Raw genomic sequence first — 57,671 nt, forward strand, 5'->3', positions numbered from 1 at the left:
TTGGCCACCACCGTAGCTGCCGCAGACCATCGTCACCTGATGCCCCCTGGCAACCAGGCGGCGGGCCATTTCATAGGACCGGATACCGGTCGCTCCTTTCGGAGTAGAAAAATGCTGATGAAAATAAAGGACTTTCATGTCTACCAGTGATACTCCGTAGTCAAAACGCCCGCCGAAGTCACCTCAACCTCAAGCACCGGCACTTCAGTTTTTTGTAAGTAGTAACGAGACTCCCAACCCTGGACGAGCGCTCGTCGCACGATAGGCATGCTGCCTGCAACCGACAATCGATGGGAGCCGTTGGTCAGGACGTCGCCCTCAAGCCGCCAGTCCCCCGGCTGCAAACGCCAGCGTAGAACTGCACGATCCTTGAATCCGCTAAATTCATCCCTGACCAGCATGCCGGTGTCGCTCAGGCTCACATGCCGCTTATGACGGACGCCGTTACCGTCGATATACGTGGCGCCGCAGGCGCTTGTTCCAGCCTGCTCAACCAGGCTTTCGACCTGGCGCGTACGCAACCACTCCCCGAACAGAAACCGGCTGAGCCTCGGCATCTGGTCTCGCCCATCGAATTGAAGGGTGTTGTGGCTGGCGGTACCCGGAAAATAACTCAGCCACTGGGCAGAGGTGTTGTAGCTGAAGGTACCGGCATCCCGGAGCAGGTTAATGCCTGCACGCCATAGATCCACATGCAGGGCATCGGCCTGGCTGGGGCGAAACCGGAAGCGCGGGTAGCGCAATACAGCGAAGGTTTGTTCACGCCGCAACAATGCATAACCACCCTGATCAAACAGCTGGCTACCTGGACGCTCCGCTACCGCCGATGGGCCGGGCAGCAGCAGCCATTGCAGTGGCAAATCCCATTCACCTGCCGCCTCATAGGCTTTCTTTCCGGCAAACAACGCCATGGACAACTGGACCGAAGGCCTGAAGTCGCGATAGTCCGTATCCGTCAGTGGCAGCAGCCGGGCACCATCATTTGCGCCAATGTTCGGAGCATCTCCAGTGTGCTCGTCGACCAACGAAAATAACCAATGCGCGGCTGTGCGAGCCCTGAGTTGGAACGTGGCGGAGAACGCCGGGAGCCCCAGCTTGTTTCTCCAGATTTCAACCATGGAAAATGTGTCGAGCATCACCCGATGATAATTGACGGAGTACTGGCTGAAACTGCCATCTTGCTCGATCAGCCGAGCGGCCCGGTTTTCGAGCCATTTGCGCCCCAATCGCTGCCAGCGTTCGCCCTCGGGGCAACCGCTTGAGGTCAACCAACTGCCGCCGACAAAAAGTGCAGCCGCCTCGGAAGTCCCGTGGTTATTGTCCTGAGCCATCGCATAGCTCAGCGTCGGCTCGATACGCTTGAGGTGCAGTCGGACCAGATCCACAAGCCCCGGCAACGGGTTGGCAAACTGTTCGACAATGACCGAACTCATCGCCAGGTGCAGGACACGAATGGACGCCTCCTGACCGCACTTCCAGTTCGGACCGCAATAGGGAGGATTGTTGACACACCAATCCGTCAACCAACCGTTTAACTGCGCCGTCCCTGAAGACCCGCCAACACAGGACTTCTGGGCAAAGACCAACGTCCAGTCAAATCGCGAAGCTTCCCAGATATTCTTGATATCACCGACAGCGGCATCAAAATCAGGAATCCGCCACCATTCCCGGCCAGGATCAGGCACTCGAACTCCATTCAGCGGATTCAAATGCCAGTCAGGGGGTGCGTCCGATACCGGGCACTCCCAGAACCCGAAATACCGGACCTGGGAATCCCATTGGGACGCACATGGCAACGAGCCGGCCTGCCTCGCACTTTCCGCAAAAAACGGGCCTTGAGGAATTTCAGCCCGAAGGCGTCGGACCGGGTTCAAGCCAGTCTTGACCCCGAGCCGATACGTCAATGCACGCGCCAGATTGCCAAAACCGAGAGCTATCGCAGTTTTGGCTTTAACAAGAAGAAGGCTCATTGCTCGCGCAGAATCCGGGCAACTTCAATGCTCACGCGCGCCACTTCGAAAATCTCATCGGAAGTGATCGGCGTGACCGCCCCGTTTTGCACCGCTGCCAGGAAAGCTGCAGCGCACTCGCTTTGCCCCTTGTTCTGTTTCCAGAGATTCAGCTTGCTGAAGCCCGGCCAGCCGAAACCCTTCAACTTGCGGAAGTTATCCAGTTGCAGGACGCGTCCGGCAGCGAAAACTTCAACCCGCTCTTTTGGAAAGCTTGAAGCGCCATTGGCCAGATAGAGGATGGTGCCGAAAGAGCCATCCTCAAACCCCAGGGTGATCGCCGCTTTATCTTCCGTAATGGCAACAGCAGGCGTATCGCCCATTCTGCGGGCCTGGATCGAAACAATTTTGCTGCCCGCGAGAAAACGCATCAGGTCGATGAAATGACACGCTTCGCCAATAATGCGCCCACCGCCGACTGACGGGTCCTGGGTCCAGTGATTTGCGGGAATCGCTCCGGCATTCATCGTCATGATGAAAGACTTGGGCTCTTTTACAGCCGAGAGCAACGCCTTCATCTTTTGCACCTGCGGCGAAAAGCGTCGATTGAACCCCACCATCAAATGTGGCTTGAGCCCTTGTTCGACAGCCTTTCGATAGGCCTCTTCAACCGTTGCCAGATCCTGGGCTTCAATTGCCAATGGCTTTTCGACGAACACATGTTTACCCGCCTCCAGCGCTTGCGCGACAAAACGGGCATGGCTGTCGTGCCGGGTGACAATTGCAACAGTGTTGATCGTGCTCTCGCCAAGCATCGCACTGATATCAGTCGAGGCTTGTGCAAATCCGGCCTTGCTGCCGTGTATTACACCGTTGATGCCACCGGCAGTCACAATCGTATGGAACTGAGCCCCTGCGGCCTTGAATGCCGGTATCAGCATTCTTGATGCATAGTTTCCTGCACCGATGAAGCCCACCACGGGTTTGACCGGGTCGAAACTGGCTACCGCACCAGGTGCCAGCACCACTTCCTTGATGTTTCGCTCGGTCTCTTCCGAGGTGTACTGAAGAATGATGCCCAGCGCCGAATTATCCGTCGTAAGCGTCTGATAGGCATCCGCGGCGTCTTCGAATGCAACCCGATGGGAGATCAACGAGTTGACCTCCAATTGGCCGCTGGCGAGCATGTCCAGGACGGCTTCGAAGTTGCGCTGCTCAGTCCAGCGAACGAAACCTATCGGGAAGTCGTTGCCTTGATCTTCGTAACTCGGATCGTAGCGCCCGGGCCCGTAAGAACATGAAACCTGGAATGTCAGTTCCTTCTCATAGAAGTCGGCTCGACTCAACTCAAGCCCGGTTACCCCTACCAGAACAATGCGCCCACGCTTACGGCACATGTGTGCCGCCTGGGTGACCGGGTCGGACGACTTGGTCGACGCCGTAATGATGACGCCATCCACCCCTCTTCCGCGGCTGAATGTCATTCCCGCCGAAACAACATCTTCGCCCTTGCCGGGGTTGCAGGTTTCGGCGCCATAACTGCGAGCCAATGCCAGCTTTTGCTCATCGAAGTCAACGGCAAGTACCCGGCAGCCTTGAGCCCGCAGGAGCTGGACCGTCATCAGTCCGATCAGGCCTACGCCGGTGACTACAAAGGTTTCACCCAATGTCGGCTGAGCCAGACGAATGCCCTGCAAGCCGATGCTGGCAAGCACGGTAAACGAAGCGGCTTCGTCGCTGACCGAGTCCGGAATCAAGGCACACAGATTCTTGGGAACAACAACGATATCGGCATGAGGACCATTGGAAACCACACGGTCGCCCGGCTTGAACCCGGACACATCATTGCCCACGGCACCCACAACACCCACGTTGCAGTATCCAAGCGGCAACGGCTGCGCAAGCTTCGAGCGAACGGCTTCCACCGTTGTCGCCAAGCCATCGGTCTGGACCTTTTGCAGAACCATGCGGACCTTGTCAGGTTGCTGGCGAGCTTTTTCCAACCAGTTGGCACGGCCAAACCCTACCAGCATGCGTTCCGTGCCGGCAGAAATCAGCGTATTGGTTGTATGGATCTTTAGCGTGCCACTACGAACGGCGGGAGCGGGTGCATTAACCAATGACGTCTCACCGCTAGCCATGTTCTGAACAACCTGCTTCATGCATTCACACCAATAAAGTTAAAAATTCACTCATCACTGAGAAACTTGTATAGAGCTATGTATCCTACCATCGGATAAGGCCGTGGCGTCGCCGCCCACTCAACCGTCGAGGGCGAAATCGCCGTCCAGATACTGTTTGCACCAGAGTTCCATGCAAACGATGCCGAACAACGTATAAGCAGCGTCTATCCGGCCTGAACGATCTGCTTCGATCAGATGCGCCACCGCCTTGGGATCGAATATCCCCCTTTTCAGCAGGGATGCAGGAGAAAGCACCTCATCGACCAAAGGCTTCAGGCGTCCTTGCAACCAGTTGCGAAGCGGTACACCGAAGCCCGTCTTGGGCCGGTAGATGACGTCGTGAGGCAGATAGGGTTCCATGGCCTTCTTGAAAATCCATTTCCCTTCCCGGCCTTTTTGCTTGATATCCGATGGCAGTGAGCCGGCCAGGCGGACCAGGTCAAGATCCAGCAGCGGCACACGCACTTCAACGCCCGTCGCCATACCCATCTTGTCGGTGTAGTTGAGATTGTGATCGGTGAGAAAATGCTTGCACTCCAGGGTGAGCATTTTATCAAGGGGCGTGGCATCCGAAGGCAGCCGCGAAAGTGTTTCTCGCATCGGCGCAAACAGATCATCGGCCGCCAGCTGGCGTCGCAAGTCTGGCGCCAACAGGCCATACGCCTGTTCAGGTTCAAGCCAGAGGAAATAACTGATCAAGCGATCATCAGCAGGCAAGTCCGCATAGCGAAAAGCCTTCCCGAGACGACGAGACAGCGGAGAGGATGCAGGAAGCAGGTTTGAACTGCTGGCCAAAACCGAACGCAGCGGTCGAGGCATTCCGCCCCACCAACGCTCTTGCGCCAACGCGAAATGACGACGATAGCCCGTGAAAATATCATCTCCCCCGGCACCCGACAGCAGAACCTTGATGCCGTTCTGGCTTGCCAGTTCCGAGATGAACAACGCATTCAGCGCCGCCGGATCCGGCGTAGGTTCATCGAGCAGATAAACCATTTCAGGCAGACGATCCATCATCTCATCGCCGACGCCTACGACATGCAGGTCGACATCCAGATGCTTGGCAACGCGCTGTGCGTACGGAAGGTCATCGGCGAACCCCTCGTTCGCAGTGGAGCCGTTGTCTACTCGGATACTGAAGCACTGCAACCGCCCCTTATCACGCATTTCCTGCGCTGCAAACGCGACGATGGCACTGGAGTCCAAGCCGCCTGACAAGAATGAGCCCAAGGGTACGTCGGACACCAACTGACGCTGGACGGCAGTCCTGACGGCATCGGCGACATCAACAGCGACATCAGCAACCGTTTTTGTCAGGGGTTTCTCGGAAATCGGCAGTTCGTAGTAAAACCAGCTCTTCTCGATACGCCCATTACGGACGCATAACGCTTGGCCAGGTAAAACCTTTTTGATATCCCGCACGATCGTCCGATCACCCGGCGACCAGAGAAAACCAAGGTGCGCGAGTACGGCTTGCGGGTCGATTTCAGTTTTACTGAAGCCGCCTCGGATCAAGCCCTTCATTTCACTTGAAAATGCAAAACAACCATCACTGGAATGGATATAGAGGGGTTTGACGCCCATCTGATCTCGAGCCACCCAAAGCGTTTCGGTGTCGCGTTCCCAGAATACGACCGCGAAAATCCCGTTCAAACGGTTTAAACACTCAATCCCATAACGACAGAACAGTGCGAGCAATACTTCGGAGTCGGACTGGCTGGAAAAATGATCCCCCGCCGCTTCGAGATGAGCCCTTAACTCCCGAAAGTTATAGATTTCACCGTTAAACACCATGACCACTCGCCCATCGGCAGAGACCATGGGTTGGTGACCGGCGGAAGTGGTATCGAGAATGGAAAGGCGCACCTGGCCCAACCATACGCCAACGTCGGTATCGGCCCAGACGCCTTGATCATCAGGCCCACGACGTCGAATAAACGAAAGCGCTGAAGAGAAGTCAATAGATTCCCGCGTTCCGTTGTGAATGTAGCCCAAAATTCCGCACATATCAGTTTCTCTAGATTGGGTTATTGACTGGCTCTTCGCGCTTTGAGCTCAAGAATAAAAAAGGAAGCCATATAGACGCTATGAGAAGAGCGACCGACGCCAATTCCCCTCGAAAAAGGTGAAGCAGGGAGGCGATCGCCAATGCATAAAGACCTAATGCTCGGTCGCTTTGAGGGTTATAGACAACTGCGCCATAAAGCCGCCCACCTATAACGCCAAGAAGAAAACCGCCGAATAGTACGCCCAGCGTGCCAAAGTTCATATAAAGCTCACCAAAAATACCTGGCGGCAATGTCGTACCTTCCATGAGCCATTTATCTGGCCAAAAGGCACCTGTAAACACCCCGGCGGCGGTAAGTGGCTTATTCGGGAAAAGACCCGAAGGTATTAAAATCAATACAACCATCAGCAGCGTCGTGCCATTCTGCCATTCCAGCCTCTCGGGCATAGCATCTATGAGCACAGTCATGGTCTGCAACTGCATTAGATTACCCGTAAACTGAGTCGCCAAAAAATGAATGAACGACAGGAAAACACCTTGATTTTCGTTAATGAAAAAGAATCTACCTGTCGCGAGAAATTCCTGCTTAAACAGGTGATAGGTCATCAGCGAAACAAACATCACCACCCCAAGCACCGCTCCTTTTACAAGGCTGACACGCTTAACGCGGTAATGCCGAACTATAATCAACGACAATACGATAATAAAAATTGTCGATTTCTGACCCTGAAGAGCGCAAATAAACAAACCGCCCAAAAAATATAACCAGAAACAAAACCGCTCGGAAAGTGACTTCTTCCCGGCACGGGTCAACCGTATATACCAGGCCAGCGAGACAGAGAGCAGCAAGTTCTCCAAGAGGAACAAGCCGTTCAAACCTGCAAACGCCCTTATCCTGTCACTGGCACCTTGAAGCAACCCCGAGACCCCGCCTAGGATTACAAGAATAGTTGTAAACGCCAGCAGCGCCACTAACGAAAAACCTAAGGCCCGTTGCGAAAAAATCCGTGGACTTACTATGTAGCGTATCCCGACGGGAAAATTAAAATGCGTTTTCCGTCCTAACCAACACCCCATCAAAACAAAAATCAAAGCCCCGGCATACAGCAAAATGGCATAGTCAATAGAACTCTGCTTATCGAAAAAGGCAAACTCCCAAAACTGACTAAACCCATCAAACCCCATGATAAAAGGATATAATGGGACAATAACGCCTGCAAACCAGATCACCAAAAAGAAAAAGCCAACGCCAAAACAATCAAACGCTTTTTTTTCAAGCGGGACTCGCAAGTGCTCAGGCCCTAAATATTTTTCTTCCAAGGTATCAACCTCTTGGGTCATAAATCAGCGAGGCGGACTCTCACCGCAATCAGAAGCAGCACGGCGGACAAAACAGCACCAACCACATACCCCAAAACGCCAGCCCAAGCATCCAAAACAGGGATACCGACGTATAGAATTAAAAGAACAAGCAAGCCCTCTACAATATTGGTTTTAAGGCTTAAACTAAAAACACGCAATGCGACCAGTATTGTACCGCAAGCAAGAGCCATAGCCTTCAAGGGCAAAGTCAACGCCAACACAATGATATACATGGCCGTCTGCTTATAAACACCGCCCACACACACCAACCATATACAAGAGCAAAGGATCAACAGCAAAGCAACCGTGGATGAGATCTTTAACATGCTTTTTGAGAACGCATGATACCTTTCGCGCAACTCGCTTTTATCATGGATGACCTCGACCAACTCAGGAAGGGCCCTTTGTGCAATGATTGCCAATGGCAGCAAGCCAAGAATAAGGCTCAATATAGCAATACCAAAAAAACCGATCTCGTCGGTTTTCACATGATAAGCAGTCAACATCAGGACAGGCAGACTATCCACCAACAGACGAACAAACAGGCTGGCATTGACAATGACACCGGACTTGGCCGTTGTCATTAATTCGCGCCCGTTCACCTGGCGAAAATCAAGCGCCAGAAAGATATGCGCTCGCAGTTTCCACCAAACGGCAGCGAGACAAAAGAACTCACCAAGATAACGAGCGGCCATCCAGCCCTGGATACCATACAACTTCGTCAACACAACATGCAGAATAACGCCCGCCCCGGTAACCAGCATCAGAACGAAGTAGATCTCGCGTATCGCCTTCGCCCCCTGAGCAAAGCCAGTCGTTACACGAAGCAAATTAGTCAACAGCACCAAGCCACAGGTTGTAAAAACATAAGAACTAATCGCAGAGGTCAGCACAAACTCATGGGCGACGTATATACCAGCAATCACGACACCTGAAGCGATCCCGACCAACAAAAACACTTGCCGAAGCACTTCACTTTGACGAGAAGTACCATGACTCGCCGCCGTATCGCGAATCGCGATGCTTTGCATGCCCAAACTTCCTGCCAGTACGACAAGAGCAATAATTGTTTCCAGCGAGCGCACCACGCCGACGACCGACGGATCAACCCAAGGCGTGATCAAAAACTGACTTATTATTACCCCACCTTGAATACAGGCAGTAATAACGATCAGCTGTAACAGCTTCGAACTTTCAAACATGCTGATCAGACGATTCAACACACGCTACCACCATGAATCTTTATAAACACTATCAACGAAGCTCTCCTTTATTTCACCAGCGACAAGGAATCCAGGACATTTTTAAGCGCCACACGACGAGCTGCGATGGAATAATTGGAAGAAATCCACTGATGCCTGGCTTTGGCATCTTCAGCGCAAGTCGGCGTGGCGACAACCGCCTCCATGGCCGCAGCAATTTCTTCCTGGCTATCTGGTTGAACCCAGTAAGCGAAGTTACCCGCGACCTCAGGCACCGCGCCCCGAGGCGACGTGATCACTCGCGCGCCACACGCCAGCGCTTCGCCGATCGCATGCCCGAAACCTTCATAGAGCGTTGGCTGAACATAGGCCAGGCAATTGCGGTAGTGGTGCAACTTTTCTTCATCGGAAATCATCCCGACAAACTCCACCTTGTCTGCCACACCCAGGCGCTGCGCCAGGTCTTTTAGTTCCTGCAGGTAGTCACCATGTTTGCCAGCAACAACCAGGCGAAGATGACTTGCGTTAGCCGAAACCTTTGCAAACGCCTCAATCGTCGGAATCAGCCCTTTACGAATGGCGTTCGTACGACTGGTCCAGGTCACCGTAAAAAAGTAATTCGATCCAACCGCCGGAAGCTCGCCAGGAGAATAGTAATCTGTATCAATCGCCAGCGTTGCGTACACGGGGTTTCTCACCGGCAGGTTGGTTGTGACTTCCTCACACTCCGATCTTGAGATGAACAGGTTTCGATCGGCTAATAACAGCGAGGTACGCAGCACTGCCTTCTGCCATAGCGGACGGTCCAGATAACACAGACCCGGGATTTCTTTCCGGCAGGTGGAGTAGTCAAAGGCCCCAGTTACAATTACCGGCCGACGACGGAGTTTTCCGGCGAGCAACGGAAGCGGCGAATGCCCCCACCACCAACAAAAATAGAGATCCGCTTTCCAATCTAATGTGCCCGGCGTCCCGGACAGAACGACTTCGTGTCCGAGCTCCTTGAGAATTCGAATATCGACCCGATAAAACTCAACTTTATCAAACATCTCGCGCCAATTAGCGTGAGCGGACATATTAGCAAAAAAACATATACGCACAGTGCACCAACCCGTTACTTGCCAACCGTATTAAACACGTGCCTTCTGCTGATACATTGACAGCAATGTATCGTGCAAACTAGGCACATTAATTTCACCTACCACATCAAAGAGCTTGGCCGGACTACCATAAAGCTCTTTAACTTCATCTTCCCTGACAAAGGCAGGATCAACTGTTATCGTTGGCCGATAACCTGCAATCTGTTCCATTTCATCAATCACGCTCAGTAAGGAAATGCTGCGCCCCGAGCAGATATTTATAAACTCACCACGTTGATTGGACGTCAACAGCCTTGAATAGGCCTCCACCACAAAACCGATATCAGACAAGTCGCGGGATACATCCAGATTGCCCAATCTGAGCTCCTTTTCTCCACGGGCAAATGCGCCCACGATCTTGGAGAAAACGAATGACTCCGACTGGCCGGGTCCAGTGTAATTGAATGGCCGTACCACCAATATAGGCATACGAGAAAACCACTTGCGGACAAGGGCCTCCATCGTCAGCTTGCTCAGTGCGTAATGATTAACGGGCTGCGGTTCACTGCTTTCTGAAATGGGCGATGAAATAGCGTTCCCGTAAATGTTTGCACTGCTCGCAATGATGATTTTTTCAACGACCACCTCAGCCTCCTTAATCGCATTAAGAAGGCTTTCTGTACCCAATACATTGACTCGGTAATATGACAAGGCATCGCTGCTGGTGACATGCGCCAGCGCGGCCAAGTGAATGACATGGGTGGGCTGAACCTGCTTTATCCAACCACTGAGTCGCGCCGTGTCATTCAGGTCCGCATCCAAGTGGTCAAACTCACAGGCCAGGCGCTCCCCACCAAGGCCGGCAACCCGCCAGCCGGCCTTGGTGAGGCTTTGCGCCAAATGCTTTCCAGTAAAACCCGAGAGCCCTGTAATCAGTACTGTCCGATCTTTACTTTGAAGTGCCATTGCGAACCCTTCTCAAGTCAGCTTCAACCATCAGCTGGCACAGTTGCTCCAGCGTCGTTTCTGGTTTCCAGCCTAACCGCTCTTTTGCAAACGAAGCGTCGCCAATCAACAACTCGACTTCCGCGGGTCGATAGAAGCGTGGGTTAACTTTTACCCGGGTGATGCCGGTACGCCGGTCAACGCCGAATTCGTTCTCGCCGCTTCCAGACCAATCGATATCAACCCCTACGGCCTTGAAGCTCATGGCAACAAAATCACGAACGGTTTCAGTACGGTTGGTAGCAAGCACAAATGTTTCCGGTGTGTCGATCTGCAACATCCGGTGCATGCCATCTACATACTCTTTAGCGAAACCCCAGTCTCGCTTGGCATCCATGTTTCCGAGTTCGAGCACTTGCTGCTCGCCCATTTCGATACTGGCGACAGCATCGGTAATTTTACGAGTAACAAACTCTTTTCCTCGCAGCGGAGACTCATGATTGAACAGAATGCCGCTGGTGGCAAAAATATCATATGATTCGCGATAGTTGATGGTTGTCCAATGCGCAAACAACTTCGCAACACCGTAAGGGCTGCGTGGGTAGAAAGGCGTGCTTTCAGATTGAGGAACAGCCTGTACCAGCCCGAACATTTCAGATGTCGAAGCTTGATAGAAACGAATCTTCGGATTTACTATTCGGATCGCTTCGAGCAAATTAAGCGCACCGACTCCGGTAATCTGCGCGGTTGTAATTGGCTGATCGAAGGAAACGCCTACGAAGCTTTGAGCCGCCAGGTTATAAACCTCGTCCGGGGCGCAATTCTGAATTAAACGAATAGTTCCGGAGAGATCAGTCAAATCAAATTCGACAAGATGAAGATCATCATGCCCAAAAACACCAAGTTCCTCTAATCGCCAGAAACTTACAGAACTTGTGCGGCGATAGGCGCCATAGACCTTATAACCCTTGGACAGCAGCAGTTCGACAAGGTAAGCCCCATCCTGACCTGTAACACCAGTAACCAGCGCATGCTTCTGCATCTGTACAACTCCTAAAAATTTAAGCCTTAAACACGTCCATAGGTATCGTCAAATCGAACAATATCATCCTCACCCAAGTACGTTCCCGACTGCACCTCTATGATCTCAAGAGGAATGGTGCCAGGATTGGAAAGGCGATGAACATGGCCAATAGGGATATAAGTACTCTGGTTTTCGTTCAGCTGAAAAACACGATCTTCACAGGTGACTTCAGCGGTGCCAGACACAACAATCCAATGCTCCGCCCGATGGTAATGCTTCTGCAAACTCAAGGTTGCTTTCGGCTTCACCAATATCCGCTTTACCTGAAAGCGCGAGCCCGAATCTATGCTGTCGTACCAGCCCCATGGGCGATGAACACGACGATGAAGCTTTGATTCTGGCCTGGCCTTGATATTCAACGCTTCGACAATAGCCTTCACACCCTGGCTACGATCTTTATCCGCAACCAATACGGCATCAGGCGTCTCGACGATAACAATATTTTCAAGCCCCACGGCCGTTACCAAACGGTGAGAGGCGTAAACCAATGTATTGGAGCTGGAGTCTATTATTACGTCGCCATGGGTAGCGTTTTGTTTTTCGTCCTTTTCACTCGAACGCCAAACAGCATCCCATGCTCCCAGGTCAGACCAACCGGCATCCATCGTGAGCATTTTCAACGTCAGGCCAGCTGAAGGCGTTTTCGCGCAATGCTCGATCACGGCATAGTCAATCGACTCAGGCGGTATCAGGGAAAACGCGTCAAGTTGTGGTCGAATAAACCCATTATCTTCAACTCGGCCCTTCCACGCGGCCTCAGTGGCATCGAAGATGTCACTTCTGAACGCGCCCAGTGCTTTCAACCATACTGACGCGCGCAGCACAAAAATACCGCTATTCCAGAAATAGCTTCCATCTTCCAGGTATTTTTCTGCGGTTGTCCGCTCAGGCTTTTCAACAAACGCATCCACCCTCTTGACGGTAGAGGGATCTGCCGAGTGGATATAACCATAACCCGTCTCAGGGCGATCAGGCGTAATCCCCAAGATCACAATGCTGCCGTCTTTCGCAACATCGACCGCTTTACTGACCGTGTCAGTAAAAGCTTGAATATCGAGAATCATCTGGTCGGCCGGGACAACGACCAGAACCGGGTCAATCTCCTCTCCCACCTCATCGCGCGCATAAAGCGCCGCCAACGTAAGCGCAGGGGCCGTATTGCGTCCTACCGGTTCAAGAATGACAACAGCTTTAGAAACGTTCATTTCCCGGATCTGGTCGAGACACAGGAAACGATGCTCATCGTTGGCAACGATGCATGGAGCCAATAAATCCGAGCCTTGACCGTCAATCTTCAACAGTCGGGCAATCGCCTGCTGAAACAACGTCTCCCGCCCCGAAATTGCCAGAAACTGCTTCGGGTAAAGAGTTCTGCTAAGCGGCCAGAGTCTCGTTCCCGAGCCTCCAGACATAATAACCGGAAGAATTTTCATACAAGCCAGATTCCCCGGGTATCAACAATCCGGCGACCCTCGAGAAGTGAAGAAGAAACACTTTTGAATGGCTTGTGATCCACCAGTAACAACAAGACATCCGCGCGCTCAAACGCTTCTTCTATTGTGCACAACTCAGCGTTCGGCAACGTCGCAGGCAGAGAATCAATATTAGGTTCTACGACAATAACCTTCCCGGCGTGCCGGCTTGAGATATTTTTCGTAATTTCCAGAGATGGACTTTCCCGCAGGTCGTCAATATCAGGTTTGAATGCCAGGCCGAAGCACGCGATAACAATGTCTTTTTCCGACTTCCCGGGGTGACTCGACAGATGATCGGCCACAGCAGCATCAACTTTCTCCATAACCCACGACGGTTTTGAGTCATTGACTTCACGTGCAGTTTGGATCAGTTTCGCCTGGCCTTCAGCCTGACTCACGATGAACCAAGGGTCGACGGCGATGCAATGCCCACCCACGCCAGGTCCTGGTTGGAGGATATTGACGCGAGGGTGCCGGTTGGCGAGCTTGATAAGCTCCCACACATCGACATCGAACTTATCGCATATCATCGACAATTCGTTCGCGAAGGCAATATTCACATCGCGAAAGCTGTTCTCGGTCAACTTGCACATTTCTGCTGTTCGGGCGTTGGTGATAATGCACTCGCCCTCTACAAACAATTTGTACAGACGTGTGGCGGCTTCTGAGCACTTGGGTGTCATCCCGCCGATGACGCGATCATTCTGTACCAACTCGCGCAACACGTGACCGGGAAGCACGCGCTCAGGGCAGTGAGCCACGCGAATGTCCGACGCCTCGCCATGGGTCTGCGGGAACGTCAGGTCAGGGCGTGCTTCAGCCAGCCATGCCGACATCTTTTCAGTCGCACCCACGGGAGAAGTGGACTCGAGGATGACCAGATCACCCTTTTTCAATACTGGCGCAATGGATTTGCTTGCGGACTCAATGTAAGAAAGGTCCGGAGCATGACCGTCCTTGAAAGGAGTGGGCACCGCAATCAAGAAGGCGTCCGCCGGCTCAGGTCGTGTACTGGCGCGCAGATACCCCTCGGTCACGGCCGCGTGCACGACTATGTCCAAATCAGGCTCAACGATATGAATCTGTCCGCCGTTGATCGTATCGACGGCCTTTTGATTAACGTCGACACCAATGACCTTTAACTTTCGCGCAGCAAAAACGGCTGCGGTTGGCAAACCGATATAGCCCAAACCAATTACAGAAATAGTGGAAAAATCCATGACCAAACCTTAATTTTTGAAAGTGGCTAGAGCATTAACAATACGCATGCAGGCGTGACCGTCACCATAAGGATTATGAGCAACGCTCATCTCCTCGTAAGCCTTTTGATCGAGTAAAAGCTCACGCAAGTGGTGAACTATCTTGTCCTTCTCTGTACCGACCAATCTGACGGTACCCGCCTCAATCGCCTCAGGCCGCTCGGTAGTGTCCCGCATGACCAGCACGGGCTTGCCCAAAGAAGGTGCCTCTTCCTGCACACCACCGGAGTCCGTCAGAATCAAGTACGACCGATTCATCAAATAGACAAAAGGTAGATAATCCAATGGTTCGATGAGGTGAATATTTTTTATACCAGCCAACAAACGGTTGACCGGTTCACGGACATTTGGATTCAAATGAACGGGGTACACGATCTCCACATCATCAAACTCATGGGCAATCGAAGCCAACGAACTGCAGATCCTTTCGAATCCATCGCCGAAGCTTTCACGCCGATGCCCTGTCACAAGGATGACGCGGCGTTGAGCAGGTAAAAATGCGAACTGCTCGGAGAACTTCTGTTTTAACTGGTCATTGGTCTCGAGCTTCTGTACGACCTCAAGCAGAGCGTCGATTACAGTATTCCCAGTCACATGAATCGCGTCAGGTGACACCCCTTCACGCAGTAAATTCTGTTGCGATCGTTCAGTAGGAGCGAAGTGAAGAAGCGCGAGTGCTCCCGTCAACTTTCGATTGGCCTCTTCCGGCCAGGGAGAATATAAATTTCCGGTGCGAAGCCCGGCTTCGATATGAGCCACAGGAATTTGCTGATAGTACGCCGCCAATGTAGTTGCAAAGGTCGTAGCGGTATCACCATGCACCAAGACAATATCCGGCCGATAAGTCCGGAAGACCTCTTTCATTCCCTGAAGAATACCAGTTGTCACGTCGGTAAGGTCTTGACCCGACTTCATGATATTAAGATCAAAGTCAGGTTCAAGTTTAAATAACTCTAACACTTGATCCAGCATTTCACGGTGTTGACCCGTGACGCAGATTTTGGCCTCAAAACGCTCATCTGCATTCAACGCTAAAGCTAATGGAGCCATTTTTATAGCTTCCGGTCGCGTACCGAAAACACTCAAGATCTTTAAAGTCATTAGATTACCAACGATTCCATATCATTATTTAGTCAGAGAATCAGTCTGGAAACCAGCAACGCTGCCATGCCCCTGCCTGACCTACCGATTACGCGCAAGCGAGTTTTCGCCGCTCCAACTGCAACCGCCTCTGCTTTGCAGCGCAGCATATCATCAACAAGCGTGCCAACATAACGCCTGGCTGGCTCAACCACACGCCCCATGAGACCCCATCATCCCCCCCTCAGTTCAGGACAGGACAAGGTTTTACCGCAACATTTGCGGTGAGCCGCTTCACCGCAATGGTGCGTCGCAACCTCTCATTGAAATTGGGCTTTTGGTTATTGCCCCACAGGAACCCGACCTATCCGAGATCGCTATTGGCCCCACGCTCGACTGTGCCATGCAGCTCGTTGCTAATCGCCGGCGCACCCTGCACGACCGACCTGGCCGAACAGTACGCCCTTATCAAATTCCGAACCAATACTAGCCATAAGCCATTAACCTGGAGACCGCACATAAAAATCCACATCAAACCGTATTAGGCGGTGCACCATCAACTATTAAACCAACAATACAAACCTGTGCAGGACGCTTGACGCCCGCACAAGTAAACAAAGATCAAATGCCGAAACGCCATGAAGACTCGACGCAAAGTCTTAGTAACTTTTGATAGCCGAGAAACCACCCAGGAATGCCCCTCGGCGGTTCACAGTTGCGCAAGCACGTAATGCAGGTTCCGTATGAAAGAAAGAAATACGGCCCCGAGGGGAAAACGCGTGAAGCCAAAAGCTTCACGGCCTTGGAGTTATTTTCGGTTTAACTTATTGCCAGGCTCTTGTTGCCGATCCAACTGAGCGACCGAATGGAGAAGTGAGCCTGCCGGCTCGTGCCCATCGCGCTCTGCATTGTCGCGAGCAGCACGTAACGCCTGCCTGACCAACGCAATACCAATCGCGACAATCGCCCCCAGGAGCAGGCCAAGAAAAATGATCAATGGACGATTCGGGCTCGACGGAACCAACGGCTCAAGGGCCTGCTGGTCAATACTCACCAGCCGCAGCTTCGCCAGGTCGATATTCAGGCTACTCAAACGGAAAATCTCTGTTCTCAACGGTTGAACGCCCGCAAGAAAGATATCTTCATTTTTTCGAGCATCCAGGACCTCAATCTCTCGGTTGGATGCGAGCAACTGAAGCTCCCTGGCGATTTGAGCGATGCGCGACTCGGTAAAATCATCCGACTTGCGTGACTGCAATGCAGCAAGCTCAGCCTTAAGCGCATCTACCCCCATAAAATAAAGTGGGATCTGCTGGTTGTTCACCTCAGTACGCATCACGCTACCAGCGTTCGTCACGGCCGACTCACCAAGTGAAGAAGGCGTAGCCGGCTTTTGAATGCCCAGGGAACGGGCAATCCCTATAGCCTCATTCAGCTGAGCAATACGGTCGCTACGCAAGGTTTTCAACTGCGAACGCAGCGCCTTCAACTCATCCTGCAATTGCGCGCGTTTCAACGAGTCAGCTTCTCGCAATGACGCTATTTTGGCTTCTTTTTCAATATCGTAGTTTGAACGAGCCGAATCGAGCTTGCCTTTAAGCTCCCTCAAACGGTTTTTAACGATCACATTCAAATCAGCCGTGACGCGTTCGCGCTCACTTTCGATAGCGTAGTCGACAAAGCCATTAAGAATAGAGACGCCGTCGACGCCCTTCGGATACATCATCTCGAGCTTGATGTAGGAACTCAGCGAATTTTTCTTATCTGCATCAGGAAGAATCAAACGAATAGAGTCATGATTGAACTCCTGAAAACTCTGCTCCAGAGTCTGCCCAGGACGAACAAATTTCTCGAAAAGCTTCTGGTTTTTCTTGAAATAGCTCAGGCGCGTATCATAAGAGTCGAGCGCTGCGCCCACTTTGAGGAGCGCGTCAGCCGGAGGAAGCTGATATATCTCTGATCGATTTAGCGCATCCAAATCATTAATCGCCGCAGGCCGCAAAACCGTGCTGACCTTATATACAGGGGCAGCTAAAAATGCGTAGGACGCCGCAATCAATCCCGCCCCGAGAGTGACGAAAAGCAGAAGTTTTTTTTGTTGCCAGACAGACGCGAAAAGTCGCACAAAATCAATTTCGTCGGACGATCGAACCGGGGGAGCACGGAAGCTACTACTCACAACAAAAACCTGCCTTCAAAGAGAAACTGCGGGCTCGTTATGCAGACAAAATTGTGTATTTTTATTTTAGTTATATGGCCGAAAAAACCCAGCGTCGCTGCCGGACTTTAGCGCACAAAATGCCTGTTATCGAGAACAGATTCCATTTTGCCATCTCACTGACATATTACAAGTCTTGACATATCTGTAGGAGTCTTCCTGCACAGATAGGGGCAACCCTTATATAGGCCATCCGAGAAGGACAGAAAAGCAAATTTCGTAACCGCGAGACAATAGTCAGTGGTATCGCCGGACTTACCACATGCCGATCACTCGACGTAACTGATGCGCACCGCACCAGAAAAATCCGACGAACGGCTCGCGAGTGACACAATAACCATGGAAGCTCTACCCACGCCTTGCGGGCATGGACTTTTGACGTCGGCCCCACCCAACGATGACACTAAACAGCGGTCCCAGCAGCATTCCAATTATCAAAGCCACGACCACAAACACCGACACCGGCATCTGCCCGGTCACCCAGCCCAGGAATGAAAGAGACGCGCCCTGCTGGTTTTCCAGCACGAACCCCAACACTGCCAGCACGACAATTAGCATAGCCAGCACCAGAACAACGCGCTTAACCCCACGCATAACCTTCTCCTACCCCAAAAACACTCAGACGCTTTCTTCTTCGTCTTCGTTCACCCGATCGCGCAATTCCTTGCCCGGCTTGAAATGAGGCACGAACTTGCCGTCAAGGCTGACGGACTGCCCGGTTTTTGGGTTGCGACCCACACGAGGCGCACGATAGTGCAGCGAGAAGCTACCAAACCCACGAATTTCAATCCGATCGCCGGTAGCCAGACATTGGGACATCTGCTCAAGCATGGTCTTGATGGCCAGCTCCACATCCTTGGATGAGAGCAGCCCTTGATGGGTGACAATTCGTTCGATCAACTCCGACTTCGTCATATTTTTCCCTTCTTTTTCAAGCAGCTAGGAAAAGCGCTTCGAAGGTTTTAGCATGACCTGAGGAATTTGAACAGCCCAAGTATTGACTTATATTCAAAGAGTTGGGGCGTAACTCGATGAGAGTTGGCATTGCGCACCACGACAGCCAGCTCTCGCTCAGTCTCACTGGAGGCACTCCAGCGCGATCGCTGCCGATAGAGCCTATAAGCGCGAACGCGCTGCCAGCGCGACGACGGCGCTCCAGCCACAGAACGCCAAGGCGACGCTGCACACAACACCAAATCCCAGGCACAAAAAAGGGCGACCGAAGTCGCCCTTTTTCTATGGTCTGACAGAACTTAGTTCTGCTTTTCCATTTGTGCACGCAGCAGGTCGCCCAGAGTGGTAGGACCAGCAGAAGGCTCAGAGGTAGCTGGCTTGTCGCGCAGGCTCTGGATGGCTTCTTTCTCTTCAGCATCGTCTTTCGACTTGATGGAGAGCTGGATTACGCGGCTCTTGCGGTCAACGCTGATGATCTTGGCTTCTACTTCTTCGCCTTCTTTCAGAACGTTGCGCGCGTCTTCAACGCGGTCACGGCTGATTTCGGAGGCTTTCAGAGTCGCTTCGATATCGTCGGCCAGAGTGATGATGGCGCCTTTAGCGTCAACTTCCTTCACGATGCCTTTAACGATTGCGCCTTTGTCGTTCTCTTGAACGTACTCGGAGAACGGATCGCTTTCCAGTTGCTTGATACCCAGGGAGATGCGCTCGCGCTCTGGGTCAACCGACAGGATAACGGTGTCCAGCTCGTCGCCCTTCTTGAAACGACGAACAGCTTCTTCGCCAACTTCGTTCCAGGAGATGTCGGACAGGTGAACCAGACCGTCGATGCCGCCGTCCAGACCAATGAAGATACCGAAATCGGTGATCGACTTGATGGTGCCGGAGATTTTATCGCCCTTGTTGAACTGGCCAGAGAAATCTTCCCATGGGTTAGATTTGCACTGCTTGATGCCGAGGGAGATACGACGACGCTCTTCGTCGATGTCCAGAACCATAACTTCCACTTCGTCGCCGACTTGTACGACTTTCGAAGGGTGGATGTTCTTGTTGGTCCAGTCCATTTCGGAAACGTGTACCAGGCCTTCCACGCCTTCTTCCAGCTCTGCGAAGCAGCCGTAGTCGGTCAGGTTGGTAACACGCGCGGTTACGCGAGTGCTTTCTGGGTAACGAGCCTTGATAGCGACCCATGGATCTTCGCCCAGCTGCTTCAAGCCCAGGGAAACACGGTTGCGCTCACGATCGTACTTCAGAACCTTGACATCGATCTCGTCGCCAACGTTGACGATTTCCGATGGATGCTTGATACGCTTCCAAGCCATGTCGGTAATGTGCAGCAGGCCATCGACGCCACCCAGATCGACGAATGCGCCGTAATCGGTGAGGTTCTTGACGATACCTTTGACTTGTTGGCCTTCCTGCAGGGATTCCAGCAGAGCTTCACGCTCGGCGGAGTTCTCTGCTTCCAGGACGCTGCGACGGGAAACGACAACGTTGTTGCGCTTCTGGTCGAGCTTGATGACCTTGAATTCGAGTTCCTTGCCTTCCAGGTGCGTGGTGTCGCGCACAGGACGAACGTCGACCAAAGAACCTGGCAGGAACGCACGGATGCCGTTAACGTCGACAGTGAAGCCGCCTTTAACCTTACCGTTGATAACGCCCTTGACCACTTCTTCAGCTGCGAAGGCTGCTTCGAGAACAATCCAGCATTCAGCGCGCTTGGCTTTTTCACGGGACAGCTTGGTTTCACCGAAACCGTCTTCAACCGAGTCCAGAGCAACGTGAACTTCGTCACCGACATTGATAGTCAGGTCACCAGCATCGTTGTAGAACTGTTCCAGCGGGATCAGAGCTTCAGACTTCAGACCAGCGTGAACGGTTACCCAGCGAGCTTGGTAATCGATATCAACGATAACACCGGTGATGATGGAGCCTGCCTGAAGGTTCAGGGTTTTTAGGCTTTCTTCAAAGAGTTCCGCAAAGCTTTCGCTCATTTTAATTCCTGTTGATAAGGGCGAAGAATACGCCCATCTCCACACCCCAGACGGTGTGGGTCAGTTTCAATTAAAAGAAGCACCACAGGACTATGACTGGTCCCCTGCGGCCTTCTTGGTCACCCGGCGATATCGCGAATGGCGATCTCACTCAAGATGCGTTCCAGCACCTGCTCGATGGACAACTCCGTGGAATCCAGCTGTATGGCGTCAGCCGCCGGCTTGAGCGGGGCTACCGCACGCTGGGTATCACGCTCATCGCGTGCACGGATCTCATCTAGCAGACTCGACAGACTAACACCATCGACTTTGCCCTTCAACTGCAAGTAACGGCGACGGGCCCGCTCCTCGGCGCTGGCCGTGAGGAAAATCTTCAGCGGCGCCTCGGGAAAGACCACCGTGCCCATGTCGCGGCCATCGGCCACCAGACCCGGCGGCTCCTGGAAAGCCCGCTGGCGCTGCAGCAAAGCATCGCGCACCGCCGGCAATGCGGCGACCTGGGAAGCCCAGGAGCCGACCTGCTCGTTGCGCAGGTCGTCGGTCACATCGTCCCCTTCCAGGATGATGCGCTGGGGATGACCTTCGGTCGCCCCGACGAACTGCACGTCAAGATGCGCAGCCAGCAGCTTCAGCGATTCTTCGTTGGTCAGGTCGACGCCATGGTTGCGGGCGGCAAAGGCCAGCAAGCGGTACAGCGCCCCGGAATCCAGCAGGCACCAGCCCAGGCGCTTGGCCAGGATGCCGGCGATCGTGCCCTTGCCCGAGCCACTTGGCCCGTCGATGGTAATCACCGGTGCTTTGATATTCACAATTGAGCCTCTTGGGCAACACGGATGCCGACTTGGGCACACAGTGTAAGAAAATTCGGAAAAGACGTAGCCACGTTGGCACAGTCATGGATACGAATCGGCGCAGCCGCTCGCAGGGAAGCCACGCTGAAGGCCATGGCAATCCGGTGATCGCCATGGGCGTGGACTTCACCACCGCCGATCGCGCCACCATCGATAATAATCCCATCAGGTGTCGGTTCACACTTCACGCCCAGCGCAAGCAGACCGTCGGCCATGACCTGGATCCGGTCGGACTCCTTGACCCGCAGCTCTTCTGCCCCACGCAATACCGTCCGGCCTTCGGCGCACGCCGCAGCCACGAACAACACCGGGAACTCATCGATAGCCAGCGGGACCAGGGCTTCAGGAATCTCGATCCCCTTCAACGGCGCCGCACGAACACGCAAATCAGCGACCGGCTCACCACCCACTTCCCGTTGGTTTTCCAGGGTGATGTCCGCGCCCATCAGTCGCAGGATATCGATCACGCCGGTACGGGTCGGATTGATACCCACATGCTCAAGCAACAGCTCGGAGCCTTCGGCGATTGAAGCCGCCACCAGAAAGAACGCCGAGGAGGAAATATCCCCAGGCACCTCAATATGGGTCGCGGTCAACGCATGGCCCGACTCGACCGCAGCCGTAGCGCCCGCCACTTCCACCGGATACCCAAAACCACGCAACATCCGCTCGGTATGGTCGCGGGTCGGCGCCGGTTCGGTAATCGAGGTTTTACCCTCGGCATACAACCCGGCCAACAACAGGCAGGACTTGACCTGAGCGCTGGCCATCGGCAATGCGTAGGTCAGCCCCTTGAGTGCCTGGCCACCGCGAATGGTCAGCGGCGGACGCCCTTCCGGCCCGGTCTCGATCACCGCACCCATTGCGCGCAATGGCTTGGCCACGCGATTCATCGGGCGCTTGGACAGCGAGGCGTCACCCGTCAACACACTGTCGAAGCGCTGGGCCGCCAGCAAACCGGACAACAACCGCATGGAGGTGCCGGAGTTACCCAGATAGATCGGACCTGGCGCCGGCTTCAAGCCATGCAGGCCAACCCCGTGGATGGTGACGCGCCCATGGTGCGGGCCTTCAATCACCACGCCCATGTCGCGGAACGCCTGCAAAGTCGCCAGGGCGTCCTCACCCTCCAGAAAACCTTCGACTTCAGTGACACCGTCCGCCAGAGAACCGAGCATGATCGAGCGATGGGAGATCGACTTATCCCCAGGCACGCGGATCTGCCCGCTCAAGCGGCCACCGGGACCGGCGAGAAACACCAGGTCATCCGCATTTACTGCAGCATCCATATAAGCCCGACGCGCCAGAATCTTGCTGAAATGCTCCCGCGCCACCCGCGCACGGGTGAACACGCCCAACAACTGGTGCCCGTCGCCAGCATCGACCGCGTCGCGCAAGGCGTCGAGGTCGCTGCGGAACGTGTCCAGGGTGCGCAACACCGCATCGCGGTTGGCAAGGAAGATGTCGTGCCACATCACCGGATCACTACCGGCGATCCGGGTAAAGTCGCGGAAACCACCGGCGGCGTAGCGGAAAATCTCGAGGTTCTCGTTGCGCTTGGCCAGCGAATCCACCAGGCCAAATGCGAGCAAATGCGGCAGATGGCTGGTCGCTGCCAGCACTTCATCGTGGCGCTCGACCTGCATATGCTCGACATCCGCCCCCAGCTCGCGCCAGAGCCGATCCACCACGGCCAGTGCCACAGGATCGGTTTCATCCAGCGGTGTCAGAATCACTTTATGGCGGCGGAACAGTTGCGCATTGGACGCCTCCACCCCGCTCTGCTCGGACCCGGCAATCGGATGCCCGGGCACAAACCGCGCAGGCATGCCACCAAAGGCCAGCCGCGCCGCACGCACCACATTGCCCTTGGCACTGCCGACATCGGTCAGGATTGCCTGGCCCAGATCCATGCCGGCCAACAGCGCCAGCAACTTCTCCATGGCCAGGATCGGCACCGCCAGCTGAATGACATCCGCGCCCTGGCAGGCTACAGCGAGGTCAGCCTCGCAACGGTCCACCACACCCAACTCCACCGCCAACTTGCGCGATTGCGGGTCCAGGTCCACACCGACCACTTCGCCACACAGGCCGCTTTCCCGCAGGCCCTTCGCAAAGGAGCCGCCGATCAATCCCAGACCGACCACCACCAGGCGACCGATCATAGGTACAGCAGGTTGCAATGCAGTGACATCAACCACGAGCCAGAACCTTGGCCAGCGCTTCGAGGAAGCGGCTGTTTTCAGCAGGCAGACCGATGGTGATGCGCAGGTGGTTCGGCATGCCGTAATTGGCCACCGGACGCACGATCACACCCTCGCGCAGCAAGCCCTGGAACACAGGAGCCGCCACTTGGCCGAGGTCGACGCAGATGAAGTTGCCCTTGGACGGAATCCAGCCCAGGCCCAGCTCACGGAAACCTTCCTGCAACTGCAGCATGCCGCTTTCGTTGAGGCGACGGCCTTCTTCCAGGTACTCGGTGTCCTGCACCGCAGCGCAAGCCGCCGCCAGCGCGAGGCTGTTGACGTTGAATGGCTGGCGCACACGGTTCAACACATCGGCTACCACCGCAGTGGACAAGCCGTAACCGACCCGCAGCGACGCCAGGCCATAAGCCTTGGAGAACGTGCGCGAGACCAGCAGGTTCGGATAAGCCGCGAGGAAGTCCAGGCCGTCCGGCAGGTCGCTGCCTTCGGCGTACTCGATGTATGCCTCGTCCAGCACCACCAGTACATGCTCCGGCACGTCCTGCAGGAAGTTATCCAGCACCTCGGCGCTGAACCAGGTGCCGGTCGGGTTGTTCGGGTTGGCGATAAACACGACACGAGTATTGTCATCGATGGCCGCCAGCATGGCTGGCAGGTCATGACCCCAGTTTCTCGCAGGAATCACACGCGCCTCGGCGCCAACGGCCTGAGTGACGATCGGATAGACCGCAAACGCGTGCTCGCTGAACACCGCGTTCAGGCCCGGCGCCAGATAGGCGCGGCCGACCAGCTCCAGAATATCGTTGGAGCCGTTACCCAGGGTCACCTGGTTGATATCAACGCGGCAGTTTTTCGCCAGCAGGGACTTGAGTTCAAAGCCGTTACCATCGGGATAACGGGTCAGTTCGGCCAGCGCCTCACGAATCGCAGCCAGTACCTTGGGGCTTGGGCCCATCGGGTTTTCGTTACTGGCCAGCTTTACGATCTTCGACGGATCCAGATTCAACTCTCGCGCCAACTCGTCCACAGGCTTGCCCGGAACGTAAGGCGACAGTTGTTGCACGCCCGGCTGCGCCAGGGCGAGGAAGTTGCCACTCATGTTAAAGCCTCACAAAACCGCTTTCGGGTAAGAGCCCAGCACCTTGAGTGCCACGGCTTCCTGACTGATTTTCTCGAGCACACCCTTGACCAGAGGGTCGCGGTGATGGCCGACGAAGTCGATAAAGAACACATAAGTCCATTTACCGCTGCGCGAAGGACGCGTCTCGATTCGCGTCAGGTCAATCCCGTTGTCGTGGAACGGCACCAGCAGCTCATGCAGCGCGCCGGGCTTGTTGCTCATGGAGACGATGATCGACGTCTTGTCGTCGCCGGTCGGCGGCACTTCCTGGCTGCCGATCATCAGGAAGCGCGTGGAGTTATCCGGGCGATCCTCAATTTTCTCGGCCAGGCGCGTCAGCCCATACAGGCCGGCAGCCATGTCGCCGGCAATCGCCGCCGAGTTCCACTCACCCTTGACCCGCTTCGCCGCTTCGGCGTTGCTGGACACCGCCACGCGCTCCACATTCGGGTAGTGCGCGTCCAGCCACTTGCGGCACTGGGCCAGGGACTGGGCGTGGGAGTAGATGCGGCTGATGCTGTCGGTCTTGGTGTTTTCGCCCACCAGCAAGTGGTGGTGAATACGCAGCTCGACTTCGCCGCAGATCACCATGTCGTGCTCAAGAAAACTGTCGAGGGTGTGGTTGACGGCACCTTCGGTGGAGTTTTCCACCGGAACCACGCCAAAATTCACCGCCCCGGCGGCCACTTCACGGAACACTTCGTCGATCGCAGCCATCGGCTTGCTGATCACCGCGTGACCGAAGTGCTTCATGGCCGCGGCTTGAGTGAAGGTGCCTTCCGGGCCCAGGTAAGCCACTTTCAGCGGCTGCTCCAGTGCCAGGCACGACGACATGATTTCACGGAACAACCGCGCCATCTCTTCGTTGCCCAACGGGCCCTTGTTGCGTTCCATCACGCGCTTGAGCACCTGGGCTTCACGCTCCGGACGGTAGAATACCGGCACTTCGCCTTCAGCCAGGGAAGCCATCTTCACCCGTGCAACTTCCTGGGCGCACCGCGCGCGCTCACTGATCAGCTCCAGGACTTTCTCGTCCAGGCTGTCAATGCGTACGCGCAGGGCCTTGAGTTCTTGCTCAGACATTAGCCGTGTTCCTTTTCGAACTCTGCCATGTAAGCCACCAGCGCCTTGACGGCGTGGATATCGACAGCGTTATAGATGGAGGCGCGCATGCCACCTACCGAACGGTGGCCCTTGAGGTTCAACAGGCCGCGCTCGTCGGCGCCGGCGAGGAAAGGCTTGTCCAGGCGATCATCCGCCAGGCGGAACGGCACGTTCATCCACGAACGGTCGGTCAGGTTGATCGGGTTGCTGTACAGGCCGCTGGCGTCGATGAAGTCGTACAGGGTACGTTTCTTCTCTTCGTTGAGCTTGCCCATGGCAGCCACGCCGCCCTGCTCTTTCAGCCATTCGAACACCAGGCCCGACAGGTACCAGGCGAAGGCCGGCGGGGTGTTGTACATCGAGCCGTTATCGGCCGCGACCTTGTAGTTGAGCATGGTCGGGCACAGCGAACGCGCACGACCCAACAGGTCTTCACGGACGATGTTGACCAGGATGCCGCTCGGGCCGATGTTCTTCTGTGCACCGGCGTAGATCATGCCGTACTTGGACACATCGATCGGGCGCGAGAGGATGTCCGAGGACATGTCGCAGACCAGCGGGACATCACCCACTTCCGGCACCCAGTCGAACTCCAGGCCGCCGATGGTTTCGTTCGCCACGTAGTGAACATAGGCCGCGTCTTTCGACAGCTTCCACTCGTTCTGACCGGGGATGGCGAAGTAGTCGTAGGGCTTGGCCGTGCCTGCCACATTGACGTGACCGTAACGGGAGGCCTCTTCAATGGCCTTCTGCCCCCAGATACCGGTGTCGATATAGTCCGCAGTGCCATCTTCCGGCAGCAGGTTCAGCGGGATCTGGGCGAACTGCTGGCTCGCACCACCCTGCAGGAACAGCACTTTGTAATCGGACGGGATGTCCAGCAAGTCGCGCATATCCTGCTCGGCCTTGGTGGCAATGGACACGAACTCATCGCTGCGATGGCTCATTTCCATCACGGAGAGGCCTTTTCCATGCCAGTCGAGGAGTTCACCCTGCGCGCGCTGCAGGACTGCTTCAGGAAGCGCCGCGGGACCGGCACAGAAGTTATAGGCTCTCTTGCTCACATCCAATCTCTCTGATCTGGTGGGACTGCAATCAACATCCCGCAACGCGGAACCCTGTAGGAGCTGGCTTGCCAGCGATGCAAACGACTCGGCGCTTCACTTGAATCGAGTTGATGCCATCGCCGGCAAGCCGGCTCCTACAAGAGCGGCGCGGCGTCGTATTTCAAACGGGACAAACAACAAGGGGGCGAATCTTCATCCGCCCCCTGTGTGTCCGCTTATTCCTGCGGTTCTTCTTCGTCTGCGGCAGCGTCGAGTGTTGGCTCGTCGACGCCGTCATCGGCATCGCCGATCACTTGCCCCTCGAGTGCAATCCCCTCTTCACCTTCCAGCTCCTCGCCTTCGACTTCCGATGGCTCCTGGACACGCTCCAGGCCTACCAACGTTTCGTCGCTGGCCAGCTTGATCAAGGTCACGCCCTGGGTGTTACGCCCCAGGCTCGACACTTCATCAACCCGGGTACGTACCAGGGTGCCCTGGTCGGAAATCAGCATGATTTCCTCACCATCCAGCACCTGGACCGCGCCGACCAGGCGGCCGTTGCGATCGTTGCTGACCATGGCGATAACGCCCTGGCCGCCACGCTTGTACTCGGGGAACTCGCTGATGGCCGTACGCTTGCCGTAGCCGCGGGCCGATGCAGTGAGGATCTCGCTGCCTTCTTCCGGGATCAGCATCGAAATCAGCTTCTGCCCTTCCGGCAGACGCATGCCGCGCACACCGCGGGCGGTACGGCCCATGGCACGAACGTCGGATTCCTTGAAGCGCGTGACCTTGCCGCCGTCGGAGAACAGCATGACTTCACGCTCGCCGTCGGTGATGGCCGCGCTGATCAATACGTCGCCTTCGTCCAGTTCGAGGGCGATCAGGCCCACGCTGCGTTGACGGCTGAAGGATTCCAGCGGGGTCTTCTTCACGGTGCCTTTCGCAGTGGCCATGAAGATGAAGTGACCTTCGGTGTACTCGTCTACCGGCAGCATGGTGGTGATGTATTCATCACTGTCCAGCGGCAGCAGGTTGACCAGCGGACGACCACGGGCAGCGCGGGACGCTTCCGGGATTTCGTAGGTTTTCAGCCAGTACACCTTGCCCTTGCTGGAGAACAGCAGCAGCGTGGTGTGGCTGTTGGCAACCAGCAGGTGAGCGATGTAGTCCTCATCCTTGACGCCGGTAGCCGATTTGCCTTTACCGCCACGACGCTGGGCCTGGTACGCAGCCAGAGGCTGGGTCTTGGCATAGCCACCGTGGGAAATGGTCACGACGCGATCTTCTTCCGGGATCATGTCACCCAGGGTCAGGTCGAGACGGGCGTCGAGAATCTCGGTGCGGCGCACATCGCCGTATTCGGCGCGGATCACTTCCAGTTCTTCGCGGATCACTTCCATCAGGCGCACGGCGCTGTTGAGGATGCGGATCAGCTCGCCGATCTGGTTGAGAATCTCCTGGTACTCGGCCAGCAGCTTCTCGTGTTCCAGACCGGTCAGACGGTGCAGACGCAGTTCCAGGATGGCCTGGGCCTGTTCCGGGGACAGGAAATACTTGCCGTCGCGCAGGCCGTATTGTGGGTCCAGAGTCTCCGGACGGCACGAATCGGCACCGGCACGTTCCACCATCGCTACTACGGCGCTGGATTCCCACGGCATCTTGATCAGCGCTTCCTTGGCTTCCGACGGCGTCGGCGAAGCCTTGATCAGGGCGATGACCGGGTCGATGTTCGACAGCGCAACAGCCTGGCCTTCCAGGATGTGGCCGCGTTCACGGGCCTTGCGCAGTTCGAATACGGTACGGCGGGTTACCACTTCGCGGCGGTGACGCACGAAGGCTTCCAGCAGATCCTTGAGGTTCAGGATGCGCGGGCGGCCGTCGATCAGCGCTACCACGTTGATACCGAATACGCTTTGCAGCTGGGTCTGGGCGTAGAGGTTGTTGAGGATCACCTCAGGCACTTCGCCACGACGCAGCTCGATCACCACGCGCATACCGTCCTTGTCAGACTCGTCGCGCAGCTCGGTGATGCCTTCCAGCTTCTTCTCTTTAACCAGCTCGGCGATCTTCTCGATCAGACGCGCCTTGTTCAACTGGTAAGGGAGTTCGGTGATGACGATCTGCTGGCGGCCACCGACCTTGTCGATGTCTTCGATGATCGAGCGGGCACGCATGTAAATGCGGCCGCGACCGGTACGGTAGGCTTCGATGATGCCGGCGCGACCGTTGATGATCGCGGCGGTCGGGAAGTCCGGACCCGGGATGTACTGCATCAGCTCATCGACGGTCAGCTCGGGGTTGTCGATGAGGGCCAGGCAACCGTCGATGACTTCACCGAGGTTGTGTGGCGGGATGTTGGTGGCCATGCCCACGGCGATACCGCTGGAGCCGTTGACCAACAGGTTGGGAATACGGGTCGGCATGACCGCCGGGATCATTTCGGTGCCGTCGTAGTTCGGCACCCAGTCCACGGTTTCCTTGTGCAGGTCAGCCAGCAGCTCGTGCGCCAGCTTGGTCATGCGCACTTCGGTGTATCGCATGGCCGCAGCGTTGTCGCCGTCGACCGAACCGAAGTTGCCCTGGCCGTCTACCAGCAGGTAGCGCAGGGAAAACGGCTGGGCCATCCGAACGATGGTGTCGTACACCGCAGTGTCGCCGTGAGGGTGATACTTACCGATCACGTCACCGACAACACGGGCAGATTTCTTGTACGGCTTGTTCCAGTCGTTACCCAGCTCGCTCATCGCGAACAGCACACGCCTGTGCACGGGCTTCAAGCCATCGCGCGCATCAGGCAGTGCCCGACCGACAATTACGCTCATCGCGTAGTCGAGGTAGGACTGTTTCAGCTCGTCTTCGATATTGACCGGGAGGATTTCTTTGGCCAGTTCGCCCATGAGAAGCCTGATTCCTTTTTCGGGTGAAACCTCGTCACATCCTATGGGACGAACGAAGCTCGCCGCTGCCGGCATGATGCCTGGCAACGACTTACGACAAATCAACGAGTTATGACACGGATCTGCGCATTAAAGGTTACCCCTTGGGGTGACCCTGGAAACCGCCGGATGTTATCACAATCGCCGCCACGCACCTATCCCCCTGATGCGCATGGAGCATAGTAAGTTGACGGATGACAGGCTTGACGGCGACGAGAGGGCCTTAGAGCTGGATCCAAGGGGATTTTTGCGGGCAAATTGCCTCAATGCAGGCGTTTACGACACATCAGTTGCGCCAACTTCGCCGTGTCGGGGCGTTCGACGATGCCTTTTTCAGTGACGATCACATCAATCAGGTCCGCCGGCGTCACGTCGAACACCGGGTTGAAGGCGTCTACATCAGCGGCTACGCGGGTGCCGCCGACTTCCAGCAGTTCACGGGCGTCGCGCTCTTCAAGCGGCACGTCATCACCGCTGGCCGCCATCAGGTCGATGGTTGAGCTGGGCGCCACCACCATGAAACGCACGCCGTGATGCATGGCGCACACCGCCAACTGATAGGTGCCGATCTTGCTGACCACATCGCCATTGGCCGCAATGCAGTCGGCACCGACGATCACCCAGGTCACGCCTTTGGTCTTGAGGATATGCGCACCCGCCGAATCGGCATTCACGGTGACCGGAATGCCTTCATTGGCCAATTCCCAGGCCGTCAGCCGCGAACCTTGCAGCCAGGGCCGGGTTTCGTTGGCGTAGACGCGCTCCACCATGCCTTCCAGGAACGCTCCGCGAATCACCCCGAGCGCGGTACCGACGCCGCCGGTAGCCAGCGCACCCGCATTGCCATGGGTCAGGATCGCCTGGACATTGCCCTGATGCTTGCGGATCAGCTCTACACCCAGCTGCGCCATGGTCAGGTTGGCTTCGCGATCACTTTGGTGAATCGCCACCGCCTCGGCCTCCAGCACCTTCAACGGATCGGCGTGTTTCTTGAGGCGATCGAGGCAATCGCGCATGCGCTTCATGGCCCAGAAAAGATTCGACGCGGTCGGGCGGGTATCCGCCAGCACCGCGTAGTCCTCTTCCCAGGCGGCCTGCCAGTCATCGCCCTCGGCGATGTGGGCACGAGCGGCCAGCACCAGGCCATACGCCGCACTGATGCCAATGGCCGGCGCACCCCGCACCACCATTGTGCGAATGGCCTCGGCCACCTCGGCAGCACTGGTGCAGGCGACCCAGGTTTCTGCAGACGGCAAAATACGCTGATCGAGCAGGTACAGTGCGCCATCACGCCAGTCGATGGCCTTCACTTTCTCCGCAGCCAACAGTCGATCGCGCATCCCTCACCCCGCACTCATGAACAAAAGCCGCCGATTATAGCGATCCGCCAGCCAGGACGCTCGGGTATACTTCGCCGTTCTTTATAGATGCCTGGGAAACTGCCCTCGATGACACCGACTGCCGCCCCGCTCGACTTATTGCTGCTGCCCACCTGGCTGGTACCTGTCGAGCCTGCCGGCGTAGTGCTCAAGGAGCACGCCCTGGGCATTCGTGACGGGTGCATTGCGTTTATCGGCCCACGCGCCGCGGCCTTGAAGCTCGCAGCGAGCGAAGTGCGTGAACTGCCGGGCATGCTGCTCAGCCCCGGCCTGATCAACGCCCACGGCCACGCGGCCATGACGCTGTTTCGCGGCCTGGCCGACGACCTGCCGCTGATGACCTGGCTGGAAAACCACATCTGGCCCGCCGAGGCCAAGTGGGTCGACGAAGCCTTCGTCCGCGACGGCACTGACCTGGCCATCGCCGAGCAGATCAAGGGCGGCATCACATGTTTCTCGGACATGTACTTCTTCCCGAAAGTCGCCAGCGAACGGGTGCACAACAGCGGCATGCGCGCGCAAATCGCCATCCCGATCCTGGATTTCCCGATTCCCGGCGCTGCTGACGCCGACGAGGCGATTCGCCAGGGCGTCGAGCTGTTCGGCGACCTCAAGCATCACCCACGGATCAAAATCACCTTCGGCCCGCACGCGCCGTACACCGTCTGCGATGAAAACCTGGAAAAAATCCGGGTGATCGCCGAGGAACTGGACGCCTCGATCCACATGCACGTGCATGAAACCGCCTTCGAAGTGCAGCAGTCCGTTGAACAGCGTGGTGAACGCCCGCTGGCACGGCTTGGCCGCCTGGGTTTGCTGGGGCCGCGCTTCCAGGCCGTTCACATGACCCAAATCAGCGATGACGACCTGACTTTGCTGGTAGAAAGCAACACCAGCGTGATCCATTGCCCGGAATCCAACCTGAAACTGGCCAGCGGCTTCTGCCCGGTGGAACGCCTGTGGCAAGCCGGCGTCAATGTGGCAGTAGGCACCGACGGCGCGGCCAGCAACAATGACCTCGACCTGCTGGGCGAAACCCGCACCGCCGCGCTGCTGGCCAAGGCCGTTGCCGGCTCGGCCACCGCCCTGGATGCCCACCGCGCCCTGCGCATGGCCACCCTCAACGGCGCCCGGGCCATGGGCCTGGAAAGTCAAATCGGCTCGCTGGAAGTCGGCAAGGCCGCTGACATCGTGGCCTTCGACCTGTCGGGCCTGGCGCAACAACCGATCTACGATCCGGTCTCACAGCTTATATATGCCACCGGACGCGATTGTGTGAAACACCTTTGGGTCGGCGGCAAGCAATTGCTCGACGACCGGCAACTGACCCGCCTGGATGAACAACAGTTGTGCGCCACGGCCATCGCCTGGGGCCAGCGCATCAGCGGACACAGCGAATAACACCCGCCCTGGCAACGCATGCCAGGGCCGGCAAAACGTTTTATCAGATTTAGAGGATTCCCCATGAGCAACGTCGACCACGCTGAAATCGCCAAATTCGAAGCCCTCGCCCATCGCTGGTGGGACCGCGAAAGCGAGTTCAAACCCCTGCACGACATCAACCCGCTGCGGGTCAACTGGATTGACGAGCGCGTCAACCTGGCCGGCAAGAAGGTACTGGATGTGGGTTGCGGCGGCGGGATCCTCAGTGAATCCATGGCCCAGCGCGGCGCCACCGTGATGGGTATCGACATGGGCGAAGCGCCATTGGCCGTGGCCCAGTTGCACCAACTGGAGTCCGGCGTGAACGTCGAATACCGGCAGATCACCGCCGAAGAGCTGGCCGAAGAGATGCCCGGGCAGTTCGACGTGGTCACTTGCCTGGAAATGCTCGAGCACGTGCCGGACCCGTCCTCGGTGATCCGCGCCTGCTTCCGCATGGTCAAGCCCGGTGGCCAGGTGTTCTTCTCCACCATCAACCGCAATCCGAAGGCGTACCTGTTCGCGATCATCGGTGCCGAATACATCATGAAGCTGCTGCCCCGCGGCACCCATGACTTCAAGAAATTCATCCGCCCTTCCGAGCTGGGCGCCTGGAGCCGTCAGGCCGGGCTGACCGTCAAGGACATCATCGGCTTGACCTACAACCCGCTGACCAAGCACTACAAGCTGGCCAGCGACGTTGACGTCAACTACATGATCCAGACCCTGCGCGAGGAGTAAGCCTGTGAAGTTGCGAGCGGTTCTTTTCGACATGGACGGTACCCTGCTGGACACCGCGCCAGACTTTATCGCCATCTGCCAGGCCATGCGCGCTGACCGCGGCCTGGCACCGATCAACGACCAGCACATCCGCGATGAAATCTCCGGCGGCGCCCGGGCGATGGTCGCCGTGACCTTTTCCATGGACCCCGAGTCCCCGGGCTTTGAAGAGCTGCGCCAGGAATTCCTCGAGCGTTACCTCAAGGGCTGCGCGATCCACAGCAAGCTGTTCGAGGGCATGGAAGAGCTGCTGGTGGATATCGAGAAATCCAGGCTGATCTGGGGCGTGGTCACCAACAAGCCACTGCGCTTTGCCGAACCGATCATGCAGCAGCTAGGCCTGGCCGAGCGCTCCGCGCTGCTGATCTGCCCGGACCACGTGAAGAACAGCAAGCCGGACCCGGAACCGTTGATCCTGGCGTGCAAGATGCTCGACCTGGACCCGGCCAGCGTGCTGTTCGTGGGGGATGACCTGCGGGACATCGAGTCGGGCCGCGACGCCGGCACTCGCACCGCGGCGGTCACCTACGGCTATATCCACCCGGACGACAACCCGCGCAACTGGGGTGCCGATGTGGTGGTGGATCACCCGCTGGAACTGCGCAAAGTGCTGGACAGCGCGCTGTGCAGCTGCTGATCGGGACTGCCTGAGGTTGCTGCAATTTTGTGGAGAGGGAGCTTGCTCCCGTTCGACTGCGCAGCAGTCGCGAAAGCTGGGGCTGCTTCGCAACCCAACGGGAGCAAGCTCCCTCGCCACAGAAGCCTTGGCCAGCCTTAGCCGCAATCAATCACATGGATTTTCTGTGAACTTTGTCGAGGTTGTTTATGTTTGATTACTCCGCACGTCCAGAACTGCTCAAGGGCCGGGTCATCCTGGTCACCGGCGCCGGTCGCGGGATTGGCGCAGCGGCGGCCAAAACCTATGCGGCCCACGGCGCCACCGTGTTGCTGCTGGGCAAGACCGAAGCCAACCTGGCCCAGGTCTACGACGAAATCGAAGCCGCCGGCCAGCCGCAGCCGGTGGTGATCCCGTTCAACCTGGAGACCGCCCTGCCCCATCAATACGACGAGCTGGCAGCGATGATCGAAAAGGAGTTCGGCCACCTCGACGGTTTGCTGCACAACGCCTCGATCATCGGCCCGCGCACACCGATCGAGCAGTTGTCCGGCGAGAACTTCATGCGGGTGATGCATGTGAACGTCAACGCGATGTTCATGCTGACCAGCACGCTGTTGCCGCTGCTCAAGCTGTCCCAGGATGCGTCGGTGGTGTTCACTTCCAGCAGCGTGGGCCGCAAGGGCCGGGCTTATTGGGGGGCTTACGGGGTGTCGAAGTTTGCCACCGAAGGCCTGATGCAAACCCTGGCGGACGAGCTGGATAATGTCGCACCGGTGCGCGCCAACAGCATCAACCCAGGCGCCACCCGCACCAGCATGCGGGCCCAGGCGTATCCAGGGGAGAACCCGACCGATAACCCGACACCGGAGGAAATCATGCCGGTGTACCTGTACCTGATGGGGCCGGACAGTACCGGCATCAATGGGCAGGCGTTTGACGCGCAATAACTATCTGGAACACAGTACAACCTAATGTGGGAGCGGGCTTGCTCGCGAAGGCGGAGTGTCAGTCAACAGAGATATCGACTGATCCACCGCCTTCGCGAGCAAGCCCGCTCCCACATTTGTATTGCGGTGATCTCTAGAACTTAGTTCTTCACCACTTCCTCAAGCGTGAAGCGCCCCAACGGGTTTTGCAGGAAGTTGCTCACGTTCTTGCGTGAGATGTTGATGTACGGGCTGTAGTACAAGTCGATCCAGTTCACATCCTGTTTCGCCATTTTCTGCAGGTCGACGTACATCTGCTCACGCTTGACCGGGTCCGCCTCGATCCGCGCCGCGGCCACCAGGTCCTTGACCTTGTCGTTCTTGTAGCGAGTCATGTAGTTCTGGTTGGTGTCGTGGCCCAGCACGAAGGTGGTCTTCTGGTCCGGGTCGAGGATGTCGTTGGTCCAGTACATCACCGAAATATCGTAATCACCGTCCACCAGCATCTGCCAGCTTTGGGTCGGGTCGACCTTTTGCAGGTTGGCCGTCACACCGACCTTGGCCAGTTGATCCTTGATCATCACCGCAATCTGCTCGTCGGCTTCGTTGCCGGCGTTGACCACGTAGTTGAGCTTCAAATCCTGGGCGCCGGCAGCCGCGAGCAGTTTCTTGGCTTCGGTCGGGTCATACGGGCGTTGCAGGTTGTTGGCGTAGTGGTACAGCGAGCCTTTTGGAATGTAGGAATAGGCCACGGTGCCCTGGCCGAAGGTGGCGGTTTTCACCAGCGATTGTTTATCGATGGCCATGTCCAGCGCCTGGCGCACTTCCGGCTTGGCCAGCAGGCCGTGGGCGTGGTTGATCAACAGGTGATCTTCACGGGTGGACGGATCGGAGTGCACCACCACGTTCTTGTCTTTTTTCAGCTCTTCAACCCGGGAAAACGGGACGAAGATCGCCGTGTCCAGCTCGTTGTTCTGCACCATGCGCATGCGGGTGTTGTCGTCGGTGACGGAGACCCATTCCACACCATCCAGGCTGACGTTGCTGGCCTGCCAGAAGTTCGGGTTCTTCTTCAGGATCACCCGATCGCCCTTGCGCCACTCGTCCACGGTAAACGCGCCGGAGGTCACCGGGTTTTCCGAGTAGGCGTCTTCGCCCATCTTGGTCATGGCTTTTTCCGACAGGATCGACACCGTCGGCGAAGCCAGTTGCGAAAGGAAGGCGACCGCCGGGGTTTTCAAGGTCACGACCAGCGTCTGCGGATCAGCTGCCTTGGCGGTGTTGATCAGGCTGAACGGGTCGCTCCACAGCGAGGCCTTGTTGTCGCGAATGCGCAACAGGCTGAAGGCAGCGTCGTCAGCAGTGATCGGCGAGCCATCCGAGAACTTCGCGGCCCGCAGTTTGAAGGTGTACGTCAGGCCGTCCTTGGAAATGTCCCAGCTTTCGGCCAGCCCCGGTTCCATCCTGGTGCCCAGGTTGTCCACGCGCACCAGGGTGTCGTAGACGTTGGCGAACACCCAGGTATCGCGGTTCTGCGCGCTTTTGATCGGGTCAAACGTGGTGCTGTCTTCGCGGCAGCCGATGGTCAGCACACCTGCGGCGTGGGCAATACCGGCGGTCAGCGACCACGCGGTGAGTGTGGCGGCGGCGAGCAACTTCAAGTGACGGGATTGCATGTCATAACTCCTTGTCTATAACGGCGGTTGTTCATGATCGGCAGGAAGGGTTCAAAGCAAAGGTTCTTCAAGCACGCAACTGTACCGATGCGTTTGCACAACGTGAGTCGGCGGCAATACCTCGGCACACACGGCTCGTGCATGTCGGCAACGCGGGTGAAAGGCGCAACCATTAGGCAGCTTCAGCGGGCTCGGCGGCTCGCCCGGCAACGGTTCGCTGGGCAACGGGCGGTACGGATCAATCTCCGGGATCGCCTGGATCAACGCTGCTGTGTAGGGATGGCGCGGCGTGGTGAACACCGCCTCCACCGGACCTTCCTCAACGATTTTCCCCAGGTACATCACCGCCACCCGGTCGCACAGGCGGCGGACGATGGCCAGGTCGTGGGCGATAAACAGGATCGCCAGGTTCATGCGCTGTTGCAGTTCCAGCAGCAGGTTGATGATCTGGCCCTGGATCGACACATCCAGGGCGGCCACGCATTCGTCGGCGATGATCAGCCGTGGCTCCACTGCCAGTGCCCGGGCGATACCGACGCGCTGGCACTGGCCGCCGCTGAGAGAGCCGGGCTTGCGGCTGGCAAGCTCGGGGCGCAGGCCTACCAGATCGAGTAATTCGTCGACCCGGCGTGGGATGTTTTCCGACGCCACCTTGCGCTGCACCCGCAGGACTTCGGCGATGGTTTCGCCGACGGTAAGACGCGGGTTCAGGGCCGCGTAGGGATCCTGGAAGATCATCGCCGTCTCGTGCCGCAAACGGGCGATATCGACCGGCCCGGCGTGGGCCATGTCGATGCCGTCAAACACCACCTGCCCGGCGCTGATGGGGTTGAGGTGCAGGATCGCCCTCCCCAATGTGCTTTTGCCGCTGCCGGACTCGCCCACCAAACCCAGTGTTTCACCGGCGGCCAGGGTCAACGACACCCCGTTGACCGCCCTCACCCACTGTTTATTCAGGCCGAACAGGCCGCTGCCGGCGGCGGCGAAACGCACCTCAAGGTCATTCACCTGCAACAACGTCATGGGCGAACTCCCAGGGGATAGTGACAGGCCACCCGCGTGCCTTCCGGCAGCAGCTCGGTGCACAAGCTGCCGACTTGCGGGCAGCGCGGGTTGAACCGGCAGCCCTTGGGCAATGCGTCGAGCAATGGCGGTTGGCCGGCGATGGTGCGCAACAGGGCGTGGCCGCTGCTGGTGGCGGGCTGGCACTCGATCAGGCCGGCGGTGTAAGGGTGTTGCGGGTGTGCCAGCAGCTCGTATTTGCTGCCGTGTTCGCACAGGCGCCCGGCGTACATCACGGCGATGGAGTCGCAGGTTTGCGCCACCACGCCCAGGTCGTGAGTGATCATGATGATCGACAGGCCACGCTGGTCCCGCAGGTCCAGCAGCAGACGCAGGATCTGGGCCTGTACGGTCACGTCGAGGGCGGTGGTCGGCTCGTCGGCGATCAGCACTTTTGGATTGCAGCCCAGGGCCACCGCGATCATCGCCCGCTGGCGCATGCCGCCGGAAAACTCGTGGGGGTAATTGTCGATCCGCGCCTGGGGATCGGGAATGCCGACCTGGCGCAGCACTTCGATAGCCTGCAAGCGCGCCTCCTTTTTCGACGCGCCCTGGTGCAGTCGGATGCCTTCGGCGATCTGCTCGCCGATGCGCATCAACGGGTCGAGGTGGCTGCTGGGGTTCTGGAAGATCATCCCAAGTTGCCCACCGCGTACCGCGCGCATGCCGACGTCATCCAGCTGCAGAAGGTCCTGGCCCGCCAGGCGCACCGAACCGCCCTGCACCCGCAGGCTCGGGGACGGCAGCAAGCGCATCAGCCCGCGACAGGCCATGGTCTTGCCCGAACCGCTTTCGCCCACCAGGCCGAGGATCTCACCTTCGGCCAGGTCAAACGACACCCGGTCCACCAACGTTACGTCGCGCCCGGTGTTATTGGCGATGACACTCAGGTCCTGCACCTGCAACAGGCTCATGAGCGATCCCCCAGCACTTGCGCCACACCATCGGCCAGCAGGCTGAAGCCCATGGCCAGGGTCACGATGGCCAGGCCCGGGAAGGTGCAAATCCACCAAGCGGTGGTGATGAACGCCTGGCCTTCGGCAACCATGGTGCCCCACTCAGCAGTCGGCGGTTGTACGCCCAGGCCGAGGTAGCTGACCGCTGCGCCGTTGAGCAGCACCAGCACTGCGTCAGACATCGAGAACACAATCGAGCCGAACATCGCGTTGGGCAACAAATGCCGGAACAGAATGCGCCCATGGCCAAAGCCCAGGCTTTTGGCGGCCAGGGCGAAGTCGCTTTCCTTGAGCACCAGGATCTGCGAGCGGATCAGCCGCGCGTAGGACACCCAGCCCACCAGTGCCATGGCGATGTAAAAGCTTTTCAAACCCGGGCCGAGAATGGCCATGATCGCCAGCATCAGCACCAGGAAAGGGAACGCGAGGATCACGTCGATCACCCGCATGCAGAAGCTGTCGAAACGCCCGCCGATGTAGCCGGACACCGCACCGACGAAGGTGCCGATCAGAAACGGAAAGATCACCCCGACCACCGCCAGTTGCAGGTCGATGCGTGCGCCCCAGACCACCCTCGAAAGGATGTCTCGCCCGTAGTTGTCCGTGCCAAATGGATGGGCCTGGCTGGGGCCCAGCAAACTGATGTCGGTGTTTTGCGCAATCGGGTCAAAGGGTGCGATCCAGGGGGCGAACACGGCCAGCGCCAGCCATGTCAGCAGAATCAACAGGCCCCAGGCCGCCGTCAGCCGGCCATTGCGAAAACCAAAGCGCAGGCGCAGGCGCCATGGGGCGATCAATGGGCGGCTGCTCATTGCATCTTCACTCGCGGGTCCAGCGCGACCGTCACCACATCGGCAACAAAGTTGACCAGCACGGTGGCACAGGCCAGCACCATCGCCACGCCCTGCACCACCATGTAGTCGCGGGTGAAGATGCCGCGCACCAGCAATTGGCCGATGCCGGGAATCGCAAACAGGCTTTCGATCACCACCGTGCCGCTGATCAGCCAGCCAATGTTCACCGCCAGCAGGTTCACCGCCGGCACCAGGGAATTGGGCAGCACATGACGACGAAACACCGCCGCCTCCGACAAACCTCGCGCCCGGGCGGCGGTAACGTGGTCAGCCTGCAACTCCATCAACATGCTCGCCCGCAGGTTGCGCACCAGCACCGCCGACAGCGCCAGGGCGATGGTCAGGCACGGCAGAACCATGTGGTGCGCCTTGTCCAGCCAGGTGCGCCCATACCCGGAGACCGGGAACAGGCCCCATTGCACGCTGAGCAACAGGATCAGCATCAAGCCCAGCCAGAACGCCGGCATGCCCAGGCCCACCGTAGTGAACAGCCGGATCAGGTTATCCGCCCAGCCACCTTTATTACGCGCGGCCACAGTGGCCAGCGGCACGGCGATCAACAGCGCCAGCAGCACACTGCCGAGCACCAGGAACAGGGTCGGCTCGATGCGGGTGACGATCAGTTTCAGCGCGTCGACCTTGTACAGCAGTGACTGGCCGAGGTCGCCCTTGAGCAGGTTTTTCAGGAAGTAGAAATATTGCAGCCACAGCGGCTGGTCGAGGCCGTACTGGGCGCGGATCTTCAGCAACGCGTCCGGGGTGCTGCGCGAACCCAGCAGGGCCCGCGCCGGGTCGCCGGGAATCGAGCGCACCAGCACAAAGGTGATCAGGCTGATGCCAAACAGCACCGGCAGCAATTGCAGCGGCCGGGACAGCACAAAACGGTAACGCGCCAGGTTCATCCGTCAGCCTCGATGACGAGCGAGGAAGTCCAGCAGCACCGGGAAGTACGCCTGGGGCTCTTCGTAAAACGGCATATGGCTGCTGTTGGGGAACACGTGCAGCTCGGCGTGCCGGGCCGCGCTTTTCATGCGCATGGCGCAGGCCGGGGTCAGTTCGTCGTGCTGGCCGGTGGTGATCAGTATCGGCATCTTGAACTCGGCCATCTCGGGGATGCGGTTCCAGTCCTTGAGGTTGCCGATGTAGAGAAATTCGTTGGGGCCCTGCATGGTTTCGTAGGGGCCCATGTTCCAGTCGCCGAGGGAACGCTGGACCGGCGCCGGCCATTCGTCCAGGCGGCAGACGTGGCGGTAGTTGAGCAAGGTGATGGCGGCCTGGTACTGCGGGTGATCGAGGGTGCCCATGGCTTCATGGCGTTGCATCATCGCCACGGTTTCGCTGCCCAGGGCGCCGCGCAGGCGTTCCAGCTCGAGGGACAGGTGCGGAATGTCGCCGACGGTGTTTTCCAGGATCAGGCTTTTCAGCGCATCGGGGTAGTGAATGGCGTACTCGATGCCCAACCATCCGCCCCAGGAATGCCCCAGCAAGTGCACGCGGCCAAGGCCAAGGGCCTGGCGCACGGTTTCGACTTCTTCGACATAACGGCTGATTTCCCACAGCGAAACATCGGTCGGTCTGGCTGAAGCGCCCGTGCCAAGCTGGTCGAATGCAACCACTCGCAGGCCGTTGTCCTTGAGCCAGCCATGGGCGTCGCGCAAGTAGTCGCAAGGCAGCCCGGGGCCGCCATTGAGGCACAGCAACACCTCATCGCCTTCGCCAAAGCTATAGGCCACGAGGTTGTGGCCATCGACCTGTACGTTGTACCGCTGGTCGGGGGCAATTTCACGCCACATGCATACATTCCTTGTTGTGTGTCGGCCCTGTGGAGAGTGGCCGTTTAGAGGCCAACACTACCGAGGATGCCGCGTGTCCATAACCTGGTAATTCTTATAGGTTTGGTCTGGCAGTCCTTCGCCGGGGCGTGGCATTCTACTTGCAGCAAGACGAGATTCAAATGAAATCGGGAGCAGAACGGATGCTGGCCAGGCTAACTGCGTTTAATGACCGTCTCATCCCCGGCAGGAGCCTGGATGAACAGATGGACAACACCCTCGTATTGGCCCAGGACCTGGGTTTTGATGCGTTGGTCTACGACTACACCCCCGTGCCCATTGACCATAATGGTGCACTGATCACCCCTTCTGTGCTGCAACTGCGCAATACCCCGCCCGACTGGTACAACCTGTGGTGCAGTTCCGGCTTTTATCAGATCGATCCGGTGCAACACCTCGCACTGTCGACGGTTTCACCGTTTGTGTGGTCCTACGAGGCCAAGGCCGATACCGCTCTGCAAAAAATCATCGACCCTTGCCACGCCCCGGTTTCCAGCTACCTGCACGACCGCCAGATGACCTGCGGCGTCAGCGTGCCGATCCATTTGCCCCGTGGCGGCTTCGCCTCGCTGACCGGCCTGCGCACCGGAAAGGCCAGCGCAGTGTTGCAGGACGCCCGCCAGACGCTGTCGGAATTCAGCCTGATTACCCACGCCTTGCAGGAAGCGGCCTACCCGCTTTTCAGCAAGGAACTGCGCTCCTACCCGCATATCCGCCTGACCAAGCGTGAGCGCGAATGCCTGAAATGGGCCGCCGACGGCCTGACCGCCGCCGAAATCGCCACGCAATTGAGCCGCTCCCTGGCAGTGGTTACCCTGCACCTGGCGTCGGCCATGCACAAACTGGGGGCCAAGAACCGGGTGCAAGCGGTGGTACGGGCCACTCATTACCGGTTGCTGGAAGACTGATCCGAAGGAAAAACCTAGCTGTTTTGCTAGTTACTTAAACTTTCTGTGCCGACTATCGTGTACCTGATCACTTTTTCTCAGGGCAGGGCACGAAATGGAATTCATCGAAACAATCCGCGAAGGCTATGCGGCCTTTCGCGACTACCAGACCTGGTATCGGGTAACCGGCGACCTGGACAGCGGCCTCACACCGCTGGTCATCCTCCATGGTGGCCCGGGTTGCACCCATGATTATGTCGATGCCTACAAGGACGTAGCCGCCAGTGGCCACGCGGTCATTCACTACGACCAACTGGGCAACGGCCGCTCCACCCACCTGCCTGACAAAGACCCTTCATTCTGGACCGTCGGCTTGTTCCTCGAAGAACTGGACAACCTGCTGGACCACCTGCAGATCAGCAACAACTACGCGATCCTGGGTCAATCCTGGGGCGGCATGCTCGGCAGCGAACACGCCATCCTGCAACCCAAGGGCCTGCGTGCATTTATTCCGGCCAACTCGCCGACCTGCATGCGTACCTGGGTTGCCGAGGCCAACCGCCTGCGCAAGCTACTGCCTGAAGGCGTGCACGAGACCTTGCTCAAGCATGAACAGGCCGGCACCTACCAGGACCCTGAATACCTGGCCGCCTCGCGGATTTTCTATGACCAGCACGTGTGCCGGGTCAATCCGTGGCCGGAAGAAGTCGCCCGCACATTCGCCCAGGTGGATTCGGACCCGACGGTGTATCACGCCATGAGCGGCCCGACGGAATTCCATGTGATTGGCAGCTTGAAAGACTGGAACGTGATCGGCCGGCTGTCGAAGGTCAATGTGCCGACCCTGGTGATTTCCGGTCGCCATGACGAGGCCACGCCGCTGGTGGTCAAGCCGTTCCTGGATGAGATTGCCGATGTGCGCTGGGCGCTGTTCGAAGACTCCAGCCACATGCCGCATGTTGAAGAGCGACAGGCGTGCATGGGGACAGTGGTGCAGTTTCTGGATGAGGCTTGTTCGGTGCCCCACAGAACGCTCAAGACTGGCTGAGATCAAAATGTGGGAGCGGGCTTGCTCGCGAAGGCGGTGGATCAGTCAGCATATTTAGCGACTGACACACCGCCTTCGCGAGCAAGCCCGCTCCCACATTGGACTCTTTGTGGCTGTTACACCTCGCTGGTCTGCGCCCTGCCGTGCACCGCCGCTTTCTTCGGCACTTCCTCCAGCAACGGAATTTCCTTGCCCTCGGCATCAAACAGCTTGCCGCCGCTGAAGTAATCCCCGTCCCGCAACGCCGCCACGTCCTGGAAGCACAGGCTGCGTTCCGTCCCGGCAACGAATACCGACTGCTGGTCCGAGTTGCCCGTGGTGAAGTGGTTGAACGCCAGGTTCAACAGGATCGCCATAATCGCCGACGAACTGATCCCCGAATGGAAAATGGTCGCGAACCAGCTCGGGAAGTGATCGTAGAAACTCGGGGCCGCAATCGGGATCATGCCAAAACCGATGGAAGTGGCGACGATGATCAGGTTCATGTTGTTGCGGTAATCAACCTTGGACAAGGTCCGGATACCACTGGCAGCCACGGTGCCGAACAATACGATTCCGGCACCGCCCAACACTGAAGTCGGCACTGCCGCAATCACCCGGCCCATGAACGGCAGCAGGCCGAGGATCACCAGGAATATCCCACCGGTGGCGACCACATAACGGCTCTTGACCCCGGTAACCGCCACAAGCCCGACGTTCTGTGCAAACGCGCTCTGGGTGAACGAGCCGAAGATCGGCGCAAACATGCTCGACAGCATATCCGCACGCAGGCCATTGCCGAGGCGCTTGGAGTCGACCTTGGTGTCGATGATTTCACCCACTGCAAGTATGTCCGCCGAGGTTTCCACCAGCGTCACCATCACCACGATGCACATGGAAATGATCGCCGCGAGATGGAAGGTTGGCATGCCGAAATGGAAGGGTGTGGGAAAGCCGAACATCGGGCCCTGGGTCACGCTGGAGAAGTCAGCCATGCCGAGGAACACCGCGATAACCGTGCCGATCACCATCGCCAGCAGGATCGACAGTCGCGAGATGGTCGCGCTGCCGATCTTGCTCAGCAGCAATACCAGCACCAGGGTCAGCGCCGCCAGGCCGATGTTCGGCATGCTGCCGAAATCTGCGGCGCGGCTGTTGCCGCCCATGGCCCAGCGGGCGGCGACAGGCATCAACGTCAGGCCGATGGTAGTGATCACAATCCCGGTGACCAGCGGCGGGAAGAATTTGGTGATTCGCGAGAACACCGGGGTGATCAGCAAGCCGATCAAGGACGCGGCCATCACCGCCCCGAGTATCGCCGGGATGCCACCCGCACCGTCGCTGCCAACAATCGCCACCATGGTCGCCACCCCGGCAAAGGACACCCCTTGCACCAGCGGCAACTGGCAGCCGAAAAACGGCAGGCCCAGGGTTTGCAACAGCGTAGCCAGGCCTCCGGCAAACAGCGAGGCAGCGATCAGCAGGCCAATATCGGCCGGCGACAACCCGGCCGCCTGGCCGACGATCAACGGTACAGCCACGATGCCGCCGTACATGGTGAGCACATGCTGCAGGCCGTAAGCCATGTTAGCCGCGACGCCGAGATTCTCATCTTCTGGCCGCTGCGGTGACGCCTTCGGGATAGTCATGGTGAGGGGTTCTCTGTTTTTGTTGTGCACTCACTGTATGCAATAGAAAGATTGGATGTCCATAGAGTTGTATACAATCATTTTCACAAGAACACCCTGAACGCCGTTACAAAAATCCATTCAGCCGCCCTGCCCCGTGGCTCGAAGCGCTGCGCACAAGGACTTGAAAAAAATGCTCAACCGCAAGCTGCGCATCCACGCCCCGGCGATTTACTACTTCGACATGGTTCGCCGCTGCCACTCGATCCGCGAAGCCGCGCGCCGCCTGAACGTGGCGTCTTCGGCGGTGAACCGGCAGATCCTCAAGCTGGAAGACGAGGTGGGCGCGGCGCTGTTCGAGCGCCTGCCCGGCGGCCTGCGCCTGACGGCGGCCGGGGAAATCCTGACCCGCCACGTGAGTTTCCTGTTGCAGGACGTGGAGCGCGTGCGCGGTGAACTGGATGGCTTGAACGGTGTGCAGACCGGCCACGTGGAAATCGCCACGGTGGAAGGCGCCACTGTGGAGCTGCTACCCGCCGCCCTCAAGCGCATGCGTGAGCGTTATCCGAAAGTGACCATTGGCGTCACGGTACAAGGTTCGCAATCGATTCCCGGTGCGGTGGTCAACGGCCAGGCTGACCTGGGGTTGGCCTTTGCCTTACCGCGCAGCAGCGAAACCATCCAGGTGTGTGTCGGCCATTTCCGCCTGGGGGCGTTGATGGCACCGGGGCATCCGTTGGCCGGTGAAACCAGCGTGAGTTACGCGCGCTGCTGTGAACACGGGGTGATCCAGGCCAAGAGCGAGCTCTCGGTTCACCACCTGATCGCACCGCTGCACAAGCGTTCGGCGGCGACGAACAAGCCATTGCTGCACAGCAACTCGATGGAGCTGGCCCGGCAACTGGCGCGCCAGCAACTGGGCATCGCGTTCCAGACGCGCATTGGCGTGGAGGTAGATTTAGCCCGCGGCGAACTGCTGCACATTCCGCTCAGCGACCAGGGCGGGATCTTCAGCGACCTGGGCTTGTACGCCCGCAAAGACCGGGACTTGCCGATGGCGGTGCAAACCATGGCCCATCTGCTCAGTGAAGAAATCAACTTGCGCGAACATCAGGAAACGCCCTCGGCGCCACGTATTTCCTGACTCTCAGGCCAGCTTCAGTGCTGCCGTTTCGGCATCGGCCCAGGCGAGATTCTGTTCTTTGGAACCCACAACGGATGTGCCGATACTGCGCCCGGCGACCCTTGCGCGGTCGCCATGAGCCAAAACGCCAAAGGAATTAAAACAATGAAAAAGGCACTGCACGGCGCAACCGTATTACTCACATTGTTCGGCGGCGGGGAGGCTGTCGCGCTGGAATGGATGAACAACAGCCTGGGATTTCGCTACGGCCAGCAGTTCACCAACCCGAACAACCCGGATGAATTCAGCAAGCGCATCTACAGCTTCACCCACGCCAGCGGCTACCAATACGGCAGCAACTACCTGAACCTCGATGTGTTCCTGTCCGACAGCCGCGACCCGCGCAAGGGTACCGACCACGGCGGCAGCGAAGTGTATGCGGTGTACCGGCACCAGCTGTACGCCTCACGGGTATTCGATGTGCCGCTGGGCACCGGGGTGATCAAGGATTACGCCCTCACCTTCGGCTTTGACGCCAACCGCAACAACAACCTGGCGTCGGCGAAAAAACGCGCGCTGGTGATTGGCCCGACCTTGAAGTTCAACACCGTCGGCGTGCTGGACCTGAGCCTGATGTACTACAAGGAAAGGAACCATTCCGGCATCCCCGGTGCGAAAGAACCCGACCACACCTTCGACGATACCTACATGCTTAACCTGACCTGGATGCGGCCTTTCGAGATCGGTAACCACGGGGCGAAGTTTCAGGGGTTTATCAATCACGTCGGGAAAAAGGGCGAGGACTTCCATGGTCGCGATACGGCGCCGGAAACCCTGATGCGCGCCGCGCTGATGGTGGCGGTACGCCCGGGAAAGAGCGTCAAGCCCAATCTCTACCTGGGCGTCGGGTATGAGTATTGGCATAACAAGTTCGGCGTGGACGGCGGCCGGGGCAGCCGCACATCAACGCCGACGGTGAACATGGAAGTGACGTTCTAGCGGGCGCGCACCAGGTCGGCATCGCCATCGTCGACCTTCGGTCGCGCCAGCCAGTAGCCCAACACGGCCAATGGCGCGGTCGCCAGCATCACGATCGCAGTGATCAACAGCGGCTGGTCGATCATCGACGACACGATCAGGCTCGCCAGGAAGCACAACCCCAACTGCAAGGTGTTCTGCAATGCCGCCGCCTTGCCGGAATTTTCCGCAAACGGCATCAGTGCATTCGCCACCACGATCGGGTAGCTGGCGCCATTGACCAGGGCCATAAGGCAGAACGGAATCAGCAAGGTGGCGAGCGTCGGCACGGTCAAGGTCGCGACGAGGTACAGCGCGACCATGCTGATGCAATACGCCAGCAGCAGCCACGGCAACAAAGTCTTGCCCTGGAACCGCTGCAACGCACTGCGGCAACTGTAGCCACCGATCAGGAACGACAGCGTTGGCAATACGTAGCTCAAGCCGATGTCATTCGGGCTGTAGCCCATCCCGCCAAGGATGAACGGCGAGGCGGTAAGCCAGGCGAAGAAACTGGCCGAGCATGCGGCAAAGATCATCACGTTGCCGGTGAACACCCGCGACTTGAGCAATTGCCCATAGCCGAGTCGGGACGGTTCGCCGTCGGTTGTCAGGCGTTTCGGCAGCGGCCTGAGAAACAACGTAGGCAGCAGCAGGAGCAGCGAAACCACCAACAACACACCGAAGATCGCCTGCCAGCCCCAGTGATTCAGCATCAGCGCTCCCAGCAATGGCGCCAGGGCCGGAGACAGTGACATCAGCGGCATGATGCCGGCGAACACCCGATGGGCCTTGTCCGCCGGGTAGCGGTCAATCACCAGCGCCTGCCAGCTGACGGCGGCAGAGCACACGCCAATCGCCTGGACAAAACGCAAGGCCAACAGCTGCGGTGCGGTCTCGACCCAGAACATCCCCAGGCAGCCGAGCACAAACAGTGAAAGGCCCGTAAGCAGCACCGGCTTGCGTCCCAACCGGTCGGACAGCGGCCCCCACAGCAACTGCCCTACGGCAAAGCCGGCGAGGAAAATGCTCAGGCTCGCGCCCACCGCGCCGGGGGAAATCTGCAGTTGCTCGCCCATGGCGCCAAACGCCGGCAAGTACATATCCATGGCCAGATAGCCGAGCATGCTCAGCCCCGCCAGGTACCAGGTGAATCCAAAAGAATTTTTCATTGAAGCCTTGTATAACCTGCCATCAAACTATTTGCTGACTGGCGCCTATTATGAAGCTGAGCAAATCCCTGTGAAGCGATAATAATTGGACACTCTTATCAATAATTTTGAAGGTAAACCCCATGTGGTCTGAATATTCCCTGGATGTGGTGGATGCAGTGGCCCGCCACGGCAGCTTCAGCGCCGCCGCCCAGGAACTGCACCGCGTGCCGTCAGCCATCAGCTACACCGTGCGGCAACTCGAAGAATGGCTGGCGGTGCCGCTGTTCGTCCGACGGCATCGGGATGTGGAGCTGACACCCGCAGGTAAATTGTTCATCGACGAAGCCCGCGGCGTCATGAAAAAAATGCTCGGCACCCGCCGGCTGTGCCAGCAAGTGGCAAATGGCTGGAGTGGCCAGTTGAAAGTCGCGGTGGATTCCATCGTTAAACAGCAGCGCTGCCGGCAGTTGGTACTGGATTTCTATCGGCAGTTCCCGGAGGTGGAATTGCTGTTGGATTACGAGGTGTACAACGGGGTGTGGGATGCCCTGGCCGATGACCGCACCGATATCGTGATCGGCGCCACCAGCGCGGTGCCGGTGGCCAGTCAATTCACGTTTCGTGACATGGGCCTGCTGAACTGGCTGTGCGTGGTCAGCAGCCGGCATCCGCTGGCAGCGGTCGAAGGCCTGCTCAGCGATGACCAATTGCGGCCCTTCGCCTCCCTGTGCATGACCGACACCTCGCGCAACCTGCCCAAGCGCGACACCTGGACCCTGGATAACCAGCGTCGTTTGGTGGTGCCGCACTGGGCTTCGGCGATTGATTGCCTGCGGGACGGCTTGTGCGTCGGCATGGCACCGGCGCACCTGGTGCAGCCGTGGATCGAGCGCGGCGAGCTGAGCGCCCTGCAACTGTCCCGGCCCTTCCCTGCCAGCCCGTCGTGCGTGGCCTGGGCACAGAACAAACTGTCGCCGGCCATGGCCTGGTTGCTGGATTACCTGGGGGATACCGAGACCCTGAACCAGGAATGGCTGAACGGGGTGCAGGTGGGCTCCGGCTACCCCGTTTGACTGATCGTTCCCACGCTCTGCGTGGGAATGCAGCCAGTGACACTCCGCGTCAGCCTCATCCGTGTTTAGTCCAGAAGCCGGGAAAGTGCGCGCACGATCATCTCCACTTCCTTGGCATCGATGGTCAGCGGCGGCAGCAGGCGAATGATCTTGCCCCGCGTGACGTTGATCAGCAGGCCATGCTCTTGCGCCGCACGTTGGGCCAGGTCGCGGTGAGGCGTTGCCAGTTCGATGCCGATCATCAGCCCCTGCCCGCGAATCGCCAGCACCTGGGGATGCTCGTTCAATTCCACCCGCAGGCGCGCCAGCAGCCGCTCACCCTGTTGCGCCGCGTTGTCCAGCAAGCCCTGTTCTTCGATGATCTCCAGCACCGTACAACCGACACGGCAGGCCAGCGGGTTGCCGCCGAAGGTGCTGCCGTGGCTGCCGGGGGTAAACAGTTGCGCAACAGCGGCCCGGGCCAGGCACGCGCCAATCGGCACACCGTTGCCGAGGCCTTTGGCCAGGGTCATCACATCGGGCACGATGCCTTCATGCTGGAAGGCAAACCAGCGACCGGTGCGGCCGATCCCGGTCTGGATCTCATCGAGCATCAACAACCAGCCCTGCCGGGTGCAGTGCTCGCGCAAGGCTTTCAGATAGCCCGGCGGCGCGACTTGCACGCCGCTTTCGCCCTGGATCGGCTCAAGCAGCACCGCAACAATGCGCGGGCCAAACTCCCGGGTCACGGCCTCCAGCGCCTTCAAGTCACCGAAGCCGACCTTGATAAAGTCCCCCGGCAGTTTTTGAAATCCCAACCGCACGGAAGGCCCGTCGCTGGCGGACAGGGTGCCCAGGGTGCGCCCGTGAAAGGCATTCTCCATCACCACCACCAGCGGCTGTTCGATGCCCTTTTTCCAGCCATGCAGCCGGGCCAGCTTCAGCGCCGTTTCGTTGGCTTCGGCACCGGAGTTGTTGAAGAACGCCTGGTCCAGCCCGGAAAGCCGGGTGAGGCGCTGGGCCAGGCGCTGCTGCCAGTCGATGCTGTAGAGGTTGGAGGTGTGCAGCAGCAAACCGGCCTGCTCACTGATGGCCGCTACCAGCCGCGGATGGGAATGACCGACGTTGGTCACCGCCACACCTGCCACCGCATCCAGGTATTCACGGCCCTGCTGGTCCCACAGGCGCGTGCCAAGGCCACGGGTAAAGCTCAGGGGCGACGATTGATAAGTGGTCATCAGGCAGGCGGCGGTCATGGCATCAGGCTCCAGTGCATCGTAGTGATGGCACCAGTATCGTTAGCCACCCGAGCTGGATAAACTGCACAACACTGCGATCACTTTAAACCAGGGCTTGATAATGGATCTGTTCCAGGCGATGACGGTGTACGTAAAAGTAGTGGAAGCCGGCAGCATGACGGCGGCGGCGCAGGCGTGCGGCATGTCCACCACCATGGTCGGCAATCACCTGCGCGCGCTGGAACAACGCCTGGGGGTCAGCCTGCTCAAGCGCACCACGCGCAAGCAAAGCCTGACCGAGTTTGGCGGGATTTATTACCAACGTTGCCTGGAGGTGCTGGGCCTGGTGGCCGACTCCGAGCAGATGGCCGAACAAGCCAACAGTGACGTACCCAAGGGCCTGCTGCGGATCACCGCACCACCGGCCTTTGGCACCGAACGCCTGGCACCGGCGCTCAGTGAATTTTCCCAGCGCTACCCACAGATCAAGCTGTACGTGGTGCTGAGCAACCAGCGGATGGACATGGTCGACAGCGGCTTCGACGTGGCCATCCGCTTGGGCGACCTGGACGCGCCAAGCCTGATTGCCCGCCCCATGCAGGATTACACCATCACCCTCTGCGCCTCTGCGGAGTACCTGGCGCGCCGTGGCACACCTCAACGCCCCGATGATCTGCAGCAACATGACTGCCTGGCGTTCGCTTACCCGGCGACCGACGATTGGCGCAACGCCGACAAGTTGTGGCGAATGCGCGGCGCAGAGGGCGAAGTGGAAATTCCGGTTTCCGGCTCATTGACCATCAACAGTTCGCAGGCCTTGCGCCAGGCTGCCCTGGAAGGCATGGGCATCGTGATGCTGCCTGACGCCCTGGTCGAGCCAGACCTGCGGGCCGGTAAACTGGTGGCATTACTGACGGACTACCAACTGCCCAGCCGGCCCATGCATTTGCTGTACGCCCAGGACCGCTATCGCCTGCCCAAGCTGCGGGCGTTCGTGGACTTCGTCATGGAGAAATGGGCGCGCTAGAGGCTCGCCCCCAGCTCGATCAAGCGCTCACGGGTCTGCGCGGCAGACACGTGGTGAATCCCCTGCCAACCCAGCGCAGTGGCCGCCTCGATATTGCCGGCTACGTCGTCAATAAACACCACTTCACCCGGCTGGATATCCGGCAAATGGGCGCGCACCTGCGCCAGGCTGGCGTGGTAAATCGCAGGATCGGGCTTGATCAGCTTGATTTCGCCGGACACCACGATGTCGCGAAAATACTGCAGGAAGGGATAGTGGGCGCGGGCATAGGGAAAGGTCTCGGCGGACCAGTTGGTCAGGCCGAACAGCGGCATCTTCGCCTCATGCAACGCTTCGAGTATCGCCACGCCCTCCGGCAATGAACCACGCAGCATCTCGTGCCAGCGGTCGTAGTACGCCTGAATCAAAGGCTCGTGCTGCGGATGTTCGGCGATCAGCGCGCGGGTGCCCTCAGCCAGACTGCGCCCGGCGTCCTGCTCGGTGTTCCAGGCCTGGGTGCAGACGGTGTCCAGGAACCGTTGCCGCTCCCGGTCGTCGGTAATCAGCTGGCGGTAGAGATGGTGCGGGTTCCAGTCGAACAGGACACCGCCGAAATCAAAAACGACTGCACGAATCGTCATGTAGATCCTCCGTTAGCGTGGGTGTGATAACGACCGCAGTCTGGCATGACGCGCACAAAAAAGCGGCCCCTGGAGGCCGCTTCTTCGTTACCGCAAGCGCTTAAGCCTGAATCAGGCCCTTGATCTTCACGGTCGGATTCACGTCAGCGTCGTAGTCCACGCCGTCGATCTCGAAACCGAACAGGCGCAGGAATTCCGCCTTGTAGCCGGCAAAATCGCTGATCTCGTTGACGTTGTCATCGGAGACCTGATCCCACAGGGCCGCTACCGCGCCCTGGACCTTAGGCTCAAGTTCCGCGAGGTCGGCACGCAGGCGGCCGTCGGCGTCGAGCTTGGGCTCTTTGCCATACAGGCTGTCCTTGAACAGGCCGTAGACCTGCTCGATGCAACCTTCGTGGGTGCCCTGCTCTTTCATCACTTTAAACAGCAACGACAGGTACAGCGGCATGATCGGGATCGCCGAGCTGGCCTGGGTCACTACTGCCTTGAGTACCGACACACGGGCGTCGCCTTTCAGCGCCGCGAGGTTTTCGCGCAGGGTCAGGACTTTCTTGTCCAGGTCTTTCTTGGCTTCGCCGATGGAGCCGTTCCAGTAGATGTCCTGGGTCAGCTTCTCGCCGAGGTAGGTGAACGCGGTGGTCTTGGCGCCTTCGGCCAACACGTCGGCGTCACGCAAGGCGTCGATCCACAGCTGCCAGTCTTCGCCGCCCATGACTTTCACGGTGCCGTCGATTTCTTCCTGGGTGGCCGGTTCGAGGGTGGTGTCGACCACAACGCCCTTGTCGGTGTTGATGCCGCGCAGGGTCACAGCCTTGCCGATCGGCTTCAGGGTGGAGTTGTGCACCACGCCTTGCGGGTCGGTACGGCGTGGCGCGGCCAGGCTGTAGACCACCAGGTCGATCTTGCCGAGGTCTTTCTTGATGGTTTCGATGGTCAGGCGCTTGATCTCGTCAGAGAACGCATCGCCGTTGATGCTCTTGGCGTACAGGCCTTTTTCCAGCGCAAACTTCTCGAAGGCGGCGCTGTTGTACCAGCCGGCAGAGCTGAGCTTGCCTTCTTCGCCTTCTTTCTCAAAAAACACGCCCAGGGTGTCGGCGCCGCAGCCAAAGGCAGCGCTGATGCGCGCGGCTAGGCCGTAGCCGGTGGAAGCCCCGAGGACCAGCACCTTTTTCGGGCCGCCTTCAATGGCACCGTGTTCGGTCACGTAGTCGATCTGCTCTTTGACATTCGCTTCACAGCCAACCGGGTGAGCGGTCACACAGATAAAGCCACGAACCCGCGGTTTGATGATCATAAAATTTCTGCCTCTTCCAAGGTGCCGAAGGCCAATGGTGGCCATTACAGCGTCAATCGTACGGGTCTATGACGCCCGGAAAACCGAAGCGTCACGATAGTCGCAAATCTTCTGTTCACAAAATGCTATCCGCAACACCGCCAGCCTGGCCATCCGCCGAGGCATTTTAGGGGGACAGCGGTAAAAATCTGTGCAGTGACTTCACAAATTTCCAGCATTTAAAACGCCACGTGAGGGCGATAACACCCTATCATGACCATATTATTTCGATATGTTTCAGCTCAGGCATGATGCCCCACGGGTTGACTGACTCCTTTGCCTGGCCGGCCAGTCAATCGCAGACGGTTTTGAAGCAATCGAAAACCGTCCGATGGAGCCCAGTTTCATGAGTAAGAGTGTCATCCGCAAACGCCTGGCGTCCGCCGCCTGGGTCCTTGGCGTCTTGCTGTTCATTTATTGCTTCCCCAAGACCACCCTGGTGTTTCTGCTGCTGGTGGTGTTCTGCGGCCTGTACGATTTCCTGCGCAATGGCCTGTACGACGGCGCGACCATCAAGAAGTATTTCATCGGCAACGGGCGCAATACCTGGTTGCTGGCGCCGTTCAACACGCTGTTTGACCTGTTGAGCCAGCGCAATCGCCACGTTTATAAAATGAACGACCTGCCGCCGGCCTGGCGCGAAGACCTGCAAAAGGTGATCGACGACGCCATGGCCAACAAAGACGAGATCATTCAGTACCTGGACGAGCGCATGGCCGAGAAAAAACGCGGCATGCTGTTTTTCCAATGGTACGGCCGCCCGATCGAGACCACCCTGGATATCCCGCAACTGCGGGAAAAACTGCCCTACGTGAAAACCATCGGCGTGTCGGTATTCAACGAAAACCGTTCCACCTCGTTTCACTTCGGCCCGCTGCGCATGATGTTCCGCGTGCTCTACAACATGGCACCGGCGCCCCATCACGATGGCGTCTACATCCAGGTCGGCAAGCACAAACACTACTGGCACGATGATCCGCTGTTTATCTTCGATGACACGCTGATGCATGCCTCCTTCAACAAGAACGACGCCAAGCGCTACTGCCTGTTCATCGACATCGTGCGACCAACCCTGGTGCCGTCGGTGCTCAACGGCCTGATCGCGGGCTTTGCCGGAGCAGTCTTTACCCTGCGTCGGTTTTTCTACAAAAACTGGAAGCTGATTCAGTAACTTCTGCGGCATGATGGTGCGCGACGGTGTTTGCGCTCGGCTCCAGTGCCGGGGAAAATGCCAGTCCAATGCGACCGAAAACGGCGCGCACTATCCTCAAGCCACTGGCCATGCCTGGTCCGGTGGCTGTGCTTTCAGGGAATCAGAATGCCCCAAAGACAAGTCATCAATGCCTCCGTAAGCCCTAAAGGCAGCCTTGAAACGCTGTCGCAACGTGAAGTCCAGCAACTGAGCGAAGCCGGTACCGGCAGCATCTACACCCTCTTCCGTCAATGCGCCCTGGCCATCCTCAACACCGGCGCGCACATCGACAACGCCAAGACCATCCTCGACGCCTATAAAGATTTCGAAGTGCGCATCCACCAGCAGGACCGTGGCGTGCGCCTGGAACTGTTGAATGCACCGGCTGACGCGTTCGTCGATGGTGAAATGATCGCCAGTACCCGGGAGATGCTGTTCAGCGCCCTGCGTGACATCGTCTACACCGAAAACGAACTGGACAGCCAGCGCATCGACCTGAGCAGCTCCCAGGGCATCACCGACTACGTGTTCCACCTGCTGCGCAACGCCCGCACCCTGCGCCCGGGCGTCGAGCCGAAGATCGTGGTGTGCTGGGGCGGGCACTCGATCAATACCGAAGAATACAAATACACCAAGAAAGTCGGCCACGAACTCGGCCTGCGCAGCCTCGACGTGTGCACCGGCTGCGGCCCCGGCGTGATGAAAGGCCCGATGAAGGGCGCGACCATTTCCCACGCCAAGCAACGCATTACCGGCGGTCGCTACCTGGGCCTGACCGAGCCGGGGATCATCGCCGCCGAGGCGCCGAACCCGATCGTCAATGAGCTGGTGATTTTGCCGGACATCGAAAAGCGCCTGGAAGCCTTCGTGCGCGTCGGCCACGGCATCATCATCTTCCCGGGCGGCGCCGGCACCGCCGAAGAGTTCCTGTACCTGCTGGGCATCCTGATGCACCCGGACAACCGCGACGTGCCGTTCCCGGTGATCCTCACCGGGCCGAAACACGCCGCGCCGTACCTGCAACAGCTGCACGCGTTTGTCGGCGCGACCCTGGGCGAAGCGGCCCAGGCTCATTACCAGATCATCATTGATGACCCGGCTGAAGTGGCCCGGCAGATGACCGTCGGCTTGAAAGCGGTCAAACAGTTCCGCCGCGAGCGCAACGACGCGTTCCACTTCAACTGGCTGCTGAAGATCGACGAGGGCTTCCAGCGCCCGTTCGACCCGACCCACGCCAACATGGCCAGCCTGCAACTGAGCCACGCGCTGCCGCCCCATGAACTGGCGGCCAACCTGCGCCGGGCGTTCTCGGGGATTGTGGCGGGCAACGTCAAGGACAAGGGCATCCGCCTGATCGAGCAGAACGGGCCGTATGAGATTCATGGCGACCCGGCGATCATGAAACCGCTGGATGAGTTGCTGAAGGCGTTCGTAGAGCAGCACCGGATGAAACTGCCAGGCGGCGCCGCCTACGTGCCGTGCTACCGTGTGGTGCAGTGAGTCAGCGCTGAACCGCTACGCACTTGATCTCCAGCAGCAAGCCCGGGTTGGCCAGTTCTGATACGCCAATGACCGTCCAGGCGCACAACCCGCGAGGGAACAGGCGGTTTTTCACTTCACGGAAAACCGCCATGTGCTCGCTCATGTTCACGTGGTAGGTGGTCATGTCGACCACGTCTTCAAACGTACAGCCCCCCTCCTCCAATACCAGGCGCAGGCTCTCCCAGGCGGCGACGAACTGTGCCTCGGGGTCGGTGATGACTTCCAGGTTTTCCGTGCGGCCGACCTGCCCTGCGCAGTACAGGGTCTTGCCGACTTTTACCGCCGGGACGTAGCCGGCGCGTTCGACGATGGGGTGCATGGAGGTAGGGATGATGAGATGGCGGTCGGTCATATGTTGTATCTCTTAAGGCTGGTTTCAGGCGTGTCGACGGGAAACGTTCGGACTATCGTTTTACCTGTTCCGACCCACCCACGCCAGATGAGTAACCTATGGACCAATGGATCTTGCCCTCCACTATTCCTTACCCTAAGGTAAGGAATATCACGAGAGAGGCTTTCAACATGGCTACCGCCACACTCACTTCAAAAGGCCAAATAACCATTCCCGTTCAAGTCAGGGCCGCACTTGGGCTGAACACTGGCGACCGGGTCGAATTCGTCGAAATGGAAGAGGGCAAGTTTGCGATCATCGCGGCCAGCAAGACTGTGTTGGACCTCAAAGGGCTGATCCGCAAACCCGCCAAGCCCGTCAGCATCGAAGAAATGAACCTGGCCATCGCTGCACAGGGAGCCAAAGCACGATGATTGGACTGGATACCAATGTGCTGGTGCGTTACGTCACCCAGGATGATCCCGTCCAATCGCCAAAGGCATCCAGACTGATCGAGTCGCTCACCACTGCCTCGCCGGGTTTTGTCAGCCTGGTTTCAGTGGTGGAACTGGTGTGGGTCCTGCAGTCCAGTTACCAGTCAGCCAAGAGTGAAGTGGTTGCGGTCCTGGAGACGCTGCTGCGTACCCGCGAACTGACCGTAGAGCACGCCGAAGTTATCTGGCAGGCACTCCGGCGATTTACAAGCACCAGGGCCGATTTCGCCGACTGCCTGATTGAACGCTGCGCCCACGCAGCAGGCTGTGAATATACGGCGACATTTGATGTCAGCGCGGCCAAGGCTACAGGTATGCGGCGGCTGACCTGAGGCGTCGCGTTGCAGAAGCGTCAAGGCTTTGGTAGAAAATGCCCTTACTGACTTTATCCAGAGACAAGACCAACGTGCGCACGCTTTTTCTCGCCGGCCTGGCATTAAC

The 57,671-nt window shown here is 58.1% G+C and carries 50 protein-coding genes (2 of these 50 cut by a window edge); 15 read left to right on the top strand and 35 right to left on the bottom strand.

Features of this window, described 5'->3' with window-relative positions:
• From HX818_RS03250 to mtnA, 23 genes are all read right to left on the bottom strand, one after another.
• Positions 1-138 carry the beginning of a glycosyltransferase family 4 protein gene (locus HX818_RS03250; RefSeq protein ID WP_177008088.1) on the bottom strand. It extends 1,080 nt beyond the left edge of the window, so the window shows 138 of its 1,218 coding nt (coding positions 1-138); the start codon lies at positions 136-138; the stop codon falls past the left edge of the window.
• Between the two features lie 2 nt (positions 139-140).
• Positions 141-1,685, bottom strand: a complete 1,545-nt coding sequence (locus HX818_RS03255) for a heparinase II/III-family protein (RefSeq protein WP_371315691.1) — start codon at positions 1,683-1,685, stop codon at positions 141-143.
• Between the two features lie 281 nt (positions 1,686-1,966).
• Positions 1,967-4,111 carry a bi-domain-containing oxidoreductase gene (locus HX818_RS03260; protein ID WP_032899671.1) on the bottom strand — a complete coding sequence of 715 codons (2,145 nt, stop codon included), beginning with the start codon at positions 4,109-4,111 and terminating at the stop codon, positions 1,967-1,969.
• Between the two features lie 99 nt (positions 4,112-4,210).
• Positions 4,211-6,139 (bottom strand): asparagine synthase (glutamine-hydrolyzing), encoded by a 1,929-nt coding sequence (gene asnB / locus HX818_RS03265; protein WP_008437710.1) that lies wholly within the window; start codon positions 6,137-6,139, stop codon positions 4,211-4,213.
• Positions 6,140-6,149: 10 nt separating this feature from the next.
• Positions 6,150-7,481, bottom strand: a complete 1,332-nt coding sequence (locus HX818_RS03270) for an O-antigen polymerase (RefSeq protein ID WP_177019487.1) — start codon at positions 7,479-7,481, stop codon at positions 6,150-6,152.
• Entirely contained in the window at positions 7,478-8,725 is a 1,248-nt protein-coding gene (locus HX818_RS03275; protein WP_177019488.1) for a hypothetical protein, read from the bottom strand. Before HX818_RS03275 ends, HX818_RS03270 begins: the two co-directional genes overlap by 4 nt.
• A gap of 47 nt (positions 8,726-8,772) precedes the next feature.
• A complete protein-coding gene (locus HX818_RS31135) occupies positions 8,773-9,753 on the bottom strand; it encodes a glycosyltransferase (protein ID WP_256346281.1) in 981 nt (326 codons plus the stop codon).
• An 81-nt stretch (positions 9,754-9,834) separates the two neighbouring features.
• Positions 9,835-10,749, bottom strand: a complete 915-nt coding sequence (locus tag HX818_RS03285) for a GDP-mannose 4,6-dehydratase (protein ID WP_177019489.1) — start codon at positions 10,747-10,749, stop codon at positions 9,835-9,837.
• A complete protein-coding gene (gene gmd / locus HX818_RS03290; RefSeq protein WP_008437698.1) occupies positions 10,733-11,770 on the bottom strand; it encodes a GDP-mannose 4,6-dehydratase in 1,038 nt (345 codons plus the stop codon). The genes HX818_RS03285 and gmd overlap by 17 nt, the downstream gene beginning before the upstream one ends.
• Before the next feature lie 26 nt (positions 11,771-11,796).
• Entirely contained in the window at positions 11,797-13,245 is a 1,449-nt protein-coding gene (locus HX818_RS03295) for a mannose-1-phosphate guanylyltransferase/mannose-6-phosphate isomerase (protein ID WP_008437697.1), read from the bottom strand.
• Positions 13,242-14,507 (bottom strand): UDP-N-acetyl-D-mannosamine dehydrogenase, encoded by a 1,266-nt coding sequence (gene wecC, locus HX818_RS03300; RefSeq protein WP_008437696.1) that lies wholly within the window; start codon positions 14,505-14,507, stop codon positions 13,242-13,244. Before wecC ends, HX818_RS03295 begins: the two co-directional genes overlap by 4 nt.
• Before the next feature lie 9 nt (positions 14,508-14,516).
• Entirely contained in the window at positions 14,517-15,647 is a 1,131-nt protein-coding gene (gene wecB / locus HX818_RS03305) for a non-hydrolyzing UDP-N-acetylglucosamine 2-epimerase (RefSeq protein WP_008437695.1), read from the bottom strand.
• A gap of 787 nt (positions 15,648-16,434) precedes the next feature.
• Positions 16,435-17,805 carry a Wzz/FepE/Etk N-terminal domain-containing protein gene (locus tag HX818_RS03310; RefSeq protein WP_177019490.1) on the bottom strand — a complete coding sequence of 457 codons (1,371 nt, stop codon included), beginning with the start codon at positions 17,803-17,805 and terminating at the stop codon, positions 16,435-16,437.
• A 387-nt stretch (positions 17,806-18,192) separates the two neighbouring features.
• The gene (locus HX818_RS03315) at positions 18,193-18,438 is read right to left on the bottom strand and encodes a lipopolysaccharide assembly protein LapA domain-containing protein (protein ID WP_008437692.1); all 246 of its coding nucleotides are present in this window, start codon (positions 18,436-18,438) and stop codon (positions 18,193-18,195) included.
• Between the two features lie 24 nt (positions 18,439-18,462).
• Positions 18,463-18,759: an integration host factor subunit beta gene (ihfB, locus tag HX818_RS03320; RefSeq protein ID WP_008437689.1), complete on the bottom strand. Its 297-nt coding sequence runs from the start codon at positions 18,757-18,759 to the stop codon at positions 18,463-18,465.
• Between the two features lie 338 nt (positions 18,760-19,097).
• On the bottom strand, positions 19,098-20,792 hold the full coding sequence (gene rpsA, locus HX818_RS03325; RefSeq protein WP_003218806.1) for a 30S ribosomal protein S1: 1,695 nt from the start codon (positions 20,790-20,792) through the stop codon (positions 19,098-19,100).
• A gap of 119 nt (positions 20,793-20,911) precedes the next feature.
• Positions 20,912-21,601, bottom strand: a complete 690-nt coding sequence (gene cmk, locus HX818_RS03330) for a (d)CMP kinase (RefSeq protein WP_003172653.1) — start codon at positions 21,599-21,601, stop codon at positions 20,912-20,914.
• Positions 21,598-23,808 (bottom strand): bifunctional prephenate dehydrogenase/3-phosphoshikimate 1-carboxyvinyltransferase, encoded by a 2,211-nt coding sequence (locus HX818_RS03335; protein WP_256346289.1) that lies wholly within the window; start codon positions 23,806-23,808, stop codon positions 21,598-21,600. Before HX818_RS03335 ends, cmk begins: the two co-directional genes overlap by 4 nt.
• A 28-nt stretch (positions 23,809-23,836) precedes the next feature.
• Positions 23,837-24,949 (bottom strand): histidinol-phosphate transaminase, encoded by a 1,113-nt coding sequence (hisC, locus tag HX818_RS03340; protein WP_177019492.1) that lies wholly within the window; start codon positions 24,947-24,949, stop codon positions 23,837-23,839.
• A 9-nt stretch (positions 24,950-24,958) separates the two neighbouring features.
• Positions 24,959-26,053, bottom strand: coding sequence for a prephenate dehydratase (gene pheA, locus HX818_RS03345; protein ID WP_003218812.1), 1,095 nt, complete (start codon positions 26,051-26,053; stop codon positions 24,959-24,961).
• A complete protein-coding gene (gene serC, locus HX818_RS03350) occupies positions 26,053-27,138 on the bottom strand; it encodes a 3-phosphoserine/phosphohydroxythreonine transaminase (RefSeq protein WP_003218814.1) in 1,086 nt (361 codons plus the stop codon). The genes pheA and serC overlap by 1 nt, the downstream gene beginning before the upstream one ends.
• A 218-nt stretch (positions 27,139-27,356) precedes the next feature.
• Complete coding sequence (gene gyrA / locus HX818_RS03355) at positions 27,357-30,020, bottom strand: DNA gyrase subunit A (RefSeq protein WP_003218817.1); 2,664 nt, start codon at positions 30,018-30,020, stop codon at positions 27,357-27,359.
• Between the two features lie 302 nt (positions 30,021-30,322).
• Positions 30,323-31,399: an S-methyl-5-thioribose-1-phosphate isomerase gene (mtnA, locus tag HX818_RS03360; RefSeq protein ID WP_177019493.1), complete on the bottom strand. Its 1,077-nt coding sequence runs from the start codon at positions 31,397-31,399 to the stop codon at positions 30,323-30,325.
• A gap of 108 nt (positions 31,400-31,507) precedes the next feature.
• Between mtnA and HX818_RS03365 the strand changes: the two genes are divergently transcribed.
• From HX818_RS03365 to HX818_RS03380, 4 genes are all read left to right on the top strand, one after another.
• A complete protein-coding gene (locus HX818_RS03365; protein WP_003218823.1) occupies positions 31,508-32,839 on the top strand; it encodes a TRZ/ATZ family hydrolase in 1,332 nt (443 codons plus the stop codon).
• A gap of 63 nt (positions 32,840-32,902) precedes the next feature.
• Positions 32,903-33,601, top strand: a complete 699-nt coding sequence (ubiG, locus tag HX818_RS03370; RefSeq protein ID WP_003218825.1) for a bifunctional 2-polyprenyl-6-hydroxyphenol methylase/3-demethylubiquinol 3-O-methyltransferase UbiG — start codon at positions 32,903-32,905, stop codon at positions 33,599-33,601.
• A 4-nt stretch (positions 33,602-33,605) separates the two neighbouring features.
• Positions 33,606-34,277: an N-acetylmuramic acid 6-phosphate phosphatase MupP gene (gene mupP / locus HX818_RS03375; RefSeq protein ID WP_003218827.1), complete on the top strand. Its 672-nt coding sequence runs from the start codon at positions 33,606-33,608 to the stop codon at positions 34,275-34,277.
• A gap of 188 nt (positions 34,278-34,465) precedes the next feature.
• On the top strand, positions 34,466-35,206 hold the full coding sequence (locus HX818_RS03380; RefSeq protein ID WP_003218829.1) for a YciK family oxidoreductase: 741 nt from the start codon (positions 34,466-34,468) through the stop codon (positions 35,204-35,206).
• A gap of 140 nt (positions 35,207-35,346) precedes the next feature.
• Here HX818_RS03380 and HX818_RS03385 read toward each other — a convergent pair whose 3' ends face one another.
• Genes HX818_RS03385 through HX818_RS03410 form a run of 6 tightly spaced genes read right to left on the bottom strand, consistent with a single transcriptional unit; the run spans position 35,347 to position 41,526 of the window.
• Entirely contained in the window at positions 35,347-36,861 is a 1,515-nt protein-coding gene (locus tag HX818_RS03385; RefSeq protein ID WP_177019494.1) for an ABC transporter substrate-binding protein, read from the bottom strand.
• A gap of 51 nt (positions 36,862-36,912) precedes the next feature.
• Positions 36,913-37,884 (bottom strand): ABC transporter ATP-binding protein, encoded by a 972-nt coding sequence (locus tag HX818_RS03390; RefSeq protein WP_177019495.1) that lies wholly within the window; start codon positions 37,882-37,884, stop codon positions 36,913-36,915.
• Entirely contained in the window at positions 37,881-38,837 is a 957-nt protein-coding gene (locus HX818_RS03395) for an ABC transporter ATP-binding protein (RefSeq protein WP_177019496.1), read from the bottom strand. Before HX818_RS03395 ends, HX818_RS03390 begins: the two co-directional genes overlap by 4 nt.
• Entirely contained in the window at positions 38,834-39,691 is an 858-nt protein-coding gene (locus HX818_RS03400) for an ABC transporter permease (protein WP_102368419.1), read from the bottom strand. The genes HX818_RS03395 and HX818_RS03400 overlap by 4 nt, the downstream gene beginning before the upstream one ends.
• The gene (locus tag HX818_RS03405; protein ID WP_010176243.1) at positions 39,688-40,635 is read right to left on the bottom strand and encodes an ABC transporter permease; all 948 of its coding nucleotides are present in this window, start codon (positions 40,633-40,635) and stop codon (positions 39,688-39,690) included. The genes HX818_RS03400 and HX818_RS03405 overlap by 4 nt, the downstream gene beginning before the upstream one ends.
• A gap of 3 nt (positions 40,636-40,638) precedes the next feature.
• Entirely contained in the window at positions 40,639-41,526 is an 888-nt protein-coding gene (locus HX818_RS03410) for a proline iminopeptidase-family hydrolase (RefSeq protein WP_008437674.1), read from the bottom strand.
• A gap of 182 nt (positions 41,527-41,708) precedes the next feature.
• Between HX818_RS03410 and HX818_RS03415 the strand changes: the two genes are divergently transcribed.
• Positions 41,709-42,473, top strand: coding sequence for a LuxR family transcriptional regulator (locus HX818_RS03415; protein ID WP_008437673.1), 765 nt, complete (start codon positions 41,709-41,711; stop codon positions 42,471-42,473).
• Positions 42,474-42,567: 94 nt separating this feature from the next.
• A complete protein-coding gene (locus HX818_RS03420) occupies positions 42,568-43,500 on the top strand; it encodes a proline iminopeptidase-family hydrolase (RefSeq protein ID WP_003218843.1) in 933 nt (310 codons plus the stop codon).
• A 116-nt stretch (positions 43,501-43,616) separates the two neighbouring features.
• Here HX818_RS03420 and HX818_RS03425 read toward each other — a convergent pair whose 3' ends face one another.
• Positions 43,617-45,128 (bottom strand): nucleobase:cation symporter-2 family protein, encoded by a 1,512-nt coding sequence (locus HX818_RS03425; RefSeq protein ID WP_003218845.1) that lies wholly within the window; start codon positions 45,126-45,128, stop codon positions 43,617-43,619.
• 172 nt (positions 45,129-45,300) lie between these two features.
• Between HX818_RS03425 and HX818_RS03430 the strand changes: the two genes are divergently transcribed.
• Together HX818_RS03430 and HX818_RS03435 are read left to right on the top strand one after the other, a co-directional pair.
• Positions 45,301-46,251, top strand: coding sequence for a LysR family transcriptional regulator (locus HX818_RS03430; protein ID WP_177019497.1), 951 nt, complete (start codon positions 45,301-45,303; stop codon positions 46,249-46,251).
• Between the two features lie 144 nt (positions 46,252-46,395).
• Positions 46,396-47,229 (top strand): nucleoside-binding protein, encoded by an 834-nt coding sequence (locus tag HX818_RS03435; RefSeq protein ID WP_177019498.1) that lies wholly within the window; start codon positions 46,396-46,398, stop codon positions 47,227-47,229.
• On the opposite strand, the gene punC is transcribed toward HX818_RS03435, so the two are convergent.
• Entirely contained in the window at positions 47,226-48,419 is a 1,194-nt protein-coding gene (punC, locus tag HX818_RS03440) for a purine nucleoside transporter PunC (protein WP_008437667.1), read from the bottom strand. The genes HX818_RS03435 and punC overlap by 4 nt on opposite strands.
• 122 nt (positions 48,420-48,541) lie before the next feature.
• Here punC and punR point away from each other — a divergent pair, with 122 nt between their 5' ends.
• On the top strand, positions 48,542-49,474 hold the full coding sequence (gene punR / locus HX818_RS03445; protein ID WP_003218855.1) for a DNA-binding transcriptional activator PunR: 933 nt from the start codon (positions 48,542-48,544) through the stop codon (positions 49,472-49,474).
• Between the two features lie 65 nt (positions 49,475-49,539).
• On the opposite strand, the gene HX818_RS03450 is transcribed toward punR, so the two are convergent.
• Positions 49,540-50,709 (bottom strand): aspartate aminotransferase family protein, encoded by a 1,170-nt coding sequence (locus tag HX818_RS03450; RefSeq protein ID WP_177019499.1) that lies wholly within the window; start codon positions 50,707-50,709, stop codon positions 49,540-49,542.
• 103 nt (positions 50,710-50,812) lie between these two features.
• Here HX818_RS03450 and HX818_RS03455 point away from each other — a divergent pair, with 103 nt between their 5' ends.
• The gene (locus HX818_RS03455; RefSeq protein WP_102368413.1) at positions 50,813-51,718 is read left to right on the top strand and encodes a LysR family transcriptional regulator; all 906 of its coding nucleotides are present in this window, start codon (positions 50,813-50,815) and stop codon (positions 51,716-51,718) included.
• On the opposite strand, the gene HX818_RS03460 is transcribed toward HX818_RS03455, so the two are convergent.
• A complete protein-coding gene (locus HX818_RS03460) occupies positions 51,715-52,338 on the bottom strand; it encodes an HAD family phosphatase (RefSeq protein WP_177019500.1) in 624 nt (207 codons plus the stop codon). The genes HX818_RS03455 and HX818_RS03460 overlap by 4 nt on opposite strands.
• 100 nt (positions 52,339-52,438) lie before the next feature.
• The gene (gene fabV / locus HX818_RS03465) at positions 52,439-53,632 is read right to left on the bottom strand and encodes an enoyl-ACP reductase FabV (protein WP_177019501.1); all 1,194 of its coding nucleotides are present in this window, start codon (positions 53,630-53,632) and stop codon (positions 52,439-52,441) included.
• A 385-nt stretch (positions 53,633-54,017) separates the two neighbouring features.
• Between fabV and HX818_RS03470 the strand changes: the two genes are divergently transcribed.
• Together HX818_RS03470 and ppnN are read left to right on the top strand one after the other, a co-directional pair.
• Complete coding sequence (locus HX818_RS03470) at positions 54,018-54,842, top strand: aspartyl/asparaginyl beta-hydroxylase domain-containing protein (RefSeq protein WP_102368412.1); 825 nt, start codon at positions 54,018-54,020, stop codon at positions 54,840-54,842.
• Between the two features lie 147 nt (positions 54,843-54,989).
• Complete coding sequence (ppnN, locus tag HX818_RS03475) at positions 54,990-56,363, top strand: nucleotide 5'-monophosphate nucleosidase PpnN (protein WP_003218868.1); 1,374 nt, start codon at positions 54,990-54,992, stop codon at positions 56,361-56,363.
• A gap of 1 nt (position 56,364) precedes the next feature.
• Here the strand turns inward: ppnN and HX818_RS03480 are convergent, their stop codons facing one another.
• Positions 56,365-56,757 (bottom strand): RidA family protein, encoded by a 393-nt coding sequence (locus HX818_RS03480; RefSeq protein ID WP_177019502.1) that lies wholly within the window; start codon positions 56,755-56,757, stop codon positions 56,365-56,367.
• Positions 56,758-56,855: 98 nt separating this feature from the next.
• Here HX818_RS03480 and HX818_RS03485 point away from each other — a divergent pair, with 98 nt between their 5' ends.
• From HX818_RS03485 to HX818_RS03495, 3 genes are all read left to right on the top strand, one after another.
• Positions 56,856-57,170, top strand: a complete 315-nt coding sequence (locus HX818_RS03485; protein WP_177019503.1) for an AbrB/MazE/SpoVT family DNA-binding domain-containing protein — start codon at positions 56,856-56,858, stop codon at positions 57,168-57,170.
• Positions 57,167-57,562, top strand: a complete 396-nt coding sequence (locus tag HX818_RS03490) for a PIN domain-containing protein (RefSeq protein WP_177019504.1) — start codon at positions 57,167-57,169, stop codon at positions 57,560-57,562. Before HX818_RS03485 ends, HX818_RS03490 begins: the two co-directional genes overlap by 4 nt.
• A 74-nt stretch (positions 57,563-57,636) precedes the next feature.
• Positions 57,637-57,671, top strand: partial view of a hypothetical protein gene (locus tag HX818_RS03495; protein WP_032899669.1) — the beginning only. The gene runs 340 nt beyond the window's last position; the window shows 35 of its 375 coding nt (coding positions 1-35); its start codon is at positions 57,637-57,639; the stop codon falls past the right edge of the window.

It is taken from the genome of Pseudomonas sp. F9001 (assembly GCF_013385435.1).
Classification (GTDB): Bacteria; Pseudomonadota; Gammaproteobacteria; order Pseudomonadales; family Pseudomonadaceae; genus Aquipseudomonas.

Bases quoted from the DNA above. Each gene is read 5' to 3' on its own strand.
- HX818_RS03415 (WP_008437673.1), top strand. From the start codon at position 41,709: ATGCTGGCCAGGCTAACTGCGTTTAATGACCGTCTCATCCCCGGCAGG.
- HX818_RS03420 (WP_003218843.1), top strand. From the start codon at position 42,568: ATGGAATTCATCGAAACAATCCGCGAAGGCTATGCGGCCTTTCGCGAC.
- punR (WP_003218855.1), top strand. From the start codon at position 48,542: ATGTGGTCTGAATATTCCCTGGATGTGGTGGATGCAGTGGCCCGCCAC.
- HX818_RS03390 (WP_177019495.1), bottom strand. From the start codon at position 37,884: ATGACGTTGTTGCAGGTGAATGACCTTGAGGTGCGTTTCGCCGCCGCC.
- ubiG (WP_003218825.1), top strand. From the start codon at position 32,903: ATGAGCAACGTCGACCACGCTGAAATCGCCAAATTCGAAGCCCTCGCC.
- ihfB (WP_008437689.1), bottom strand. From the start codon at position 18,759: ATGACGAAGTCGGAGTTGATCGAACGAATTGTCACCCATCAAGGGCTG.
- HX818_RS03315 (WP_008437692.1), bottom strand. From the start codon at position 18,438: ATGCGTGGGGTTAAGCGCGTTGTTCTGGTGCTGGCTATGCTAATTGTC.
- asnB (WP_008437710.1), bottom strand. From the start codon at position 6,139: ATGTGCGGAATTTTGGGCTACATTCACAACGGAACGCGGGAATCTATT.
- wecB (WP_008437695.1), bottom strand. From the start codon at position 15,647: ATGACTTTAAAGATCTTGAGTGTTTTCGGTACGCGACCGGAAGCTATA.
- HX818_RS03450 (WP_177019499.1), bottom strand. From the start codon at position 50,709: ATGACCGCCGCCTGCCTGATGACCACTTATCAATCGTCGCCCCTGAGC.
- pheA (WP_003218812.1), bottom strand. From the start codon at position 26,053: ATGTCTGAGCAAGAACTCAAGGCCCTGCGCGTACGCATTGACAGCCTG.
- HX818_RS03405 (WP_010176243.1), bottom strand. From the start codon at position 40,635: ATGAACCTGGCGCGTTACCGTTTTGTGCTGTCCCGGCCGCTGCAATTG.
- HX818_RS03485 (WP_177019503.1), top strand. From the start codon at position 56,856: ATGGACCAATGGATCTTGCCCTCCACTATTCCTTACCCTAAGGTAAGG.
- gyrA (WP_003218817.1), bottom strand. From the start codon at position 30,020: ATGGGCGAACTGGCCAAAGAAATCCTCCCGGTCAATATCGAAGACGAG.
- mtnA (WP_177019493.1), bottom strand. From the start codon at position 31,399: ATGCGCGATCGACTGTTGGCTGCGGAGAAAGTGAAGGCCATCGACTGG.
- HX818_RS31135 (WP_256346281.1), bottom strand. From the start codon at position 9,753: ATGTTTGATAAAGTTGAGTTTTATCGGGTCGATATTCGAATTCTCAAG.
- HX818_RS03455 (WP_102368413.1), top strand. From the start codon at position 50,813: ATGGATCTGTTCCAGGCGATGACGGTGTACGTAAAAGTAGTGGAAGCC.
- HX818_RS03285 (WP_177019489.1), bottom strand. From the start codon at position 10,749: ATGGCACTTCAAAGTAAAGATCGGACAGTACTGATTACAGGGCTCTCG.
- rpsA (WP_003218806.1), bottom strand. From the start codon at position 20,792: ATGAGCGAAAGCTTTGCGGAACTCTTTGAAGAAAGCCTAAAAACCCTG.
- HX818_RS03385 (WP_177019494.1), bottom strand. From the start codon at position 36,861: ATGCAATCCCGTCACTTGAAGTTGCTCGCCGCCGCCACACTCACCGCG.
- HX818_RS03335 (WP_256346289.1), bottom strand. From the start codon at position 23,808: ATGATCGGTCGCCTGGTGGTGGTCGGTCTGGGATTGATCGGCGGCTCC.
- wecC (WP_008437696.1), bottom strand. From the start codon at position 14,507: ATGGATTTTTCCACTATTTCTGTAATTGGTTTGGGCTATATCGGTTTG.
- HX818_RS03260 (WP_032899671.1), bottom strand. From the start codon at position 4,111: ATGAAGCAGGTTGTTCAGAACATGGCTAGCGGTGAGACGTCATTGGTT.
- HX818_RS03480 (WP_177019502.1), bottom strand. From the start codon at position 56,757: ATGACCGACCGCCATCTCATCATCCCTACCTCCATGCACCCCATCGTC.
- HX818_RS03270 (WP_177019487.1), bottom strand. From the start codon at position 7,481: ATGACCCAAGAGGTTGATACCTTGGAAGAAAAATATTTAGGGCCTGAG.
- HX818_RS03395 (WP_177019496.1), bottom strand. From the start codon at position 38,837: ATGAGCCTGTTGCAGGTGCAGGACCTGAGTGTCATCGCCAATAACACC.
- ppnN (WP_003218868.1), top strand. From the start codon at position 54,990: ATGCCCCAAAGACAAGTCATCAATGCCTCCGTAAGCCCTAAAGGCAGC.
- punC (WP_008437667.1), bottom strand. From the start codon at position 48,419: ATGAAAAATTCTTTTGGATTCACCTGGTACCTGGCGGGGCTGAGCATG.
- HX818_RS03470 (WP_102368412.1), top strand. From the start codon at position 54,018: ATGAGTAAGAGTGTCATCCGCAAACGCCTGGCGTCCGCCGCCTGGGTC.
- HX818_RS03435 (WP_177019498.1), top strand. From the start codon at position 46,396: ATGAAAAAGGCACTGCACGGCGCAACCGTATTACTCACATTGTTCGGC.
- HX818_RS03460 (WP_177019500.1), bottom strand. From the start codon at position 52,338: ATGACGATTCGTGCAGTCGTTTTTGATTTCGGCGGTGTCCTGTTCGAC.
- HX818_RS03400 (WP_102368419.1), bottom strand. From the start codon at position 39,691: ATGAGCAGCCGCCCATTGATCGCCCCATGGCGCCTGCGCCTGCGCTTT.
- HX818_RS03490 (WP_177019504.1), top strand. From the start codon at position 57,167: ATGATTGGACTGGATACCAATGTGCTGGTGCGTTACGTCACCCAGGAT.
- HX818_RS03430 (WP_177019497.1), top strand. From the start codon at position 45,301: ATGCTCAACCGCAAGCTGCGCATCCACGCCCCGGCGATTTACTACTTC.
- HX818_RS03295 (WP_008437697.1), bottom strand. From the start codon at position 13,245: ATGAAAATTCTTCCGGTTATTATGTCTGGAGGCTCGGGAACGAGACTC.
- HX818_RS03410 (WP_008437674.1), bottom strand. From the start codon at position 41,526: ATGTGGCGTGAAATTGCCCCCGACCAGCGGTACAACGTACAGGTCGAT.
- fabV (WP_177019501.1), bottom strand. From the start codon at position 53,632: ATGATCATCAAACCGCGGGTTCGTGGCTTTATCTGTGTGACCGCTCAC.
- HX818_RS03365 (WP_003218823.1), top strand. From the start codon at position 31,508: ATGACACCGACTGCCGCCCCGCTCGACTTATTGCTGCTGCCCACCTGG.
- HX818_RS03380 (WP_003218829.1), top strand. From the start codon at position 34,466: ATGTTTGATTACTCCGCACGTCCAGAACTGCTCAAGGGCCGGGTCATC.
- gmd (WP_008437698.1), bottom strand. From the start codon at position 11,770: ATGCAGAAGCATGCGCTGGTTACTGGTGTTACAGGTCAGGATGGGGCT.
- hisC (WP_177019492.1), bottom strand. From the start codon at position 24,949: ATGAGTGGCAACTTCCTCGCCCTGGCGCAGCCGGGCGTGCAACAACTG.
- HX818_RS03425 (WP_003218845.1), bottom strand. From the start codon at position 45,128: ATGACTATCCCGAAGGCGTCACCGCAGCGGCCAGAAGATGAGAATCTC.